This is a genomic window from Pseudomonas veronii (assembly GCF_001439695.1).
GTDB classification, from domain to species: domain Bacteria; phylum Pseudomonadota; class Gammaproteobacteria; order Pseudomonadales; family Pseudomonadaceae; genus Aquipseudomonas; species Aquipseudomonas veronii.
This window is the reverse complement of the sequence record NZ_JYLL01000009.1, coordinates 1-56,844: the sequence shown is the minus strand read 5'-3', so window position 1 is coordinate 56,844 and position 56,844 is coordinate 1. Positions and strand designations below refer to the sequence as shown.

The following is a 56,844-nucleotide window of genomic DNA, read 5'->3' as shown; positions in this document are numbered from 1 at the left end:
GATACCACCCAGGGAACGATCGAGCTTTTCCAGGTCGCGAGTACGCATCAGCGCCTCTTTCTTGGTCAGCTTGGCGAAAGTACCGTCTTCGGCTTGCACTTCAAGGTCACGCAGACGCTTGATGGAAGCACGGATGGTTTTGAAGTTGGTGAGCATGCCGCCCAACCAGCGGTGATCGACGTACGGCGAACCGCAACGTGCTGCTTCTTCAGCAACGATCTTGCCAGCGGAACGCTTGGTGCCGACGAACAGAATCTTGTTTTTGCCCTGGGCCAGACGCTCTACGAAAGTCAGAGCTTCGTTGAACATTGGCAGGGTTTTTTCAAGGTTGATGATGTGGATCTTGTTACGCGCGCCGAAAATGTATTTACCCATTTTCGGGTTCCAGTAACGGGTCTGGTGACCGAAGTGCACACCGGCCTTCAGCATATCGCGCATGTTGACTTGGGACATGATAGTTCCTTAATAAGTCGGGTTTGGCCTCCACGTATCCCAATGACCAACCAGCGGCATCAAGGCCTCCGGCACCCAGGTCATCGTGTCGACACGTGTGTGGATTTAAGCTTCGCGGGGTATCCCCGGAAAGCGGCGCATTTTATACCACACGAAGGGAAAAAACGAAACCCGCAATCACATTTGCCGCCAACGACTTTTGCGCAACCCTTTGAATCGCGCCACTATAGCCCCACCTTATAGAGATAACCGATGGCCAGACGCTCATGGTTTGCCGCCCGCGTCTGGTAGAATCGCGTTTTTCAGGGCTTGTGCGAATTCTGCAACCTTTTGTCGCACACCCGTAAACCGTATTGATTTCAGCGCCTCGCGCTAGAGAGAGAGCCTGTATGACCGTTACCTTGAAAACCGCCGAAGACATTGCCGGCATGCGCGTTGCCGGCAAACTGGCGGCCGACGTGCTGGAAATGATTGCCGAACACGTCAAGCCCGGCGTCACCACCGAAACGCTGGACCGCATTTGCCACGACTATATAGTCGACGTGCAAAAAGCTATCCCTGCCCCGCTGAACTACAAGGGCTTCCCCAAGTCGATCTGCACCTCGATCAACCACGTGGTCTGCCACGGGATTCCCGGCGACAAACCGCTGAAAGACGGCGACACCCTGAACATCGACGTCACCGTCATCAAAGACGGCTACCACGGCGATACCAGCCGCATGTTCCATGTCGGCACCGTGCCGGTCTGGGCCGAGCGCCTGTCCCAGGTGACCCAGGAATGCATGTACAAGGCCATTGAAATCGTCAAACCCGGCTGCCGCCTGGGCGATATCGGTGAAGTGATCCAGAAGCACGCTGAAAAGAACGGCTTCTCGGTGGTCCGTGAGTTCTGCGGCCACGGCATCGGCAAGGTGTTCCACGAAGAGCCGCAAATCCTGCACTACGGCCGCGCCGGCACCGGCATGGAACTCAAAGCCGGCATGACCTTTACCATCGAGCCAATGATCAACCAGGGCAAGGCCGACACCAAGGTGCTGGGCGACGGCTGGACCGCCATCACCAAGGACCGCAAGCTCTCCGCCCAGTGGGAACACACCCTGCTGGTCACCGACACCGGCTACGAGATCTTCACCCTGCGCGCGGACGACACCATCCCACGCATCTCGGCGTAACGGCTGCCCTGGTTTTCCCAGACTGTGTTGTGACTGACTGATAGATAGAAAGGAAAGCCGAACGATGCCCCAGGTGGATCCCGAACTCTTCGACCGTGGCCAGTTCCAGGCCGAACTGGCGCTGAAGGCCAGCCCTATCGCCGCCTTCAAGAAGGCTATCCGCCAGGCCCGCGAGGTGCTCGACGAGCGCTTTCGCAGCGGCCGGGACATCCGTCGGCTGATCGAGGACCGTGCCTGGTTCGTCGATAACATCCTGCAAAAGGCCTGGGAACAGTTCAGTTGGAGCGAAGACGCCGATATCGCCCTGGTGGCGGTCGGCGGCTACGGCCGCGGCGAGCTGCACCCCTACTCGGACATCGACCTGCTGATCCTGCTGGACAGCGCCGACCATGAGATCTTTCGCGATTCCATCGAGCGTTTTCTGACGCTGCTGTGGGACATCGGCCTGGAAGTCGGCCAGAGCGTGCGCTCGGTGGCCGAATGCGGCGAAGAAGCCCGCGCCGACCTCACCGTCATCACCAACCTGATGGAAAGCCGCGCCATCGCCGGTCCCGAGCGTCTGCGCCAACGCATGCTCGAAGTCACCAGCACCGCGCACATGTGGCCGAGCAAGGAGTTCTTCCTGGCCAAGCGCGCCGAGCAGAAAGCCCGGCACCACAAGTACAACGACACCGAATACAACCTGGAACCCAACGTCAAAGGCTCCCCCGGGGGCTTGCGCGATATCCAGACGATCTTGTGGGTCGCCCGTCGCCAGTACGGCACCCTGAACCTGCGCGCCCTGGCCGGTGAAGGCTTTCTGGTGGAAAGCGAAAACGCCCTGCTCGCCTCGTCCCAGGAATTCCTCTGGAAAGTGCGCTACGCCCTGCACATGCTCGCCGGGCGTGCCGAAGACCGCCTGCTGTTCGACCATCAGCGCTCCATCGCCACCCTGCTGGGTTTCGAGGGCGAAGATGCGAAGACCAGCATCGAAAGTTTCATGCAGCAGTACTACCGGGTGGTCATGAGCATCGCCCAGCTCAGCGACCTGATCATCCAGCACTTCGAAGAAGTGATCCTGGCCCCGGAAGACGAAGCGCCGCCGCAGCCGATCAACCCGCGTTTCCAGCTGCACGACGGCTATATCGAGGCGCGCAACGACAACGTGTTCCGCCGCACGCCGTTTGCCATGCTGGAAATTTTCGTACTGATGGCCCAGCAGCCGGAAATCAAAGGCGTGCGCGCCGACACGATTCGCCTGCTGCGAGAAAACCGTCACCTGATCGACGATGACTTTCGCAACGACATCCGCAACACCAGCCTGTTCATCGAGCTGTTCAAGTGCAAGATCGGCATCCACCGCAACCTGCGGCGGATGAACCGCTACGGCATCCTCGGGCGTTACCTGCCGGAGTTCGGCTTTATCGTCGGGCAGATGCAGCACGACCTGTTCCACATCTACACCGTCGACGCCCACACCCTGAACCTGATCAAGCACCTGCGTAAGCTGCAGTACACCCAGGTGTCAGAGAAATTCCCGCTGGCCAGTAAGCTGATGGCCAAGCTGCCCAAACCCGAACTGATCTACCTGGCCGGCCTGTACCACGACATCGGCAAAGGCCGCCACGGCGACCATTCGGAAGTCGGCGCGGTCGATGCCGAGGCGTTCTGCCAGCGTCACCAGTTGCCGTTGTGGGACAGCCGCCTGATTGTCTGGCTGGTGCAGAACCATCTGGTGATGTCGACGACCGCCCAGCGCAAGGACCTGTCCGACCCGCAGGTGATCCATGACTTCGCCGGGATCGTCGGCGATGAAACCCGTCTCGACTACCTGTATGTGCTGACGGTTTCCGATATCAATGCCACCAACCCGACCCTCTGGAACTCCTGGCGCGCGAGCCTGTTGCGCCAGCTGTACACCGAGACCAAGCGCGCCCTGCGCCGGGGCCTGGAAAACCCGGTGGACCGCGAAGAACAGATCCGCCGCACCCAAAGCGCGGCCCTGGATATCCTCGTGCGCGGCGGCAACGACCCGGACGACGTCGAACAATTGTGGTCGCAACTGGGCGACGATTACTTCCTGCGCCACACCGCCGGCGACGTGGCCTGGCACAGCGATGCAATCCTGCAGCAACCGGCCGATGGCGGCCCGCTGGTGCTGATCAAAGAAACGACCCAACGCGAGTTCGAAGGCGGCACGCAGATCTTCATCTACGCCCCCGACCAGCACGACTTCTTCGCCGTGACCGTAGCGGCCATGGACCAGCTCAACCTGAACATCCACGACGCCCGGGTCATCACCTCCAGCAGCCAGTTCACCCTCGACACCTACATCGTGCTCGACACCGAAGGCGAGTCCATCGGCGATAACCCGGCGCGGGTGAAAAAGATCCGCGAAGGCCTGACCGAAGCGTTGCGCAACCCGGACGACTACCCGACCATCATCCAGCGCCGCGTGCCACGCCAGCTCAAGCATTTTGCGTTTGCGCCCCAGGTGACCATTTCCAACGACGCCCAGCGCCCGGTGACGGTGCTGGAACTCAGCGCGCCGGATCGCCCGGGCCTGCTGGCGCGGATCGGCGGGATTTTCCTGGAGTTCGACCTGTCGTTGCAGAACGCCAAGATTGCGACCCTCGGCGAGCGCGTGGAAGACGTGTTCTTCATTACCGACGCCGACAACCAGCCGCTGTCCGACCCCGAACTGTGCCGCCGCCTGCAGGATGCAATCGTCCAGCAGTTGAGCGTTCACCAGGAGCCCGGGGTCGAGCTGACGCGCCTGACGATTTGATACCCGCCCAGTTTTTAACGCCTTGCACGAGATCCACCGATGAACAACGCCCTGAACCAGTTGCAGCCCTACCCGTTCGAAAAACTGCGCGCCCTGCTCGGCAGCGTCACGCCGAACCCGGACAAACGTCCGATCGCGCTGTCCATCGGCGAGCCCAAGCATAAATCGCCGACCTTCGTCGCCGAGGCGTTGAGCAATAACCTCGACCAGATGGCGGTGTACCCGACCACCCTGGGCATTGCGGCGCTGCGCGAAGCCATCGCGGCCTGGTGCGAACGCCGCTTCAATGTACCCAAGGGCTGGCTGGACCCGGCGCGTAACATCCTGCCGGTCAACGGCACCCGCGAGGCACTGTTCGCCTTCACCCAAGCCGTGGTCAATCGCAGTGACGACGCGCTGGTGGTAAGCCCGAACCCGTTCTACCAGATCTATGAAGGCGCGGCGTTCCTGGCCGGCGCCAAGCCGCACTACCTGCCGTGCCTGGACGCCAATGGCTTCAACCCGGATTTCGACGCCGTGTCGCCAGACGTCTGGAAGCGCTGCCAGATCCTGTTCCTGTGCTCCCCCGGCAACCCGACCGGCGCGCTGATCCCGGTCGACACCCTGAAAAAGCTCATCGCCCTGGCCGACGAATATGACTTCGTGATTGCCGCCGACGAGTGCTACAGCGAGCTGTACTTCGACGAACAAAGCCCGCCGCCGGGCCTGTTGAGCGCCTGCGTCGAACTCGGCCGCCAGGACTTCAAACGCTGCGTGGTGTTCCACAGCCTGTCCAAGCGCTCCAACCTGCCGGGCCTGCGCTCCGGCTTCGTGGCCGGCGACGCCGACATCCTCAAGGCCTTCCTGCTGTACCGCACCTACCACGGCTGCGCGATGCCCGTGCAAACCCAACTGGCAAGCATCGCCGCCTGGCAGGACGAAGCCCACGTCCAGGCCAACCGCGACCTGTATCGGGAAAAATTCGACGCTGTGCTGGCGATCCTCAAGCCGGTGCTGGACGTACAAGCCCCCGATGGTGGTTTCTACCTGTGGCCGAATGTAGAGGGTGACGACGCCGCCTTCTGTCGCGATCTGTTTGTGCAAGAACACGTGACCGTAGTACCCGGCTCGTACCTGTCGCGGGAGGTGGACGGCGTCAACCCAGGCGCCGGGCGCGTTCGCATGGCATTGGTTGCACCACTGGCGGAGTGCGTGGAAGCGGCTGAGCGCATTCGCGATTTCATTCAACGCAGGAAGTAACCTCGCCACATCCCGCACTGTGTCGCACAGTGCGGGAACCTTGTTCACTCGCTCACCACCAATAGGCGAACTTCCTACGAGTAATGCCTATGAGCCTAATCACCCCGCCGCTCGCCCCTCCCCCCGCTTATGAGCCGCTCCCGAATAACCACACCTCCCCTCCCGAATCCGCCGGGCGAACCAAAAGAGGCATCGCCGACAGCGACAAGCGCTGGCCGGCCGGCGTGGTCACCGTTGCGCTCGACCTGAGCAGCGAAAAAAGCAAAGCGCTGGTGGTGGACGCTATCCGCGAGTGGGCCCACCACACGCCGGCCCTGCGCTTCAATATCGTCGAAGGCAAGACGGGCGATATTCGTATTTCTGACGATGAAGGGCTCAAGGGCAATTGGTCCGCCATTGGCACAGAGGCCAAGCGCATCGATGAAGATCAACCCACGATGCACCTCAACCGGACCGACGACTCGAAGAAGTTGCGCAGTACGGCCCTGCACGAATTCGGCCACGCCCTCGGGTTATTGCACGAACACCAACACCCGCAGAACAGCCTGGATTGGGACAGCCCCCAAGTGTATGACTACTACACCAGCGACTCTTTCAACGAAGCCATGGTACGCGAGCATATCCTTGAGCCAGACAACCGGCCCGACCTGCAGATCACCCCATACGATCCACAGTCCGTGATGCATTATGAAATTCCGGCAGCATTGAGGCGCAACGGCCAGGCCATTCCTAAAAACACAACCCTTTCCGCGGGCGACAAGCAAACGATCAGAATGCTGTACCCCCCGGTCAACCCGACGTAGCGGGCCCAGGGGTAAACATAGGCTCACGTATTCACTCAACACCGCCGGGAACTTTCCTGCAATTGGCACGAATCAACCAGTGTCTCGTCTCGACCTGCCGCAGGAAACGCTCAATGATAAACCCCGCCCCCGAAGCCTCGTATCAGCCTGGCACGCACTGGTCGCCTGGCGAAAGCACCGATAGCGCTACGCCAACGCACAGTCTTTCGAGACGTCGACGCAATGTCGGCGAACCGGGCAAATACTGGCCCCAGAACACTACGCTCACGATCGCCATGTATGAGTATGGGGTGGACGACGAATACGTGCTGGCCGTGAAAAAAGCCGCCAGCCGTTGGCTGCCCCATATCAACCTGAAGTTTGATTTTGTCTCGGGGGCGAGAGGCGATATCCGTATTGCGCAGAATCCGCCGGGCGATAACGGCGGCGCTTCATCCATAGGCACCGATGCGCGCAACATTCCGTTCGGGCTGCCGACCATGAGCCTGCCCATGGATCACAACGCGCCCCGCTTCGAAGACACCGTCCTGCATGAATTCGGGCATATGCTCGGTGCCCATCACGCCCACCAGCACCCCGATGCCAACATTCCGTGGAACCGTGAAACCATCCACCAGACCTACCGCAACACCCCCAACCCGCAGGAGGTGGAGGACAACGTCCTGCCGCTGACTCGCAGCAGCGCTTATGACTTGCTGCCTTATGACCCTGACTCGGTCATGCACTACGCTGTCAGCCCGGACCAGACCAATGGAAAGCGGGCGCACAGCGAGAATAGGTCACTGAGTGACGGAGACATTGCCTGGGCCCAAAAAGCCTACCCTCAAGCGGCGCCCATACCCGCCGTGAGCCGTCATCCACGCTTTCGTGATGCCGACTCAGACTGCACCGTTTAAAACACTGCACACTCAGCGCCGGCGGCACCGCAGCCCCCAATTGCCTACTTCGGCGACCCCAGGTTCGCCTCACTCATGTCCAGGTCGTCCAACACCTCCCTCAACACGTCATCCCCGATCCGGTGATGACGGCTCAGGCTATACAACTCCAAGCGCTGCGCCCGCAACGCCTTGAGCCGTAGCTTTCGCTCCAGTTGGTCCATCTGCGACGCCAGTGCCTGGGCTTCGGCGGAGTCGTTGAAGACGTCCAGCTGATGCCGGTATTCCGACATCAGTCGCGCCTTCAGTTCGGTAGCCAATGCGGCCTGGGCGGCGTCCGCGGGAGCGCTCTCGGTGGGTTCTTCGACCTCAAGCGCATGGATCGCCGCCACGGCGGTCTTTTTCCACGCCTCGCGCACTTCATTGTGGTGTTTTTCATCGGGGCTTTTTTCAATGCCGCGCAGCAGCAGCGGCAACGCAATACAGGCAGCGATGAGCGACAACAGGATCACCCCGGCCGCGATAAAGATCAGCAGATCGCGTTCCGGGAACGCCTTGCCCGGCGCCAGCAGCAAGGGCACCGACATCACACCGGCCAACGTCACCGCCCCGCGCACACCGCCCACGGTCAACAGCCAGCAGGAACGTGCCGTCGGCACCAGGGTAAGCTCGCTTTTCCCACGCAGGCGCCGGAGCACGCCCGACAGACGCCAGATGCTTTGCACCCAGATGAAGCGTAATACCAACAACACCAGGAAGATCGCGACCACGTCCAGGCAGCGATACAGCAGGGTCGGCCACAGCGTGGTTTCATGACTCACCACCGCCTTGATGATGTCCGGCAGTTGCAACCCCAATAGCAGGAAGATCAAGCCATTGAAGGCAAACTCCAGCAGCGACCACACACTGCGATTGAGCAAGCGCGTGCTGGTCTGGCGAGGCAGCAGGTCCAGCCAGCTTTGCATCATGCCCGCCGCCACGGCCGAAAGAATCCCCGATGCGCCCAGGCGTTCGGCCAGAACATAGGCGGCGAACGGCAGCAGCAACATGAACACAACGTGGGTGGCCGGGTCGTCCCAGCCTCGCGCAATCATCCAGACACGCAAGCGCCCCACCAGCCAGCTCAACGCGATCCCGACCGCCAGACCGCCGATGGCCACCAGTACAAAGGTCAGGCTGGCATCCGCCAGGGAAAACACCCCGGTCAAGGCTGCCACCAGGGCGAACTTGAAGGTCACCAGGCCCGAGGCATCGTTCATCAAGGCTTCGCCCTGGAGCATATGCATCAACGGCGTGGGTAAACGGTTCTGGGAAATGGCCGACACCGCCACGGCGTCCGTCGGCGACAACACCGCCGCCAGGGCAAAGGCCACCGGCAATGGAATCGAAGGCAATAACCAATGAATGAAGTAGCCGGCGCCGACCACGGTGAACAGCACCAGCCCCACTGCCAACGTCAGAATCGGCCCGCGCAGGCGCCACAGTTCACGCTTGGGCATGCGCCAGCCATCGGAGAACAACAGCGGCGGCAGGAACAGAAACAGGAACAACTCCGGGTCCAGCGCGACATGCAGCCCCAGCGTGGGCCAGGCCAGCAAGGCCCCGGCGGCAATCTGCACCAGCGGTAACGGCAGTGGGATGACTCGCCAGACCAGCCGCGAAACGCTGACCAGCATCAGCAAGATAAGAACGGTGTAGGCGGTTTGCATAACGCGGTTTTCCCGGACAATCGACTTGCAACGACACACATCAGGCAACAACTCACCATTGAAGTGCCATATTAGCCGCCTATGCTGCGCGATGGCTTTCGCACAATAGTCGCACCGGGCAATCCACGCTAGAGACGAGCGGCACCCAAACCCGCTGGTCGTGGCATAATCCCAGACCTTTCATCTTCATTGGTCCAAAGGGGGGCAATTCCTTGACCGTATCAAGTAAAACCTTGCACCTTTTCGGCATCAAAGCCTGCGACACCATGAAAAAAGCCCGCACCTGGCTCGACGAGCACGGCGTGAGCTACGAGTTCCATGACTACAAAACCGTCGGTATCGACCGCGAACACTTGACCCAATGGTGCAACGAGCACGGTTGGCAGGTGGTTTTGAACCGTGCGGGCACCACCTTTCGCAAACTCGAAGACGAACGCAAAGCCGATCTCGATCAGTCGAAAGCCATTGAATTGATGCTCGCACAACCCTCGATGATCAAGCGCCCGGTGCTTGATCTCGGAGACAGAACCCTGATTGGCTTCAAGCCAGATACTTATTCGGCAGCCCTCAAGTAGGCCGGCCATCCCATTTTTGTAGAGGTAACAGCATGTCCAATTCCCTGTTCAGCCTGGGCTTCGGCGTCGGCACTCAGAACCGCCAAGGTGCTTGGCTGGAAGTGTTTTACGCACAACCCGTACTCAACCCGTCGGCAGAAGTCGTCGCCGCCATCGCGCCGATCCTCGGTTACAGCGAAGGCAACCAGGCGATCACCTTCACCGTCGCCCAAGCCCTGCAACTAGCTGACGCGCTCAAAGGCGTCGACGCGACCCAGGCAGCCCTGCTGACCCGCCTGGCTGAAAGCCATACCCCGCTGGTCGCCACCCTGCTGGCCGAAGACGCCGCACTGACTTCCACGCCTGAGGCCTACCTCAAGCTGCACCTGCTGTCCCACCGCCTGGTCAAGCCCCACGGCCTGAGCCTGGCCGGTGTATTCGCGCAACTGCCGAACGTGGCCTGGACCAGCCAGGGCGCGATCGACATCAATGAGCTGGCCGAACGCCAACTCGAAGCGCGCCTGCGTGGCGAGCTGCTGGAAGTGTTCTCGGTGGACAAGTTCCCGAAAATGACCGATTACGTCGTACCCAGCGGCGTGCGTATCGCTGACGCCGCGCGTATCCGCCTGGGCGCCTACGTGGGCGAAGGCACCACCGTGATGCACGAAGGTTTCGTCAACTTCAACGCTGGCACCGAAGGCCCGGGCATGATCGAAGGCCGTGTCTCGGCCGGCGTATTTGTCGGCAAGGGTTCGGACCTGGGCGGCGGTTGCTCCACCATGGGCACCCTGTCGGGTGGCGGCAACATCGTGATCAAGGTCGGCGAAGGCTGCCTGATCGGCGCCAACGCCGGTATCGGTATCCCGCTGGGCGACCGCAACACCGTGGAATCGGGCCTGTATGTCACCGCCGGGACCAAGGTTGCCCTGCTCGACGAGCGCAACCAGTTGGTTAAAGTGGTCAAGGCGCGCGAGCTGGCCGGCCAGCCAGACCTGCTGTTCCGCCGTAACTCCGAGACCGGTGCCGTGGAGTGCAAAACCCACAAGTCGGCCATCGAACTGAACGAAGCGCTGCACGCTCACAACTAAGCAGCGACTCGATGCCACTCGCGGGCCCCGATCCTGGGGCCCGTTTATACGAGTCTTGAACACCATGCTTGTGCCCTCTCCCTGGCGCGTCGACTTTCCGGCCATCGCCGCTCTGCAACGGCAAGACCAGACCTATCTGGACAGCGCCGCCACCGCGCAAAAACCTCAAGCCCTGTTGGACGCGATCAGCCATTACTACGCCAATGGCGCCGCTAACGTTCACCGTGCCCAGCATTTGCCGGGCGCCCACGCGACCCAGGCTTTCGAGGACAGTCGCAACAAGGTCGCGCAGTGGTTGAATGCAGGAGACAGCGGGCACATCGTCTTCACTCATGGCGCGACGTCGGCGCTGAACCTCTTGGCCTACGGCCTCGAGCACTTATTCAATGCGGGCGATGAACTAGTCATCAGCGCCCTGGAACACCACGCCAACCTGCTGCCCTGGCAGCAACTGGCCAAACGTCGCGCGCTGGAACTGGTGATCCTGCCGGTTGGCGACGACGGTATGATCGACCTTCAGGCCGCCGCCACGCTGATCGGCCCGCGCACGCGCCTGCTGGCGGTGAGCCAACTGTCCAACGTGCTGGGCACCTGGCAACCGCTGGAACCCTTGCTGGCCATGGCCAAGGCCGAGGGTGCGCTGACCGTGGTCGATGGCGCCCAGGGCATCGTCCATGGCCGCCACGACGTACAAGCCCTGGGCTGCGACTTCTACGTATTTTCCAGCCACAAACTCTACGGCCCGGACGGCGTCGGCGTGCTGTACGGCCGCACCCAAGCCCTGCAACAGCTGCGCCACTGGCAGTTCGGCGGCGAAATGGTGCAACAGGCCGATTACCACAGCGCCAGCTTCCGCCCCGCGCCGCTGGGGTTCGAGGCCGGCACCCCACCGATTGCCAGCGTGATCGGCCTGGGCGCCAGCCTGGATTACCTCAATTCACTGGATCAACCGGCGCTCATCGCCCACGAAGCCGCCCTGCACGAGTACCTGTTGCGCGGGCTGAAAGCGCGCAATGGCGTGCGCGTACTGGGCGCGCCGCAGGTGGCGTTGGTCAGTTTTGTGGTGGAAGGCGTGCATAACGCCGATCTTGCGCACTTGCTGACCGAACAGGGCATTGCCGTGCGCGCCGGCCATCATTGCGCAATGCCGCTGCTCAAGGCGATGCACTTGTCGGGAGCGATTCGCGTGTCCCTGGCGCTGTACAACAATTCCGATGATCTGGAGCGATTCTTCGAAGCGCTGGACCAGTCCCTGGATATGCTGCGATGAGCCTGCCGGCCGAGGCTGTCGGCGCGCTTGAGTCGTTTCAGGCAGTGGGCAGTTGGGAGCAACGCGCGCGCCTGCTGATGCAATGGGGCGAACGGCTGCCGCCGCTGGCGGACGAAGACAAGGTCGAGGCCAATCTGGTGCAGGGCTGCGAGAGCCTGGTATGGCTGGTCGGGCGTTTATCCGACGGCCACTGGCAGTTCGCCGCCAGCAGCGAAGCGCGCATGATCCGTGGGCTGGTGGCGTTGCTGCTGGCGCGGGTCAACGGGCTGTCGGCCGCCGAGTTGCAGGCGGTCGACTTGCCGGACTGGTTCAATCAACTGGGGCTGTCCCGCCAGTTGTCGCCGTCGCGCAGCAATGGCCTGAACGCCGTGCTGCAGCGCATGCGCGAACTAAGCCGTACATAAAACCCAATGTGGGAGGGGGCTTGCCCCCTCCCACATTTGAATGGTGCAAGGCCTTGAGATTCAAGAAGACTTGACCCGATCAGAAGGCCGGCGCACCCCGGCCACGATCTTGTCCACCGCCTTGGTCGCCGCCACCATGCCGAAGGTTGCAGTGACCATCATCACCGCGCCAAACCCGCCGGCACAGTCCAGCTTTACCCCGTCGCCAACAAAACTCTTCTGCAAGCAGATGCTGCCGTCCGGCTTCGGATAGCGCAGTTGCTCGGTGGAAAACACACACGGCACGCTGTAATGGCGGGTCACCGTGCGCGAGAAGCCATAGTCACGGCGCAGGGTGGAGCGCACTTTCGAGGCCAGCGGATCGTTGAAGGTGCGGTTCAGATCGCAGACCTGGATCAACGTCGGGTCGATCTGCCCGCCAGCGCCGCCAGTGGTGATGATCTGGATCTTGCGGCGCTTGCACCAGGCGATCAGTGCCGCCTTGGCGTTGACGGCGTCGATGCAGTCGATCACGCAGTCAATGTTGGGGGTGATGTACTCGGCCATGGTCTCGCGGGTCACGAAATCCGCCACGGCATGCACCGTGCAGTCCGGGTTGATACCGCGCAGGCGCTCAGCCATCACCTCGACCTTGGGTTTGCCCACGGTGCTGTCCAGGGCATGCAGCTGACGGTTGCTGTTGCTGACGCAGACATCATCCAAATCAAACAACGAGATCTCGCCCACCCCACAACGGGCGATGGCTTCCGCCGCCCATGAGCCTACGCCGCCGACGCCGACGATCGCCACATGGGCCGCTTTCAAGCGCTCCAGGCCTTCAATGCCATACAAACGGGCGACGCCTGCAAACCGCGGATCTTCTGTACTCATGACCATTACCCCAAAAACCGGCGCGCATTATAGGGCTTTGCCAGGACAAGTTCGAAACTTCGCGATACACGTAAAGAACTTAGCTGGAGATTCGCGGACTAACGTCCGGCTTTTCTCAGTCTGCTGTACGCTCAGGGAAGGGCCGGTGTAGGATGCGCGCCGTTCGGCGTAGGCCGACACCTCTTTTCGTTCCACACCTTTTGGAACCCGAAATAGCCATGTCATCGCGTAAATTTGGACTCAACCTGGTGGTGGTGCTGGCAATTGCCGCGCTGTTCACCGGCTTCTGGGCGCTGATCAACCGCCCGGTCACTGCCCCCAACTGGCCTGAACAGATCTCCGGTTTTTCCTACTCGCCGTTTCAACAAGGCCAGTACCCACAGAAAGACCAGTACCCGACCGACGACCAGATGCGTCGCGATCTGGAGATCATGAGCAAGTTGACGGACAACATCCGGACCTACTCGGTCGACGGCACTCTGGAAGACATCCCCAAGCTGGCGGAAGAGTTCGGCCTGCGCGTCACCCTGGGGATCTGGATCAGCCCGGACCTGGAACGCAACGAACGCGAGATCCAGCGCGCCATCGAGATCGCCAACAGCTCGCGCAGCGTCGTGCGCGTGGTGGTCGGCAACGAAGCGTTGTTCCGTAAAGAGATCACCCCCGAAGCACTGATCGTGTTGCTGGATCGCGTGCGCGCGGCCGTCAAGGTGCCGGTGACCACCTCCGAGCAATGGCATATCTGGGAGCACAACCCACAACTGGCCAAGCACGTCGACTTGATCGCCGCGCACATCCTGCCGTACTGGGAACATATTCCGGTGGACCAGGCGGGCCAATTCGTACTCGACCGCGCACGGGATCTGAAGAAGACCTTCCCGAAAAAGCCGCTGCTGCTGTCGGAAGTCGGCTGGCCGAGCAACGGCCGCATGCGTGGCGGTGCTGATGCGTCTCCCGCCGACCAGGCAATTTACCTGCGCACGCTGGTGAACAAGCTGAACCGCCAGGGCTTCAACTACTTCGTGATCGAGGCCTTCGACCAACCGTGGAAAGCCAGCGACGAAGGCTCGGTCGGCGCCTACTGGGGCGTGTACAACGCCGCGCGTCAGCAGAAATTCAACTTCGAAGGACCGGTGGTCGCGATCCCGCAATGGCGCGTGCTGGCCATCGGTTCGGTGGTGCTTGCACTGCTGTCATTGACCCTGCTGATGATCGACGGCTCGGCCCTGCGCCAACGCGGCCGGACCTTCCTGACCTTTATCGCGTTCCTGTGCGGTTCGGTGCTGGTGTGGATCGGCTACGACTACAGCCAGCAATACAGCACCTGGTTCAGCCTGACGGTCGGCTTCCTCCTGGCGCTCGGCGCCCTGGGCGTGTTTATCGTGCTGCTGGCCGAAGCCCATGAACTGGCGGAAGCGGTCTGGACCCACAAACGTCGGCGTGAATTCCTGCCGGTCGTGGGGGACTCGGACTACCGCCCGAAAGTGTCGATCCATGTGCCGTGCTACAACGAGCCGCCAGAGATGGTCAAACAGACCCTCGATGCCCTGGCCGCCCTCGACTACCCGGACTACGAAGTCCTGATCATCGACAACAACACCAAGGACCCGGCGGTGTGGGAACCGGTGCGCGACTACTGCGCAACCCTGGGCCCGCGCTTCAAGTTCTTCCACGTCGCGCCCCTGGCCGGTTTCAAGGGCGGCGCGTTGAACTACCTGATCCCGCACACCGCCAAGGATGCCGAAGTGATCGCGGTGATCGACTCGGACTACTGCGTGTCGCCGAACTGGCTCAAGCACATGGTGCCGCACTTCGCCGACCCGAAAATCGCCGTGGTGCAGTCGCCGCAGGATTATCGCGACCAGAACGAAAGCACCTTCAAGAAGCTCTGCTACGCCGAATACAAAGGCTTCTTCCATATCGGCATGGTCACCCGCAACGACCGCGACGCGATCATCCAGCACGGCACCATGACCATGACCCGTCGCTCGGTGCTCGAAGAGCTGGGCTGGGCCGACTGGTGCATCTGCGAAGACGCCGAACTCGGCCTGCGCGTGTTCGAGAAAGGCCTGTCGGCCGCGTATTACCACGAAAGCTACGGCAAGGGCCTGATGCCCGACACCTTCATCGACTTCAAGAAACAGCGTTTCCGCTGGGCCTATGGCGCGATCCAGATCATCAAGCGTCACACCGCCAGCCTGCTGCGCGGCAAGGACACCGAGCTGACCCGTGGCCAGCGCTACCACTTCCTCGCGGGCTGGTTGCCGTGGGTCGCGGATGGCATGAACATCTTCTTCACCGTCGGCGCGCTGTTGTGGTCGGCGGCGATGATCATCGTGCCGACCCGGGTCGACCCGCCGTTGCTGATTTTCGCGATCCCGCCTTTGGCGTTGTTCGTGTTCAAGGTGGGCAAGATCATCTTCCTGTACCGTCGTGCCGTGGGGGTTAACCTCAAGGATGCGTTCTGTGCGGCGCTGGCCGGCCTGGCGTTGTCCCACACCATCGCCAAAGCGGTGCTGTATGGCTTCTTCACCACCAGCATTCCGTTCTTTCGTACACCGAAAAACGCGGATAACCACGGCTTCTGGGTAGCGATTTCCGAAGCCCGCGAAGAGATGTTCATCATGCTGCTGTTGTGGGGCGCGGCGCTGGGGATCTACCTGGTGCAGGGCCTGCCGAGCGCCGACATGCGTTTCTGGGTGGTGATGCTGCTGGTGCAGTCGCTGCCGTATGTGGCGGCGTTGATCATGGCGTTCCTGTCGTCGCTGCCGAAACCGGCGCCGAAGGCAGAGCCGGCCACCGCGCTGTAAAAACGCGTGCAATGCACTAAACGGCGGCCTCTGGCCGCCGTTTTGCTATAAGATAACGGCCGTTTTGTAAGCCTTGCACATATCACTGTAGGAGCGAGCTTGCTCGCGAAAATCGTCAACGATCACGCGAACATCTTGAATGAACGCGGTGCTCTTGCGTTTTTCGCGAGCAAGCTCGCTCCTACAGTCAATTAGAACGTCGCCGCCTCGATTTCCGGAGTTTCCCATGACGGCCCATGCCGACCTTTCGCCGACCCTTCAACTTGCCATCGACCTGATCCGCCGTCCCTCGGTGACGCCGATCGACGCCGATTGCCAGAAGCTGATGATGCAGCGCCTGGGCGACGCCGGTTTCCAGCTTGAGCCGATGCGTATCGAAAACGTAGATAACTTCTGGGCCACCCACGGCAAGCACGACGGCCCAGTGCTGTGCTTTGCCGGCCACACCGACGTGGTCCCGACCGGCCCGGTGCAGGCCTGGCAGAACGATCCGTTCGACGCGCTGATCGACGACCACGGCATGCTCTGCGGCCGCGGCGCGGCGGACATGAAAGGCAGCCTGGCGGCGATGCTGGTGGCGTCGGAGCGCTTCGTGCAGGACTACCCGGACCACAAGGGCTCGGTGGCCTTTCTGATCACCAGCGATGAAGAAGGCCCGGCGCACCACGGCACCAAGGCCGTGATCGAACGCCTGGCCGCGCGCAAGGAGCGTCTGGACTGGTGCATCGTCGGCGAACCATCCAGCACCAGCCTGGTCGGCGATGTGGTCAAGAACGGCCGTCGCGGCTCCCTCGGCGCCACCCTGACCGTGCGCGGCGTGCAAGGTCACGTGGCCTACCCGCACCTGGCGAAGAACCCGATCCACCTGGCTGCCCCGGCACTGGCGGAACTGGCCGCCGAGCATTGGGACGACGGCAACACCTTCTTCCCGCCGACCAGCTTCCAGATCTCCAACCTCAACGCCGGCACCGGCGCGACCAACGTGATCCCCGGTGACCTGACAGCGGTGTTCAACTTCCGCTTCTCTACCGAATCCACCGTGGAAGGCCTGCAACAGCGCGTTGCCGCGATCCTCGACAAACACGCCCTGGACTGGCACGTAGACTGGGCGCTGTCCGGCCTGCCGTTCCTCACCGAACCGGGGGCCTTGCTCGATGCGGTGTCCGCCAGCATCAAGGCGGTCACCGGTCGTGAGACCCAGGCGTCCACCAGCGGCGGTACGTCCGACGGGCGCTTCATCGCGACCCTCGGCACCCAGGTGGTCGAGTTGGGCCCGGTCAACGCGACGATCCATCAGGTCAACGAGCGCATTCTGGCCAGCGACCTCGACGTGCTGACCGAGATCTACTACCAGACCCTGATCAAGTTGCTCGCCTGATGCTGGCCTGTCCCATTTGCAGCGCACCGCTCCACGCGGTGGACAATGGCGTGGCGTGCCCGGTCGGACACCGTTTCGACCGCGCGCGCCAGGGTTACCTGAACCTGTTGCCGGTGCAGCACAAAAACAGCCGCGACCCGGGCGACAACCTCGCCATGGTCGAGGCGCGCCGCGACTTCCTCAACGCCGGCCACTACGCCCCGGTGGCCAAGCGCCTGGCGCAACTGGCCGCGCAACAAGCACCGCAGCGCTGGGTGGACATCGGTTGTGGCGAGGGTTACTACACCGCACAAATCGCCGACGCCCTGCCCCACGCCGATGGCTATGCCCTGGATATCTCCAAGGAAGCGGTCAAGCGTGCGTGCAAGCGCAACCCGGCGCTGACCTGGTTGATCGCCAGCATGGCCCGCGTGCCGCTGGCCGATGCCAGCTGCCAGTTTCTCGCCAGCGTGTTCAGCCCGTTGGACTGGCAAGAGGCCAAACGCCTGCTCAGCCCCGGCGGCGGCTTGATGAAAGTCGGCCCGACCCGCGGTCACCTGATGGAGCTGCGCGAGCGCCTGTACGACGAAGTGCGCGAGTACACCGACGACAAACACCTGGCCCTGGTGCCGGACGGCATGAGCCTTGCGCACAGCGAAACCCTCGAGTTCACGCTGAGCCTGGCGGACCCGAAAGACCGTGCCAACCTGCTGGCCATGACCCCTCACGGCTGGCGCGCCAGCGCCGAGCGCCGCACCGAGGTAATCGAGCATGCCGAACCGCTGCGGGTCAGCGTATCGATGCGCTACGATTATTTCGTGCTTCAATAACCGACTTTTCGGGCACTCCGCCCACCCTGAATCCGCGAATGGATTTTCGAATCCCGCAACGAGGAACATCCATGCGCCAACCTGATATCGAGATTTACCTGAAGGACGCCGACGTCGACCACAAGGCCATCGCAGCCTGGCTGGGCGCCGCCCTTGGCCCTTGCACCGCCTGGGTCCAGCGCGGCCAGACCTACAAGTGCACGGCCGGCGACGTGCCTGTCACCTGGCTGCCCAAGGCGGTAGGCAAATGGAACAGCCTGTACCTGGAAAGCGATCAGACCCCGTGGGAAGACGACATCGCCTGCGCCCGCGCCGCCTTTGCCGCGCTGAACGTCGAAGTGCGTTGCGCACCCGGCAGCTGGGTTGAGGAAGAAGGCGAGGAAAGTGCCGACACCTGGATTCGCATCAGCGAAGACGGTGAAGAACAGATCACCTGGAAAACCACCTGATCCGCAATTGCGAACCCAATCAAATATGGGAGGGGGCTTGCCCCCGATCGCGTTGGATCAGTCACTAAATGTATTGACTGGCCCACCGCGATCGGGAGCAAGCCCGCTCCCACATGGGTTCTACGGTGTAACAAAAACCCGCATTACAAACCCACCACATCCTCAGCCTGCAAGCCCTTCTCGCCGCTCACCACGGCGTATTCCACCTGCTGGCCTTCGGCCAGGGAACGGTGCCCTTCACCGCGGATGGCGCGGTAGTGTACGAACACATCCTTGCCGTCTTCACGCTGAATAAAGCCATATCCCTTGGCATCGTTGAACCACTTCACATTACCGGTTTCGCGCGTTGTCATCTGTTCACTCCCACATGATTGTTATTGTCGAGTCGGTCGCGTTGAACTGCCGAGTATAAGACAGGCTCAAAAACGATCAACTCAACTTTACATCGCTGCTTTTTTGCCGATTTTCGGTGAATACGGCACACTACCCACCCGAGCACCTGCTCGGTTTTTTCCACTTGAAGCAGCTCGCCTATGACCCGCTCCCCGTTCCGCCGTCTGGTGTTTGGCACCTTGCGCCGACTGTTGTACCTCTGGGTTCGCTCAGAGACGATCAACCAGTCGTCCCTTACCCTTAACCTCGACCGCAGCCGGCCGGTGTTCTACGTCCTGCAATCACCCTCCCTCACCGAATTGGCCGTGGTCGATACCGAGTGCACCAAGGCCGGCCTGCCGCGCCCGGTGCTGCCGGTAGCGGTCGGGCCGTTGCTGGAACCCGCGGCGTTCTTCTACCTCACGCCAGAGCCGGACTGGCTCGGCCGGCAGGACAAACGCGGCGCGCCGCCGACCCTGACCCGCCTGGTCAATACCCTCAGCGCGCACGCACAAGAGAATGCACAAATCATTCCGGTCAGCGTGTTCTGGGGACAGTCGCCCGACAGCGAGTCCAGCCCATGGAAACTGCTGTTCGCCGACAGTTGGGCCGTCACCGGGCGCCTGCGCCGGCTGCTGAGCATCCTGATCCTGGGGCGCAAGACCCGCGTCCAATTCTCCGCGCCTATCAACCTGCGTGAATTGATCGAGCACAATAAAGGCCACGAACGCACCGTTCGCATGGCCCAACGCATCCTGCGCGTACACTTTCGCAACCTGAAAACCGCAGTGATCGGCCCCGACCTGTCCCACCGCCGCAACCTGGTGAAGGGCTTGGTGAATATGCCGCTGGTGCGCCAGGCCATCCTCGATGAAGCCGAACGCGAGAAGATCAGCCCGGAAAAAGCCAAGGCCCTGGCCCTGCGCTACGGCAACGAAATCGCCTCGGACTACACCTACACCGCGATCCGCTTCCTGGAAGTGGTGCTGAGCTGGTTCTGGAACAAGATCTACGACGGCATCAAGGTCAATAACATCGAGGGTGTGCAACAGGTTGCCCAGGGTTACGAGGTGATCTATGTACCCTGCCACCGCAGCCATATCGACTACCTGCTGCTGTCCTACCTGCTGTTCAAGAACGGCCTGACCCCGCCGCACATCGCCGCCGGCATCAACCTGAACATGCCGGTGATCGGCAGCCTGCTGCGCCGCGGCGGTGCGTTTTTCATGCGCCGCACCTTCAAGGGCAACCCGCTGTACACCTCGGTGTTCAACGAATACCTGCACACCCTGTTCACCAAGGGTTTCCCCGTGGAGTACTTCGTCGAAGGCGGACGCTCGCGCACCGGGCGCATGCTGCAACCGAAAACCGGCATGCTGGCGATCACGTTGCGCAGCTTCCTGCGCTCCTCGCGCATGCCGATCGTGTTCGTGCCGGTGTATATCGGTTACGAGCGTGTGCTCGAAGGCCGTACCTACCTCGGTGAGCTGCGCGGCGCGAGCAAGAAGAAAGAGTCGATCTTCGATATTTTCAAGGTGGTCGGTGCGCTCAAGCAGCGCTTTGGCCAGGTCGCGGTCAACTTCGGTGAACCGATCAAACTGGCGCAATTCCTCGACGCCGAACAACCGGGCTGGCGTGCCCAGGAACTGGGCCCGCACTACAAACCGGCGTGGCTCAACCAAACCACCAACCGCCTCGGCGAGCGGGTGGCGCGCCATTTGAACGAAGCGGCGGCGATCAACCCGGTGAACCTGGTGGCCCTGGCGCTGCTGTCGACCACGCGCCTGGCCCTGGACGAACAGGCCATGGCCCGCCAGTTGGACCTGTACCTGGCGCTGCTGCGCCGGGTGCCCTACTCACCGCATACCACCCTGCCCGAAGGGGATGGCATGGCGTTGATCAAGCACGTCAAGGACATGAACCTGCTGTCGGAACAGAGCGATGCCCTCGGCAAGATTCTGTACCTGGACGAGCAGAACGCCGTCCTGATGACCTACTACCGCAACAACGTGCTGCATATCTTTGCCTTGCCGGCGCTGCTGGCGAGCTTCTTCCAGAGCAGCTCGCGGATGAGCCGCGAGCAGATTCTGCGCTACACCCGTGCGCTGTACCCATACCTGCAGTCAGAGCTGTTTATCCGCTGGTCGCTGGAGGAACTGGACACGGTGATCGACCAGTGGCTGGAGGCGTTTGTCGAACAAGGCCTGCTGCGTTTCGAGAACAACGTGTACCTGCGCCCAGCGCCGAGTTCGCGGCACTTTGTGCTGCTGACACTGCTGTCCAAGAGCATCGCCCAGACCCTGCAACGCTTCTACATGGCGATTTCGCTGCTGCTCAACAGCGGCCGGAACAGCATCAGCGCCGAAGAGCTGGAAGACCTGTGTACGATCATGGCCCAGCGTCTATCGATCCTGCATGGCCTCAATGCCCCGGAGTTCTTCGACAAGAGCCTTTTCCGACATTTTATTCAGACGTTGCTGGAGCAAGATGTGCTGCGCCGCGACGAAGCCGGCAAGTTGAGCTATCACGACCTGCTCGGCGAACTGGCTGAAGGCGCGGCGAAACGGGTGCTGCCGGCTGAGATTCGCCTGTCGATCCGCCAGGTTGCCCTGCACCGCGTCGACGGCGCGGCCGAAGCGCCGGTCGAAGCCGAAGCCCGCAAACCGGAAGAAAGCCGCTAAATTGAATAAGGCGTCGCTGGGTTACGGCGCCGTTGAAAAGGAGCTGCACCATGAAAAAGATCATCCTCCTGGGCCTGACCGCCCTGCTCGGCGCCTGCCATTCCATGAATCCCGCGCCCAAGGCCAGCCTCGATGGCGAAGTGTTCTACCTGCAACGCATCGCGCTGCCGCCGACAGCCATCTTGAGCGTCAGCCTGCAGGACGTATCGCTGATGGACGCGCCGGCCGTGACCCTGGCCGAACAGAAAGGCCCGGTCAAAGGCCAGGTGCCATTGCCGTTCCACTTGAGCTATGACCCGGCCCAGGTCAAGCCGGGCCACAGTTACTCGGTCAGCGCTCGCATCGAAGTGGAGGGCAAGCTACTGTTCATCACCACCGAGCGGCACCCTGTGCAACTCAATGGCCAAGACGTTCAACCGCTGCGCCTGCGGGTTGACGCGGTCGCACACTGATTATTTCCAGATCATAAGGAAGCGCCCATGCTCCGTAATTCCCTTCGTCTCACCGCCCTGTGCGCCGGCCTGCTGCTCGGTGCCAACGCCATGGCCCTGGATCTTGGCAGCCTGTCCCAGGGCGACGCCGCCGGCGGCCTCAAGGATGCATTGACCCAAGGCGCACAGATCGCCGTGAAACAACTGGGTGTACCGGGTGGTTTCAGCAACAACCCCGACGTCAAGATCGGCCTGCCGGGAAAACTGGGCAAAGTCGCCGACAAGCTGAAGATGTTCGGCATGGGTGACCAGGTCGAGCAGTTGGAAACCAGCATGAACAAAGCCGCCGAAACCGCCGTGACCCAAGCCCAGCCAATCCTGGTCAACGCGGTGAAAAACATGAGCGTGAGCGATGCCAAGGGCATTCTCACCGGCGGCCAGGATTCGGCCACCCAGTACCTGAACAAAAGCAGCCGCGAAGCCATCCGCGCCAAGTTCCTGCCGATCGTCAAGGCCGCCACCGACAAGGTCGGCGTGGCGCAGCAGTACAACGCGCTGGCCGGCAAGGCCGCGGCGTTTGGCGCGGTCGATGCCAAAAGTGCCAACGTCGAAAACTATGTGACCGAACAAGCGCTGGATGGTTTGTTCAAGATGATTGCGCAGCAGGAAGAGACCATTCGCAAAAACCCGGCGGCAGCGGCGACCAGTCTGGCGAAGAAGGTGTTTGGCGCGCTGTAACGCCACGCGACCTGAGCTGAAAAAAAGGCCCTGACATCGTCAGGGCCTTGATTTTTCGCCGAACCGTCTATCAGGCCCCCGAACCAGGCGCCGCACGCTCACGCCCGGCAGCGTCGATGAGTAGGCTCAATAATGGATGTGCGACGCTCGTCGGGCACCACCGTGAGACATGTGTGAGTGATGAGAGCTGGACGACGACGCATTGAAGTTATGGCTATCGTTGTTGATATTAATATTGATATCGCGATTGGCGTTTGGCTGATTCTGTCCAAACATATTTCCCAGCCCAAGCATCGAGCCCGCGACTTGCATCGGTAACGCCAGCAAAGGTAGTAAAAGCATACACACTCCTTCCTATTCAGATTAGCGCCAACTCACTGCCCCGCATCTCATACGCGGGAACCGCTCGGTCGACTAATCCTATGTGGAAGCAAGGGCAAAAATGGTTCCGTCCTGCGTGTGAAATACTGCCTCGCGTCAGTTGAAAATAGAATCGGCCAGGCGCCCCAATAGAACCGTGGCAAAACACCCGATGACCATCGAGGTTGCCCGGTTGATTCTCAACGGCGTCAGCCACGCCTTTTGCCCCCCTTCGAACCGACTGCCCAGCAAGATCCAGGCAAACCCTACAGGTATCACCACCAACGCGAGCGTGGTCATGAACCGGGCGTACCCTTGCAACGTGGCAAATGCGCTGATCGGCGCAATAAACGAAACAATCAACAGGCCCTTGGGGTTCATCACCGTCAGCCAGAAGAAGTGCAGCCCAGAGAAACGGTCCGTACCTGGGTCGACGGCTGTGCTCTTGCGCTGCCACAACGTGAAGGACAGTTGGAGCAGATAGCAGATGGCAGCCGTCTGCGTCACTTTCACGACCCAGGGGGACCAGGCCGACACATAGAACAACACCGCCCCCCAAACAGAGACCTGAAGCAGGTACGCCAGGCATTCGATAAATGCCATGCGCCATGATGCTGCAAACCCAAACAGAACCCCTGCGCGCATTAACAGGGTATTGGTCGGTCCAGGCACGACCAGTAATAACACCAGAGCAGACACAGTCCCAAACATGAAAACTATCCTCGGGCGGAACTATTCAATGGTCTTCCCAGCGAAAGCGCTATTGCGTCAGCGTGATTGACCAGGCAACCGTCGCGACCATCAAAATCGCGAAGCTTACGTTAAGTCGTCGGCTCCAAGTGGGGTGGATGAATAACTTGCGCATTCGACTGCCGGCAAAGAGCCACAGAACGTCGAATACCACACACACCAGCAGACAGATCAAGGCTTTCGCACCTTGCTCCCAGGCAGGTGCGGCGCCCAGGGTGAAACTGCCCAGCAACGCGGCGAATGCGGCATAGGCCTTGATATTCGCCACACCCAGCACAAACCCGGCGCCCCAGCCCGGCGTGATCACGGACTGCTCATCCCTGATGGGCGGCGCGGTAGCAATCTGGTAGGCCAGCCACACAATATAAACAATGGAGATGACCGTCAGCGCCGTCGCCAGCATCGGAAAACTGTGCAGAACCACATAGAGGCCGGAAGCAACCAATGCCATCGCGATCACCAGGCCCAACGTGATCCCCACGAAAAACCGAGTTGAACGCCTCATGCCATAAGCAGCCCCACTCGCCGCCAGCGCCAGGGTCGCCGGGCCTGGACTGGCAAGCAGCGCGATGGCGGCGACGGCGAAGGTAAATATCGCCTGGTAAACGGACAGTGCAATGTCGGGCATACGCTTCCCCTTTGAAGAACATTCGTGACGGCTTAGCGAGGCAGCCCGTGTTCATGGCAGTAGTAGACGGCTCTGTGGTTTTTCATAAAGTCGATCACGCCATTGGATCCTCTTATGTCGGGCAAACTCATGACGCAGTAAAAATACTTTTTCGGCAGGAAAGTTATTACCGTAAAGTTATTGCAAGCGAGCTTGCATCAAGTATGTAGTTCATCTCGCGCCCTCGACAATATAGATAAAGTTGCAATAGAAACATCACAACACAGCGTTAAGTGAGCGGCGCAATATTGCAGGGCCCGCTGATCAAACAATAGGTGGGCACCTTGAAAAGGTCTATTCTTTTTTCATCCGTGTATGGTATGTAAGATTTTCACGCGATTTCATCAAAATTCGTAAGGTCCATCTAATGAAAAAGCTTACAAAGGGCGACCAGACACTTGACCCTATTGATCGCGCGCTGATTGTCGCCCTCCACCAGAACGCCCGCGCGTCTATTCGCGCCCTCGGCCGACAGGTGGGGTTATCGGCCCCCGGCTGCAGCGAACGCCTCAAGCGTCTGGAAGGGTCGGGGGTCATCAGCGGGTTCAGCGTGGAGTTGGACGCCCAGGCCCTGGGCTTTGCATTGCAAGCGCTGGTCAGGGTTAAACCCCTGACTGGAAAATTCCAACAGGTTGAACAGTTGCTCGCGCAAATGGCTGAATGTGTGGTGTGCTACAAAATCACCGGGGACGACAGTTTTGTCTGCCATCTTTATATCGACTCAGTTGCCCACCTGGACCTGACCCTTCAAAAGATCGCCCCCCTGGCCGACACTAATACATCGATTATAAAAACCGTCGAGAAGAAACTGCCGGCCCTCTGATTAGTCCTGCGAGAGATATTCAGGCACTATTAGCCGCTATCGGGCTTCAGGCATTCCCCACTCACCTTACACTTTCTTCAGCGTGCATCAGGCGTAGGCACTTAATATACATACGCCTGTTCTCCTTACTCTTGGTCACCCGTTTTCCTGACACGAAACCATGCAGCATAAAGCGCGGGCAGGAACAGCAACGTCAATGCCGTCGCCACAATCAACCCGCCCATGATCGCCACTGCCATCGGCCCGAAGAACACACTGCGTGACAGCGGGATCATCGCGAGTACCGCCGCGAGGGCTGTGAGAACAATCGGCCGGAAGCGTCGGACAGTGGCTTCGATAATCGCCTGCCACGGCGCCAGCCCTGCCTTGATGTCCTGTTCGATCTGGTCCACCAGAATCACCGAGTTGCGCATGATCATTCCTGACAGGGCGATGGTGCCGAGCATGGCCACGAAGCCGAAGGGTTGGCGGAACACCAGCAGGAACAGCGTGACCCCGATCAGCCCCAGAGGCGCCGTGAGAAATACCATTACCGTGCGTGAGAAGCTGCGCAGTTGCAGCATCAGCAGCGTCAGCACCACCACGATAAACAGCGGCACACCGGCCTTGACCGAATTCTGCCCGCGGGCCGAGTCCTCGACGGTACCGCCGACGTCCAGCAGGTAGCCGTCCGGCAGTTCGGCACGCACGCCTTCGAGGGTCGGCAGGATCTGCTGAACCAGGGTCGCCGGTTGTTCCTTGCCGTAGATGTCGGCGCGCACGGTCACGGTGGGCAGGCGGTTACGGTGCCAGATGATGCCTTCCTCGAAGCCGTATTCGAGGGTGGCGATCTGCGACAGCGCGACGCTTTTGCCGTTGTCGGTCGGCACGGCCAGGCTCGGCAGCAGCGACAGTTCAGTGCGCTCATGGACAGTGCCGCGCAGGAGAATTTCGATCAACTCGTTGTCTTCCCGGTACTGGCTGACGCTGGCACCGGTCAGAGAACTCTGCAGGAATTTCGACAGGTTGACGGTACTCACACCGAGGGCGCGCGCACGGTCCTGGTCGATATTGAGGTAGACGATCTTGCTCGGTTCCTCCCAGTCCAGATGCACGTTAGCCACGTGGGTATTTTCGCGCACCTTGGCTGCCACTTTGCGCGCCAGGGCACGGACTTCGTCGATATGCTCGCCGGTCACGCGAAACTGCACCGGGTAACCCACGGGCGGGCCGTTTTCCAGGCGTGTGACCCGTGAACGCAGGTCGGGGAACTGCTCGTTGAGGGTTTCGATCAACCAGATGCGCAGGCTTTCGCGCTCTTCGATGGACTTGGCCAACACCACGAACTGCGCAAAGCTGGCGGCCGGCAGTTGCTGGTCGAGGGGCAGATAGAAGCGCGGCGAACCGGTGCCGACATAGGCCACGTAGTTGTCGATGCCGGCGTGTTCCTTGAGCAGGGCTTCCAGGCGCTTGACCTGGCCAGCGGTGTTGCTCAGGGACGCGCCCTCGGCGAGTTTCAGGTCGACCATCAACTCCAGGCGGCCGGAAGCCGGGAAGAACTGTTGCGGCACAAAACGAAACAGTGCGACCGAGCCGACAAACAGCAGCAGCGTCAGCACGATCACGGTCTTGCGCCGACTGACACACCACTCCAGCAAACGTCTGACACGCTGGTAGAACGGTGTGCCGTAGGGATCGGGACCGTCAGCGCCGTGTTTAGCCGCATGAATTTTCGCCAAGTCCGGCAGGAGTTTTTCGCCCAGGTACGGCACGAACACCACGGCCGCAACCCACGAGGCGAGCAACGCGATGGTCACTACCTGGAAGATCGAACGGGTGTATTCACCGGTACTCGACTGCGCGGTGGCAATCGGCAGGAAGCCGGCCGCCGTGATCAGCGTACCGGTCAGCATCGGGAACGCGGTACTGGTCCAGGCAAAACTGGCCGCTTTAAGGCGGTCGTACCCCTGCTCCATTTTGATCGCCATCATTTCCACGGCGATGATCGCGTCATCCACCAGCAAGCCCAAGGCCAGCACCAGCGCGCCGAGGGAGATCTTATGCAAGCCGATGCCGAGGTAGTACATGCAGGCAAAGGTCATCGCCAGCACCAGCGGAATCGCCAGGGCCACGACCATGCCAGTGCGTATACCGAGGGAGAAAAAACTCACCAGCAAGACAATGCCCAGCGCCTCGGCCAGTACCCGGACGAACTCTCCGACACCGGTTTTCACCGCCGCCGGTTGGTCCGACACCTTGCGCAGTTGCATGCCCGCCGGAAGGTTCTTCTGCAGGCGTGCGAACTCGCCTTCGAGGGCTTTGCCCAACACCAGAATGTCGCCGCCCTCGTGCATGGCGACGGCCAGACCGATCGCGTCTTCGCCCATAAAGCGCATGCGCGGCGCCGGCGGATCATTGAAGCCACGGTGGATGTCGGCCACATCGCCAATACGGAAGGTTCGGTCGCCTACACGAATCGGGAAGCTGCGAATCTCTTCCACACTCTTGAAGTTACCCGACACCCGCAGTTGCACGCGCTCAGTCGGGGTTTCAAAGAAGCCGGCAGTGGAGACCGCGTTCTGCTCCTGCAGCGCTTGTTGAACAGCGGCCAGCGGTAAGCCGAGCGTGGCGAGTTTGAGGTTGGACAGCTCGATCCAGATCTTCTCATCCTGCAGGCCGAGCAGTTCGACCTTGCCCACATCCGGCACGCGCTGCAGTTGAATCTGGATGCGGTCGGCGTAGTCCTTGAGCACGGCATAGTCAAAGCCGTCGCCGGTCAGGGCGTAGATATTGCCGAAGGTGGTGCCGAATTCATCGTTGAAAAACGGTCCCTGGATATCCGGCGGCAAGGTCTGGCGAATATCGCTGATCTTCTTGCGCACCTGGTACCACAGCTCGGGAATCTGCGCCGAGCGCATGGCGTCGCGGGCGATGAAGGTGACCTGGGATTCGCCGGGGCGCGAGAAAGACACAATGCGCTCGTACTCACCGGTCTCCATGAGCTTTTTCTCGATGCGTTCGGTGACCTGGCGCGACACGTCCTGGGCCGTGGCACCGGGCCAATTGGTCTTGATCACCATGGCCTTGAAGGTGAACGGCGGGTCTTCGCTTTGCCCAAGCTTGGTGTAGGACAAAGTGCCGACCACCGCCAGCAGGAGCATCAGGAACAGTACGATCTGGCGATTACGCAACGCCCATTCGGAAAGATTGAAACCCATCGGGGACTACTCCTTGACCGCCAGATTCACCACCCGGTTGGAGCGATCCACCGGGCGCACTTGCTGCCCCTCATGGAGCACATGAACCCCGGCGGCAATCACCCAGTCGGTAGGGCTCAAGCCTTCGAGCACGGGTACGGTTTTTTCGCCAAAGGCGCCGATACGCACCGGGGTACGCACAAGGGTGTCATCCGGCTGCACGCGCCAGACGTAGGACACGCCGTTCTCCGCGCTCAAGGCTGACAGCGGCACCGACAGCGGAATAACACCGTCTGCCTGTATGAAAACGCGGGCGCTCTGGCCCAACTCGGCCGGAACCTTACCGCCGGTGAAGGCGATGCGCGCAGCGAAGGTGCGCGATTTCGGATCGGCTGCGGGCGACAGTTCGCGAATACGTCCGGCAAATCGCTGGTCCGGCTGGCTCCATAACTCGACCGACACCGGCTGGCCGATCTTGAACCGGCCGAAGCCTTGCTCGGGCAGGCTGATCAGCACTTCACGCTCGCCATCGGTGGCCAGGGTGAACACGGTCTGGCCGGCGGACACCACCTGGCCGACTTCCACCGCGCGCTTGGCAACCACGCCGTCCTGAGGAGCGCGGAGTACGGCATAACCGGCCTGGTTACTGGACACATCGAACTCGGCCTTGATCTGCTTGAGGCGCGCCTCACCTGATCGGTACAGATTTTCAGCATTGTCGTACTGGGAACGGCTGACCAACTGACGATCCATCAGGGTCTTGTAGCGGTCACGCTCGGCACGCACCAGCCGCAGGTTGGCCTCGGCGGCGGCCACCTGGGCGCGGGTGGCTTCCAGTTGCAGGCGCACATCCTGAGGGTCGAGTTCCGCCAGCGGTTGATTGGCCTTGACCCGCTCGCCCTCCTCCACCAGCCGTTTGCTGACCTTGCCGCCGATGCGAAAGGCCAGGTCCGGTTCGTACCGGGCACGCACCTCGCCTGGATAACTGTCCATCGTCTGCGCCGCAGGCTGTGGTTGCACCACCATGGCCGGGCGGAGGGTAGTCTGGGGCGATTCTTCATGGCCGCAGGCGGCGAGTAGAAAGACCAGGCTGGCAGGCAACGCAAGGGGCAGGAGAATGCTGCGCATGCTGAAGGACCTTTCGCAAATGGTGCTAGGAATAATTATACTGGGCAGTATGTTATTAATACCAAACTCACCAGTCCAGTATTAAAGGTGGAAATGTCCGACAATCTTGTCAATACCAGTAGCCCTGGGCGTCCCAAGGACATGGCAAAACGCCAGGCAATCCTCGAAGCAGCGAAAATCCTGTTTTTGAGCAACGGTTACGCAAATACCAGCATGGATGCCGTGGCCCTTGAGGCCGGCGTATCGAAACTGACCGTCTACAGCCACTTCACCGACAAAGAGACCTTGTTCACCGCCGCCGTGATGGCCAAGTGCGAAGAACAGTTGCCGGTGATGTACTTTGAGCTGCCCGAGGGTGTGCCTGTGGAGACGGTGCTGCTGAATATCGGGCGCCGCTTCCATCGCCTGGTCAACAGCAAGGAATCGGTGAACCTGCACCGCCTGATGATGACCACGGGCAATCAGGACGTGAAACTCTCGCAGATCTTCTTCGAAGCCGGGCCGATGCGGATGTTGCAAGGCATGGAGCGTCTGCTCGGGCACATCGACCAGAGCGGCGCGCTGAGCATCGACAAGCCTTTTACCGCAGCCGAACACTTCTTCTGCCTGCTCAAGGGCACGGCGAACTTCTGCTTGTTGTATGGCTGCGGCGGGCAATTGAGCGAGGAAGCGGCCGAAGCCCACGTGCAGGATGTGGTGGGATTGTTTATGCGGGCCTATCGCCGAGAACCCGCTGCAAGCGGCAACGGGTGACCGCTAGTAGCGCGAGGCTCAGGACTTGAGTGCCTTTTTCGGATAGATGTCGTAGCGGCTGGATTTACCATCCAGCGCATGGCTCGGCTTGGGCCCCTCGATGCACGGCGCCTTGCGTGGGCGCTTGACCACCACGCGGTGACTGGCCAGGGCCAGCGCCGCCGCCAGCAGGGCCGGTGCGTCTGGATCGTCACCCACCAAGGGGCGGAACAGGCGCATTTCCTTCTTCACCAGGGCGGTTTTCTCACGGTGCGGGAACATCGGATCGAGGTAGATCACCTGAGGCGGCTCGCCTTGCCAATTGAGCATCACCTCGATGGAGTTGCCCTTGAGCAGCGTCATCCGCGCCACGATCGGCGCCACCTCAAAATCCTCCGCCGCGCGTGCCAGGCCATCCTCGAGCAATGCGCCGATCAGCGGCTGACGTTCGATCAGGCTCATCTCGCAGCCCAGGCTGGCCAGCACGAATGCGTCCTTGCCCAGCCCGGCCGTGGCGTCCAGCACCCGTGGGCGCACGCCCTGGGCGATGCCCACGGCCTTGGCGATCATCTGCCCGCTGCCGCCGCCGTACAACCGCCGATGCGCCGCGCCGCCTTCGACGAAATCCACGCGCACCGGCCCTGGCGCGTCAGGCCCGAGCTGTTGCAACTGCAGGCCTTGCTCCCCGACTTGCAGGGAAAACTCCGCATCCGCCAGCTGTAGCGGCAAGCCCAGCAGCGCAGCCCACTGTTCGGCGCGGGCCTGGAAGCCGTCGGCCAAGGCCTCGACTTGAATGCGGCTGGCCGCTGGTTGTTCGCTCATGAATCGCTACGCTCAAAAATATTAAGGATCGGCCAACAACGGCCGATAGAAACAAGGATCAGGTATTTTGCCAGAGCTGAGCGTCGACCGAGAAAAATGTCAGACATTCTTCCGCTAACCATCGGTGTACTGCCGACCCACAACCACTACGGCCTGCGCAATACTCAAGCGCTGGCCGGCGTCAGTCATGTGTGGCAGGACTTCTTCGCCCGCGCGCTGGCCGAGCAGCTCGGCGAAACGCCGGACGCGCTCGCGGCCAAGGCGCCAGCGCCGCTGGACCCAGCGGTGGAACCCAGTGCTGGTGCTGACCTGCTGTCGCAGATCCTCACCCAGCGTGAGTGCGACGTGAAAGACACTGAGATCGCCCCGCCTGAACCGCTGTTCCTGCCGATTGCCGAATTCGAAACCGAGTTGTTGCCACCGGCCGCCACGCCATTCCCGCAAGAAGAGATCGTCGCCCAGCAGCGCCAGCAGAATTTCGAAAGCACTTGGGTGCGCCCGATCGTGCTGAGCGCCGGCCAACCGCTACCGGAACCCGGCGCTGCGCCGGAACCGCGCCCATTACATTTGCCGATCGCCGAGTTCGAACTGGACCTGCTGCCACCGGCCGCCACGCCGTTCCCACAAGAAGAGCTGGCCGCCCAACAAAAGGCCCTGGACTTCGACTACCACTGGGCGCGTCCGCTGATCGTCAACAACCTGCGCCTGGCAGCATAAGCCTCAACGCCGCGCCCCATGCCGTGCGAACACGCGCCGCTTAATCCTTGAAGAATTGGCTGGCCTGGCTGTAGGGCATCGAGCGCTCGGTGAAAGTAAACGTGCCGGACTGGTACACCTCCTGCGCCGCGCGGTAAAACTCGCCATACGCCGCCAGCGCCATGGCCGAGCCCACGCTGATGCGCTTGACGCCCATCGCGCTCAACTGCGCCACACTGAGTTTCAGGCCGCCGGACATCAACACATTCACCGGTTTTGGGGCCACGGCCTTGACCACCGCCAGCACCTCCTCGGCACTGCGCAGCCCCGGCGCATAGAGCACGTCCGCACCGGCTTCGGCGTAGGCCTGCAGGCGGCGAATAGTGTCAGGCAAATCCAGTCGACCATGCAGGAGGTTTTCTGCACGGGCCGTCAGCATGAACGGGAATGGCAGGCTGCGCGCAGCAACGACCGCAGCTTCCACACGCTCGACGGAAAGGTCAAAGGAATAGATCGGGTCGACGGCGATACCCGTGGCATCTTCGATGGAGCCACCGACGATACCGCTGGCCGCCGCGCGCAAAATGGTTCGGGCGCAACCGTCGGGGGTGTCGCTGAAGCCGTTTTCCAGGTCGGCGGCCACCGGCAACGCGGTGGCCTTGGCGATCATCGTGGCGTTGACCAGGGTGTCTTCCAGGGACAGCGCCCCTTCGGCATCCGGGCGCCCCAGGCTGAACGCGTAGCCCGCGCTGGTGGTGGCCAGGGCTTCGAAGCCGAGGCTGGCGAGCATGATCGCCGAGCCTGCGTCCCACGGGTTGGGCATCACAAACGCACGATCGCGTGCATGCAGGGCCTTGAAGGTTTCGGCGCGAAGGGTTTGGGCATCCATGACTGACTCCTGGCGGGAAAAGGAGCCTTAGAGTAACCCCAGTTGCTGCGCTGCGGGTTTGCGGTGCAAGGTCGGCAACGCGGGCAAGCCGGGCAAACGTGCCATCAGCTTGGCGTGAAAACGCAGCGCCAGTTGCGCGGCGAGGCGGTTATCCGAGGTGTGCAGGAACACGTAGGGGGTGCGTCCCTCTTCGATCCAACCGGCGATCTTTTCCACCCACGGGATCAGGAAGGGGTCGTTGGCTTCAAGCTCGGGGTGGCCGATGAAGCGCACCTGGGGAAACAGGGTCAACGCCGCCGGACGCGGCGGTACCTTGGGTTTTTTCGCCTGGGCATGCAGCACCGCGGCCGAGGTGGATGTGCAACTGAACAGGGCGCGAGGGTCGAGGCAGATCCGTTCGACGCCACGGTCGCGCAGCAGGCGGTTGAGCATGCGCTCGGCATCACCTTTGGCGAAGAATTGCGGGTGGCGCACTTCCACGGCCAGGGGGCGTTCCAGCCCGTCGATAAACCCGGCCAGTTCAGCGAGGCGCTGCGGCGAAAAGCTGGCCGACAATTGCAGCCACAGCGGCGAAACGCGCTCACCCAACGGGCTCATCAAGCCGACGAAACTGTGTGCCGCCGGCAGTTGCTCACGCAGGTCGCCACCGTGACTGATGTCACCGGGGAACTTGGCAGTGAAGCGAAAATCCGCGGGCATGATCTCGGCCCAGCGCTGCACGGTGGCGGTCGACGGGCGCGCATAAAACGTGGTGTTGCCTTCCACCGCGTTGAAGACTTGCGAGTAGAGGGCGAGGTAATCGCTGGAACGGGCATCGACAGGGTACAGGTACTCGCGCCAGGCGTTTTCACTCCAGGACGGGCAACCGATGAAATAAGGCAGGCGCATCAGATGTGGATGTCGAGACCCAGCACTTCCATATCCCATTCGACAAAGCCGGCGGTGGTCAGGTAGCTGGCCAGGGCGGTGGCAACGCTTTTGCTCATGGAGCGCGGGAAGACCATGTCTTGCTGGCGGGCAGGAAGACCACTGGTACGCGCATTTGCAGCGCCTTGGGGGCTGGACGCTTCGGACTGGACCTCGATGAAGTCCGGCGAATCCTCGACGGACTCGTCTACCGTGACGTTTGCCTTGCGCGGCTTACGCTTGAGGGGGTAGGACTGTGAGGAAAAGCCGTCTATACGCATCGATGCGAACTCGGTATCAGTAATGGCATTTTAGTGGCGCAATCCGTAGCGCGCAAATGCTCTGGTGATAACTAGAACACATAAATGGAAAAAGGTTTAAACGCCGGGGCAAATTCTGACGATTGGCGCGCTTTGGCCAAAAACACCCGTATTTTTGACGTCAAATTATCCCGCGTTCGGCCTTGGTCTGCGCCACTTTATCGCGCAGATACACCGGCGCCGCCTGGTCCGCAGCAATCGCTTCGCCGCGCTCGAACGCAAAGCGCGCCAGGGTCAGCAGGTCTTCGGCATGCGGCAACAGTGTGGCGTCCTGGCCAACCAGCGGCACACCGATGCGCTCACCATAACCCCAGCCCGTACCGGCACCGAACCAATCACCGCTGGCATCGCTCGGCAACTCCGCCGCTTCGGGGGGCAGCACGGCCTCAACGCCTGCCAGGCGCATCTCGCCGTCGGTTTCGCGGTAGCAGCCCCAATAGACTTCATCCATCCGCGCATCGATCGCCGCAGCCACTTGCCGTGCACCGTGTTCACGCAACGCACGCTGGGCCAGCACGGCGAGGTTGGACACCGGCAACACCGGGCGCTCCAACGCAAAGGCCAGGCCCTGGACCACGCCGATGGCGATACGCACGCCGGTAAAGGCGCCCGGGCCACGGCCGAAGGCGATGGCGTCCACGGCCGACAGGCTCGTGCCGGCGTCCTCCAGCAGTTGCTTGATCATCGGCAACAGCTTCTGCGCGTGCAGGCGCGGGATCACCTCGTAGTGGCTGGTGACCTTGCCATCGTGCAGCAAGGCAACCGAGCAAGCTTCAGTCGCAGTGTCCAGGGCCAGCAGGGTGCTCATCGGTGTCGGTGTCCAAGTCGAAAAAAAGTGCGCCAGTATAAACAACAACGGCCCGCAAGCGGGCCGTTGTGCGTAAAGCCGATCGTTCGATCAGCTCAGTGCTTGCAGCACCTTGCCGGTGATCGCTTCCACCGAGCCGACGCCAGGGATGTGGCTGTACTTCGGCTTGCCTTGGGCAGCCGACAGCTTCTGGTAGAAATCCACCAGCGGCTTGGTCTGGGAATGGTAGACCGACAGGCGATGACGCACGGTTTCTTCGGTGTCGTCTTTACGCTGCACCAGGTCTTCACCGGTGACATCGTCCTTGCCTTCGACTTTCGGCGGGTTGTAGATGGTGTGGTACACGCGACCCGAGGCCTCGTGAACGCGGCGACCGGCGATACGCTGCACGATCTCTTCGTCTTCAACCGCGATTTCGACCACGGCGTCCAACTCGACACCTGCCGTCACCAGGGCTTCTGCCTGGGGAATGGTGCGTGGGAAGCCGTCGAACAGGAAGCCATTGGCGCAATCGGGTTGCGCGATACGGTCCTTGACCAGCGCGATGATCAGGTCATCGGAAACCAGACCGCCAGCATCCATGATGCTTTTGGCTTTAATGCCCAGCTCGGTGCCTGCTTTTACCGCAGCGCGCAGCATGTCACCGGTGGAGATTTGTGGAATGCCAAATTTTTCAGTGATGAACTTTGCCTGAGTACCTTTACCGGCCCCGGGAGCTCCCAGCAGAATGACGCGCATCGATGTGCTCCTCAATTTTTTATAGAGATGACGCTCGGATTCGCCGCGTGGGGCCAATCTCGTAAAAATGTGGGTCCAGGCCGCCCAAACGGCCAAAGGCTGATCAAGATACACAGCAGGCCTTAACCACACAAGCCGCCAAAAGTAGGAAAAACCCGCACCACACATGCGTCATAGGAGAGGTGTGCCTGAGTGCAACCCGCCCCCCTAAACGCCGACCGCCCTGTTAAGGACGGCCGTCGTGGGTTATCTGCAAGCCGTTGAGCACACGCAAAAAACCTCAGCCTGTATTGCGCAAGCCGGCGGCGATACCGGCCACGGACACCAGCAACGCCTGTTCCAGAGGGCTGTCCTGTGCCGCTTCCTGGCGACGCGAGCGCGCCAGCAATTCGGCCTGCAACAGGTGCAAGGGGTCGAGGTAGGTGTTGCGCAGGCGGATGAACTCCAGGGTGTCCGGGCTATGGGCCAGCAGTTGCGACTGGCCAGTCAGGCCAAGCACCACCTGGCAGGCCTGCGACAATAGGTCGCGTAAATGCGCGCCCAACGGCAACAGCTCGGGCTGCACCAGGCGCTCGTCATAGAGCCGCGCGATATCGGCATCGGCCTTGGCCAGCACCATTTCCAGCATATCGATGCGGGTGCGGAAGAACGGCCATTGCTCGCGCATCTGCCCCAGCAACTCGCCTTCCCCGCGCTCCAGCGCCTTGCTCAACGCCGCTTCCCAGCCGAGCCAGGCGGGCAGCATCAGGCGGGTCTGGGTCCAGCCGAAGATCCACGGGATCGCCCGCAGGCTTTCAATACCACCGGCACGGCGTTTGGCCGGGCGACTGCCCAAGGGCAGGCGCCCCAGCTCCTGCTCCGGGGTGGACTGGCGGAAATACTCGACGAATTGCGGATTTTCCCGCACCACCGCGCGGTAGGCGCTGACGCCGTCCGCTGCCAATTCATCCATCAAATGGCGCCAGTCCGGCTGCGGTGGTGGCGGCGGCAACAACGTCGCTTCCAACACCGCCGCCAGGTACAGATTGAGGTTCTGCTCGGCGATGTCCGGCAGGCCGAATTTGAAGCGGATCATTTCGCCTTGTTCAGTGGTGCGGAACCGCCCCGCCACCGAGCCCGGCGGTTGCGACAGAATCGCCGCGTGGGCCGGGCCGCCGCCTCGTCCGACGGTGCCGCCGCGACCATGGAACAACAGCAGTTCCACCTGTTGCTCGCGACAGATATCCACCAGACGTTCCTGCGCCCGGTACTGCGCCCAGGCGGCGGCGGTGGTGCCGGCGTCCTTGGCCGAGTCCGAGTAGCCGATCATCACTTCCTGCGGGCCTTGCAGCCGCGCGCGGTAACCCGGCAGCAGCAACAGTTTTTCGATCACCGGGCCGGCGTTGTCCAGGTCGGCCAGGGTTTCGAACAGCGGCGCCACGCGCATCGGCCGTTGCACGCCCGACTCTTTGAGCAACAGTTGCACCGCCAGCACATCCGACGCGGCGCCGGCCATGGAAATGACATACGAGCCCAGGGACGCGGCCGGGGCGGCGGCGATTTCCCGGCAGGTGTTCAACACCTCGGCGGTATCCGCCGACGGCTTGAAATAGCCCGGCAGCAGCGGTCGACGATTGACCAGTTCCTTCATCAGGAAGCCGATACGCATCTCTTCGTTCCAGTCTTCGTAACGCCCCAGACCGAGGTAATCGGTGATTTCGGTCATCGCCGCGGTGTGGCGGCTGGCGTCCTGGCGCACATCCAGGCGCACCAGGAACAGGCCAAAGGTGACGGCGCGGCGCAGGCAATCGAGCAACGGACCATCGGCGATCACGCCCATGCCGCACTCATGCAGCGACTGGTAGCACAGCTCCAGCGGGTCCAGCAGGTCGCGGTTGTGTTGCAGCACATCCGCCGGTGCCGGGATGGTCGCGCTCAATGCGGCTTGGGCCCATTGGCGGGTCGCCCGCAGGCGATCACGCAGTTGCTTGAGCAGTACGCGATACGGCTCGACGCTGTCGCCGACCTTGGCCTGCAACGCCGGGCTGGCCTGCTGCATCGACAGCTCCGAGGCCAACTGATCGATATCGCGCAAGTACAGATCGGCCGCCATCCAGCGCGCCAGCAGCAAGACTTCGCGGGTGACCGGCGCGGTGACATTCGGGTTGCCGTCACGGTCGCCGCCCATCCACGAGGCGAAGCGAATCGGCGCCGCTTCCAAAGGCAGGCGCAGGCCGGTGGCGGCCTGCAACGCATGGTCGGCCTTGCGCAGGTAATTCGGGATCGCCTGCCATAACGAGTGCTCGATCACCGCGAAGCCCCATTTGGCTTCATCCACGGGCGTGGGCCGGGTACGGCGGATTTCCTCGGTGTGCCAGGCCTCGGCGATCAGCCGTTGCAGGCGCTCGCGGATCTGTTCGCGCTCGGCGGTGGTGAGGTCACGGTGATCCTTCAGCGCCAGTTGCGCGGCAATCGCGTCGTATTTCTGGATCAGGGTGCGACGGGCCACTTCGGTGGGGTGCGCGGTGAGGACCAGCTCGATCTCCAGGCGCCCCAACTGACGGGCCAGGGATTCATTGCTGTGGCCTTCGCGTTGCAGGCGCGCCAACAACTCCGGCAACACCCGCGATTCGAAAGGCGCCGGTTGCGACTCATCGCGCCGATGAATCAACTGATACTGCTCGGCGATGTTGGCCAGGTTGAGGAACTGGTTGAAGGCCCGGGCGACCGGCAACAGTTCGTTTTCCTGCAGTTGGTTCAGACTGGCGCTGAGTTCCTCGCCCGCCGCCTGATCGGCCACCGCGCCACGCCGGTCAGCCTTGGCGCCTTTGCGGATCTGCTCGATCTTGTCGAGAAAATCATCGCCGTACTGCTCTCGAATGGTGTTGCCCAACAGTTCACCCAGCAGGTGAACATCCTCACGCAAGCGTGCATCGATATCACTCATCAGCCAATCTCCAGCCAGAAATCCGGGACGCGCAGGCCTTCCAGAGTGCCGCCCGCGTCACTTTCTGACAAGGCCAAGCACAAACCACTTTAAACCTTGTGGCTTACAGCTAGTCTCATGAGTGAGTCGCCGCGTTTATCCACGCTGGCGGCTGGTCGCTCATCACCGCCCGTTACCCAGGGTTTTATTGAGGTTGCCATGAAAATTCGAGAACTGGCCCAGCATTGGGAAGAAAACGCCAAGGGTCGCCTGACCAAGACGGAGTACGCGATCCATCTGGACGTGGAATCCGCCGCCCGCCTGGCGGCCATTGCGGAGATGTACCCCAAGCGCCACCCCGAAGAATTGCTCGGCGAGCTGATCGGCGCCGCCCTCGAAGAGCTGGAAACCAGCTTTCCGTACATCAAGGGCCAGCATGTGATTGCCACCGACGAAGAGGGTGATCCGTTGTATGAAGACGTTGGCCCCACCCCGCGCTTCCTGACATTGTCGCGCCGCTATCTGCACGACATGTCGGCCGGCGCCGACGAACCGAAGCACTGATCAGCCGTTCTTAAACACCCTCCATCCCGCGTATTTCCGGGCCTCACAAGGGCCCGGCATACCTCTGCGCGCGGCAAAAGTTCAAGCCAAAAAGCACTGACCGATCAGTCAGGTATTTTTTCAGGCCAATAGCCATCTTCTCTGAACTTTTGAAAAAAGCCGCAGGTCACAACCAGTAAGCCATCACTTGGAACGGCCGTTTGAATAGGCGTTTCGTGCTTTACCGCCGGGCCCGCAGCCGCTGACCAGTGCGATGGATTTTGATGTTTTTGAGGCGTTATCCAATGGAGTTGAAGACGATGAAGACCAGCACTGCCAAATCCACGTTTAACCACCTGCGCGGGCTCAAACTGGCCGCGTTGGCCATCGGCACTAGCTTCGTCCTGGCGGGCTGCGCTGGCAACCCACCGACCGAGCAATACGCGGTGACTCAGTCTGCGGTCAACAGCGCAGTCAGCGCCGGCGGCACCGAGTTCGCCGCCGTGGAAATGAAGTCGGCCCAGGACAAGCTCAAGCAAGCCGAAATTGCCATGCACGACAAAAACTATGACGAAGCCCGTCGCCTGGCCGAGCAAGCCGAATGGGACGCCCGCGTCGCTGAGCGTAAAGCCCAGGCCGCCAAGGCCGAGCAGGCGGTGAAGGACTCGCAGAAAGCGGTTGATGAACTGCGCAAGGAAGGCATGCGCCCGGCTGCTATCCAACAGAAATAAGCCGCCGCCCCTTGGCTGCATCGCACCTGATATCGAATTGAAAGGACGACACGACTATGCGCAAACAATTGATGATCCCTGCCCTGCTGGCGATGAGCGTTGCTCTGGCAGCATGCTCCACTCCGCCGAACGCGAACCTGGAAAATGCACGGACCAACTTCTCGGCCCTGCAGTCCAACCCGCAAGCCACCAAAGTGGCGGCCCTGGAAACCAAGGACGCCAGCGAATGGCTGGACAAGGCTGACAAGGCTTACCGCGACAAGGAAGACCAGAAGAAAGTCGACCAATTGGCCTACCTGACCAACCAGCGCGTTGAAGTGGCCAAAGACACCATCGCGCTGCGCGAATCCGAAGCCAAACTGAAAAACGCCGGTGACGAGCGCGCCCGCGCCTTGCTCGATGCCCGCGATGCGCAGATCAAGCAACTGCAAGACAGCCTGAACGCCAAGCAGACCGAGCGTGGCACCCTGGTGACCTTTGGTGACGTGCTGTTTGCCACCAACAAGTCCGACCTGAAGTCCAACGGCCTGGTCAACATCACCAAACTGGCGCAGTTCCTGCGCGATAACCCGGACCGTAAAGTGATCGTCGAAGGCTACACCGACAGCACCGGTTCCGACTCGTACAACCAGAGCCTGTCCGAGCGCCGTGCGGCCTCCGTACAGCGCGCACTGGCCCAGCAAGGCGTGGACATTTCGCGCATCGTGACCCAGGGCTATGGCAAGGAATACCCGGTGGCCGATAACGGCAGCGTTTCCGGGCGCGCCATGAACCGCCGCGTTGAAGTGACCATCTCCAACGACAACCAGCCGGTCAAGCCACGTTCGTCCGTCGCTTACTGATCGATGCTGGAAAAAAACCCACCTGAACGGTGGGTTTTTTTTGCCTGTCAGGCGCCGATCTTACGACCGTTGTCGCTGTCCGGCATCATCGCTTCCATGCCTTGGCGCCCGGCCATCATCTTCTTCAGTTTCTCCATATCCAGTTGATCGCCGGAACCGCCAGAGCCCGAGGAATCGCCACCGCCCTGAGCACCGCCACTGCCCTGAGCACCGCCACCGCCTTGAGCACCGCCACCGCCCTGAGCACCGTTGCTGCCTTCCAGTTTCTCCAGAAGCTTCTTGATCAGCTCGGCCCCCATCTTACCCGGCTGCTGCCCAACCTCTTGCAAGCCCCCCTGATCAAGGCTGTTCTGCCCATTGACCATGCCCATTGCTCTATCGAGTGCACTGATAGCCATACCGCTCTCCCGGATTTTTTCGTAAGGATTGTTATCAGCAACGCTGACAAGCCAATCAGTGGCGTCTTACGCAAAACGGTTCCAGAAATTTCAGGCCGGGCGGTACTGCGCGCAACGGTTTATTGCTGCAACTGTGGGGTTTCCTGACCGACGCAACGCACGGCCTGCTTTTTGTTGTTCACCAGCACACCGCTGAGGCCTTTTTGCTCGGTATCGAACATCACCAGCACGCCATCGACGCATTGCGCCACTTGCGCCGCCGGGGTCAGGGAGATCTTGTAGTCCTCGCCGGGCACGGTCTTGAGCATGGTGAAGTCGCTGAGCAGCAACGCGTCTTCCGGTTTGGCGAAATGCAGGTAGCCATAAAACCACAGGCAGCCGACGGTGCCGATGATGGTGCCGATACCGGTGAGGATCAGCGGGATCATGTTGCGTTCTTCGCTCATTGCGGGCTCTCTGATGAGTCAACTTTAGGAATAGGGTAATTCGGAATCTCGCCCAGGCGACGCAGGCCGTTGAAGTGTTGCGGGTCGTCCAGATAACGCAGCATCACAGTTTGCCAGGTCTTGTCGGCAAAGGTCTGCACATGGCCGCCGCGGGTCAGTTGCAACACCCTGGGTGCAGGCGCGGCCTGATACAAGCGGATGCCATTGGACAGCGGCACGATCGGGTCATCGAGGCTGTGGAACAGCAGTTTCGGGACTCCGCTCAACTGGGGCATGCCATTGATCGCACTGTCGGCGTCGGGCACCAGCCAAGACAAGGGCACCTGAAACGGCCATGTTAACCAGGAGGTGCTCAGGGCGAATTGTCCTACATCACGATAACTGGCGGGCACGCCGTCCAGCACCAGGGCCTTGAGGTGGGCCTGCCGCTCGGGGTGGGCCGCCAGGTAATGCACGGCCAGCGCGCCGCCCAGGCTTTGGCCGAGGACGATCAACGGCTGGCCCTGGGTTTCGGGCGCCTTGTCGATCCAGCTGAAAGCCGCGTCGACGTCCTGATAGATCGCCGGCAGCGACGGCTTGCCTTGCGACAGCCCATAGCCGCGATAGTCCAGCAACAGCACTTGATAGCCCTGCTCCGGCAACCACCAACTGCCGCCCAGGTGCCAGGCCAGGTTGCCGCCGTTGCCGTGCAGGTGCAGCACCGTGCCCTTGAGCGGCACTCCCGGTTTGGCCGGCAGCCACCAGGCATGCAGCTTGACGCCATCGGCGGTGGTGAGCGTGACGTCGCGATACGCCAGGTGCGCCTTTTGCGGCGTGAACGGCAAGCCGGGCTCCGGGTAGAACAGCAGGGAGCTGCAGCCGTTCAGTGTGAGTAACAGGCAAAGAATGCCGAGGATTCTCATCCGTTGAAGCCTCGCTGATAGTCGAAATGTTCAGGCGTGTGCAGGTCCAACAAGGTGGGAGCACGCCCCCTCCCACCTTGTTGGACCGGTTGGGTCAGTTCAGCCTTTACAGGATGTTGGAGTAATCCGCCTCGATCCGATCCAGGCTCAAATGGTTGAGGAAGTTGGAGAAACACATCCACGCCGCCAGGGCGTTCATGTCGCGGAACTGCTCCGGCAGGTATTTGGGCGGCACCACCAGGCCTTCGTCGATCAGTTGGCGCAGGGTACGCATGTCTTCCAGGGTGGTCTTGCCGCAGAACAGCAACGGCACTTGTTCCAGCTTGCCTTTGCGCACGGCCAGCTGGATGTAGTTGTAGACCATGATAAAGCCCTTGAGGTAGGACAAATCCTTGGTAAACGGCAGACCGTTCGGCACCGAACCGCGAAACACCCGGCTGGCGTTGCCGTAGCTCTCGGCCATTTCAAAACCTTGCTCGCGGAAGAACTCGAACACCTGCAGGAAATCGGCGCCCTCTTCCACCATGTGGATGGCACGGGTGCGGTTGGTCAGCTTGCGCAAGCGACTCGGGTAGGAGGCGAAGGTGATGATTTCCATCAGGATCGCCAGGCCTTCCTGGGTCACGGTCGACGATGGCGGGCCCTTGGACAGGAAGGTGCAGATCGGCTGGTTCAGGCCGTTGAGGGTGGTGCCCACATGCACCAGGCCTTCATGCACTTCGAGGGCGCGCACGTCGCGCTCGTTGAACATCGCATCGGCGCGGATCTTGATGTAGTCGGCCCCCGCCGCTGCGTCGGCGACGATGCCGTCGGACTCGAACACGCGGATGGTTTCCTCGGCCTCGCCAAACACCTTGTTCAGACGGGTTTGCAGCAGGCTGACCGCGTCCTTGGCGGTGAGGGTCTTGGCCTCGTCCTTCAGGTCGCCACGCACGTCGATATTGTTCAGGTAGTCGGAGAGCATCAGGCCGAGGTCGGCCAGGGTCGGGTCGCCGGCATGGAAGGCATCGGAGGCGGCGCCGTAGAGTTCCTGGGAAATCAGGCCGAAATCCTCGGTGCCGCGCGCTTCGAGCATACGCACCACCATGCGGTACTCCCGGCACATGCGGCGCATGATCTGCCCTACGGGGCTGAACTGGCCGAGGCGGCGGGTGATGTCGCGCTCGATGTTCTGAAACTCCAGCTTCACCGCGCTCGAATCGAACGACAGCGGCCGGTTCAGGTAGTAATCGCGGTCTACCGCGGGCATTGCCTTGCCCTTGGCCTTGAGGAAGCCTTGGCGAATGTTGTCGTCCCATTTCACTGCGTCGAGGACGCGGATCGGTGTTTGCGCCAGCACAATGCGATCGGACAAACTGCGTATCGTCTGCTGGTAATCGTCCACCCGGTACTTCCTCTTTAAACGTTATTTATCCGCACGCCGGTAGCGCGCAGCTTCAACGAACACATCGGCATTGGCCGGGTCATCCAGGTAGGCAAACACCTGGTCCATCGGGCTGTCGACCAGTACGCCGGGGCCTTCCACGGTGTCCACGGTGCTGCCGTGCAACGACCGCTGCCCGATGGCCTGGTGAATTTGCTCGAGGTCGAGGTTATAGACCACCAATTCGTGCGTTTCGTCGAGTTCGAACCCCGCCAGGACGTAATGCCCACCGAGTTTGCCCGGCAACGGCGCCGACAGATACCAGCGATTGCCATGGCGCGAGACGCTGAACACGTACTCATCACGCTGGCCGGGCTTGGCCTGAGGGTAGCTCACGGCTTTGTAGCGGTGTTTGCCGGCGCGGCTGATCTGCAGGTTGAGCGGCTCGCCCCAGGCATTCTTGCTCGTCCATTGGCCCACCAGCGCAGCGGGCGCCGCCTCGCTGGCCGGCAGCGGTTCCTTGAAGGTCACCAGGCAACCGCTGAGGAAGAGGAACGACAAGGCGACGACCGCGACACGCCAGGCTTTCATTGGACACTCCCGGTGTCAGACCGAGGCCAACACCAAATGCATGTAACGCTTGAGGATCTCAAGCATGTCGTCAGCGCTCAGCGGTTCCGCGCCGTCCAGCAGGCCCTGATATTCCATCCGACCGATAATCGCCGTCAACACTTTGGCATCCTGTTGCGGCTCGCGCGAGCCCAATACCTGGAAAAACTGCCCGGTACCCTGCAACAGGATCTGCTGGTGAGAACGCACCAGCTCGGCCAGGCGCGGGTTGAGCAAGGCTTCCTGGCGAAAGGCCTGTTCGGCCATCAAGTACTCGCGACGATTGCTCAATTGGCGCTGCACGTAATCGGCGGTCAACCGCGCAATGTCATCGGCCAGTTGCGAACGCGACTCCGGGCTGCCATCGCCATACGCGACCATCTCGCGCAACAAGCCTTCGTTACGCACCCACAGCTTGCCCATGAATGCGGCGCTGCGCTCGACGTATTGGGCGAAGGTATCGGTGAGCAGGTCATCGATGTCCTTGAAGTAATAGGTGGTCGCCGACAGGGGCACCCCAGCTTCCGCCGCCACGGCACGGTGACGCACGGCTCGCACACCATCACGCACCACGATCCGCATGGCGGCATCGAGAATATCTTGCCTGCGTTGCTCGCTGCCCCGACGACTGGCCTTGCGGCCCTGGTACTGGACACTTTCAGCCACGGCAGCGGCAATGCCAGCGGCTCCTTCCTGAGCGATTACGCGGTTCACGACACACATCCTTGAAAAGATCAAAACCTGGCGCTGTTTGCTTGACGCTTATTTACGCCACATAAAAAAGCCGCCTTATAAAAGGCGGCTTCGGATTTCGCTACGGTTACGCTTGTGGCCGCATATGCGGGAACAAGATCACGTCGCGGATCGACGGCGAGTTGGTCAGCAACATCACCAGGCGGTCGATGCCGATGCCTTCGCCCGCGGTCGGCGGCATGCCGTACTCCAGGGCGCGCACAAAGTCGGCGTCGTAGTGCATGGCTTCGTCGTCGCCGGCGTCCTTGTCGGCCACCTGGGCCATGAAGCGCTCGGCCTGGTCTTCCGCGTCGTTGAGCTCGGAGTAGGCGTTGGCGATTTCGCGGCCGCCGATGAACAGTTCGAAACGGTCGGTGACGTTCGGGTTGTCATCGTTGCGACGGGCCAGCGGCGACACTTCGAACGGGTACTGGGTAATGAAGTGCGGCTGTTCCAGCTTGTGCTCCACCAGCTCTTCGAAAATCATCACCTGCAGCTTGCCCAGGCCTTCGAAGCCCAGCACCTTGGCGCCGGCTTTCTTGGCGATGGCGCGGGCCTTGTCGATGTCGGTCAGGTCGTCGGCAGTCAACTCGGGGTTGTACTTGAGGATCGAGTCGAACACCGACAGCCGCACGAACGGCTCGCCGAAGTGGAACACCTTGTCGCCATACGGCACGTCGGTGCTGCCCAGGACCAGCTGCGCCAGTTCGCGGAACAGTTCTTCGGTCAGGTCCATGTTGTCTTCGTAGTCGGCGTAGGCCTGGTAGAACTCCAACATGGTGAACTCAGGGTTGTGCCGGGTCGAGACGCCTTCGTTGCGGAAGTTGCGGTTGATCTCGAAGACTTTTTCGAAGCCGCCGACCACGAGGCGCTTGAGGTACAGCTCCGGCGCGATCCGCAGGAACATTTCCATGTCCAGCGCGTTGTGGTGGGTTTCGAACGGCTTGGCTGCGGCACCCCCGGGGATGGTCTGCAGCATCGGCGTTTCCACTTCCAGGAAGTCACGCTTCATCAGGAAGGCGCGGGTGTGGGCAATCACTTGCGAACGCACGCGGAAGGTGTGGCGCACGTCTTCGTTGACGATCAGGTCAACGTAGCGCTGGCGATAACGCTGCTCGGTGTCGGACAGGCCGTGGTGCTTGTCCGGCAGCGGGCGCAGGGATTTGGTCAGCAGGCGCACGCTGGTCATTTCAACGTACAGGTCGCCCTTGCCGGAACGGGCCAGGGTGCCTTCGGCGGCGATGATGTCGCCCAGGTCCCAGGTCTTCACGGCGGCCAGGGTTTCTTCCGGCAGGGTCTTGCGGTTGACGTAGACCTGGATGCGCCCGGACATGTCCTGGATCACCATGAACGAGCCACGGTTGAGCATGATGCGACCTGCCACCTTGACCGGGATCGCAGCCTCTGCCAGCTCTTCCTTGGTCTTGTCCGCGTACTGTTTCTGCAAGTCTTCGCAGTAGGCATCGCGGCGGAAGTCGTTGGGGAAGGCATTGCCCTTGGCGCGCTCGGCAGCAAGCTTTTCCTTGCGCAGGGCGATCAGGGAGTTTTCTTCCTGTTGCAGGGCTTGCGGGTCGAGTTGTTGGTCGCTCATGTCTTTAAATTTTCCATCACAGGTTCGTTGCCCCCGCCACTGACGGGGGACTTGAGGTCGGGCTGGCGGTTTACAGCCCCGATTTCAGGCTGGCTTCCAGGTATTCGTCGATGTCGCCGTCGAGCACCTTGTCGCAGTCGCTGCGTTCGATGTTAGTGCGCAGATCCTTGATCCGCGACGCGTCCAGAACATAGGAACGGATCTGGTGACCCCAGCCGATATCCGACTTGGTGTCTTCCAGCGCCTGGGAAGCGGCGTTGCGCTTCTGCATTTCCTGCTCGTACAACTTGGCCCGCAGCATTTTCATGGCGGTGTCCTTGTTCGCGTGCTGGGAACGTTCGTTCTGGCAACTGACCACGGTGTTGGTCGGCACGTGGGTGATACGTACCGCCGAGTCGGTGGTGTTTACGTGCTGGCCACCGGCACCGGAGGAGCGATAGGTGTCGATCCGCAGGTCGGCCGGGTTGATCTCGATTTCCACCTTGTCGTCGATCTCGGGCGAGACGAACACCGCGCAGAACGAGGTGTGGCGGCGATTGCCGGAGTCGAACGGGCTCTTGCGCACCAGGCGATGCACGCCGATCTCGGTACGCAGCCAGCCGAAGGCGTATTCACCCTTGATGTGAACGGTGGCGCCTTTGATGCCGGCGACTTCACCGGCCGACAGCTCCATGATGGTCGCGTCGAAACCGCGTTTGTCGGCCCAGCGCAGGTACATGCGCAGCAGGATGTTGGCCCAGTCCTGGGCTTCGGTGCCGCCGGAACCGGCCTGGATGTCCAGGTAGGCGTTGTTCGGGTCCATTTCGTGGCTGAACATGCGGCGGAATTCAAGCTTGGCGAGGTTTTCCTCGAGACGGGCCAGCTCGGCGACGACATCGCCTACCGCGCCTTCGTCGTTTTCTTCGACAGCCATGTCCAGCAGGTCGCGGCAATCGGCCAGACCGGTGTTCAGTTCGTCGAGAGTGTCGACGATCTGCGCCAGCGCTGCGCGCTCGCGGCCCAGTTCCTGGGCGTATTCGGGTTTGTTCCAGACACTCGGATCTTCAAGCTCGCGATTGACTTCGGTCAGACGCTCATGCTTTTGATCGTAGTCAAAGATACCCCCGAATAGTTTCGGAGCGCTCGGACAGGTCCTTGATGGTGTTAAGGATCGGGTTGATTTCCATGGCGGGCAGCACTCGTTGGCGAACTTTTGAAAGCCGACGAGTATAACGACAAACGTGCGCAAACGGCAGTCCGCTTGGCGAAAAGGCAGGTTCAAGAACAGTGAATATCCACTGTGAGAGGGGGCTTGCCCCCGATAGCGGTGTGTCAGCCCTACACCCGGTGACTGTCACACCGCCATCGGGGGGCAAGCCGAGTCGTCGCGCCGCCCCTCGCACATGTGGACCGGCACTGGCCTCGGATCACTCGATACCGACTTGATTGCGCCCGTTGTTCTTGGCCGTATACAGCCCCTTGTCCGCCGCCATGATCAACTGGCGGCAATCGGTGCCTTGCACCGGCGTCATGGTCGACAGGCCGATGCTGATGGTCAGGCTCGCGCCCTCGGCCGGAGCGATGTGCGGGATTTTCAGGGCGGCGACGGCCATGCGCAGTTTTTCGGCGACCAGCCGTGCGCCACCCGGCGAAGTGCTCGGCAGAACCAGGGCGAACTCTTCGCCGCCGTAGCGCGCCGGCAGGTCCGAAGGCCGGCTGCTGGCTTCACGGATGCTGGCGGCAACCTTGCGCAGGGCTTCGTCGCCTTCAACGTGGCCGAAGCTGTCGTTGTAGGTCTTGAAGAAGTCCACGTCGATCATCAGCAGCGACAATTGGGTCTGGTCCCGCATGGCGCGGCGCCATTCCAGTTCCAGGTATTCGTCGAAATGCCGGCGGTTGGACAGCCCGGTGAGGCCGTCGGAGTTCATCAGCCGTTGCAGTACCAGATTGGTGTCCAACAGTTGCTGCTGGCTGACGCGCAGCGCGCGATAGGCCGCATCACGCTGCAGCAGGGTCATATAGGAGCGCGAGTGATAGCGGATACGCGCCACCAGTTCGATGTTGTCCGGCAGCTTGACCAGATAATCATTGGCGCCGGCCGAAAACGCCGCGCTTTTGATCAGAGGGTCTTCCTTGGTGGAGAGCACGATGATCGGGATGTTCTGCGTGGCCGGGTGGTTGCGGTATTCGCGCACCAGCGTCAGGCCATCCAGGCCGGGCATCACCAGGTCCTGCAGAATCACCGTGGGTTTGATGCGGATCGCCTGGGCTATGGCCTGGTGCGGGTCGGCGCAAAAGTGGAAGTCGATGTTTTCTTCATGGGCCAGGCCACGCCGCACGGCTTCGCCGATCATGGCCTGGTCGTCGACCAGCAACACCATGGCGGCATTTTCGTCGGTCTTGATGCCGTCGATCTGTAAATCATTCATCTGCAATCACCTGAATTACTGCCCGCAAACCAGCACCACCGGGGATATTGATCATTTTGCAAATACCTCCAGCAGTCGGGGCGCAATTCTGTCCAGTGGGCGAATTTCAACAGCAGCGTCAATCGCCGCCGCCGCTTTGGGCATGCCATACACCGCCGAACTCTGCTGGTCCTGGGCGATGGTCAGATATCCTTGTTCCCGCATTAATTTGAGCCCCTGGGCTCCGTCGCGACCCATGCCGGTCAGCAGCACGCCGACGGCATCACCATTCCAGTGGCTGGCCACACTTTCGAAAAACACATCGATGGACGGCCGGTAAATCTCGTTCACCGGCTCGGCTGTATAGGCTAGCGTGCCATTTTTCAACAGACGAATGTGGTGATTGGTGCCAGCCAGCAGCACGACCCCGCTTTGTGGCGGCTCCCCTTCGCGGGCCAGGCGCACCGGCAGGCCGGAGGCGCTGCTCAGCCACTCGGCCATGCCGGCGGCGAACACTTGGTCCACATGCTGCACCAGCACGATGGCGGCGGGAAAGTCCCGGGGCAGGCCCTTGAGCAGGACTTCCAGGGCCGCCGGGCCGCCGGCCGAAGAACCGATCGCCACCAGGCTCTGGCGTTTGCCGGTGCTGCGCGGCGGCGCGGTTTCGGCGCGCACACGGCTGCCGCGCTGGCCGATCAGCCAGCCAATATTGAGGATCTTGCGCAACAACGGCGCGGCGGCGTCCTTGGGATTACCGACGCCCAGGGCCGGCGTATCCACCACATCCAGGGCGCCATGGCCCATGGCTTCGAACACCCGGCTGACATTGGCCTGGCGGTCGACGGTGACGATCACAATCGCGCACGGGCTCTCGGCCATGATCCGCCGGGTGGCTTCCACGCCGTCCATCACCGGCATAATCAGGTCCATCAGGATCAGGTCCGGGGTCAATTCGGCGCAACGCTGCACCGCTTCCAGGCCATTACTGGCTACCCACACCACCTGGTGCGCGGGCTCGAAGCTCACGGCGCGGCGTAACGCCTCCACGGCCATGGGCATGTCATTGACGATTGCAATCCTCATGCCCGCGCGCCTCCGATCAGTTCCACTACGGCATCAAGGAGGGCGTCATCGTGGAAACTGGCTTTGGCCAGATAGTAATCGGCGCCGGCGTCGAGTCCACGGCGTCGGTCTTCTTCGCGGTCCTTGTAAGACACCACCATCACCGGCAACGATTGCAGGCGAGCATCCCGGCGCAAGAGTGTGACCAATTCGATCCCGTCCATACGAGGCATATCAATGTCAGTGATGAGCAGGTCGAAGTCCTCGGAGCGCAAGGCGTTCCAGCCGTCCATGCCATCGACGGCGACGGCCACTTCATAACCGCGGTTAAGCAGCAATTTACGCTGCAATTCACGCACGGTGAGCGAATCGTCCACCACCAGCACGCGTTTGCGCGGGGCTTCGGCGGCCTGCTGGCTGCGCCGGGCGATACGCTCCAGGCGGCCGGTATTGAGCAGCTTGTCCACCGAGCGCAGCATATCTTCGACGTCGACGATCAACACCACCGAGCCATCGTCCAGCAACGCCCCGGCGGAAATATCCTGGACCTTGCCCAACCGATCATCCAGCGGCAGCACCACCAACGTGCGTTCGCCGATAAAACGCTCCACGGCAATGCCATACACCGCATCGCGCTCGCGGATCACCACCACCTTCAACGTCTCGTCATTACCTTGCCCCGGCGGGCGCTGCAACAGTTGGCTGGCGGCGACCAGGCCGACATGCCGGCCTTCGTGCCAGAAATGCTGGCGGCCTTCGAGCTGCACAATGTCGTCGGGCGCCAGGTCGCACATGCGCTCGATATGCGCCAGCGGGAAGGCATAGGCTTCTTCGCCGACTTCCACCACCAGGCTGCGCACCACCGACAGGGTCAACGGCACTTCCAGATGGAAACGGCTGCCCTGCCCCGCCGCTTGCTCCAGCACCACCGCGCCGCGCAGTTGGCGGACCATATGCTGCACCGCATCCAGGCCGACGCCGCGCCCGGAGACTTCGGTGACCTTGTCGCGCAGGCTGAAGCCCGGCAGGAACAGGAACGTCAGCAACTCCTCCTCGCTGAGGTTCAAGGCGGTTTCCACCGTCGACAGATGCCGATCAACGATCGTGCCACGCAGGCGTTCGAGGTCGACGCCATTTCCGTCGTCGCTCAGTTCCAGCACCAGCAAACCGGCCTGGTGGGAGGCCCGCAAGCGGATCAAGCCTTCGGCCGGCTTGCCCGCCAGCAGGCGTTGTTCCGGCGTTTCGATGCCGTGGTCGACGGCATTGCGCAATAAGTGGGTGAGCGGCGCTTCGAGCTTCTCCAGCACATCGCGGTCGACCTGGGTCTTTTCGCCCTCGATCTCCAGGCGCACCTGCTTGCCCAGGCTGCGGCCGAGGTCGCGCACCATGCGGACCTGGCCGGCGAGCACATCGGCAAACGGGCGCATGCGGCAGGCCAGCGCGGTGTCGTAAAGCACCTGGGCGCGTTGCCCGGCCTGCCAGCCGAACTCATCGAGCTCAGCGGTTTTTTCCGCCAGCAGGGCTTGGGCTTCGCTCAGCAAGCGGCGGGCATCGGCCAGGGACTCCTGGGCTTCCAGGCTCAAGTCGAGGGTCTTGAGGTGACCATCGAGGTGGTCCAGCGCACGCACACCGTTACCCTGCACACGCTTGAGGCGTTGCAGGCTGGCCAGGTATGGCTTGAGTCGCTGGGTTTCGACCAGGGATTTGCTCGACAGGTCCAGCAGGCTGTTCAAACGCTCGGCGGTCACACGCAGTACGCGCTCGCCGCCTTCGGTCATGCGCTTGTTCTGACGCAGCGGTTCGCTGCCGAGGGACGGCGCAGGCTCGGGTTCGGCGGGCAGTGCTTCAATCAGCGGAGTGGGCGCTGGAGCAGGCGCAGTTGGCGGCGGCGCCACTTTGGCGGTGGGCGGCGACGGGTCGAGCAGGCGCTCCATCAAGGCCACATACGCCTCGACATCCGCCGGCCCCACGGTGTTGCCCGGCGTGGCGATACGCATCAGCAGGTCGGTGCCTTGCAACAGCGCGTCGATGTGTTCCGGCTGCAGATACAGGCGACTTTCCTGGGCGCTGACCAGGCAATCCTCCATGACATGGGACACGCTGACCCCGGCGTCCACCCCGACAATCCGCGCCGCGCCTTTGAGCGAGTGCGCGGCGCGCATGCAGGCTTCGAGCTGGTCGGCCTGGGTCGGGTTGCGCTCCAGGGCCAGCAGGCCCGCGCTCAGTATCTGGGTCTGGGCATCGGCTTCCAGACTGAACAATTCCAGCAGCGAAGCATCGCGCATCTGGTCGGGGGTCATGTGAGGCTCCGGGTCACGGCAGACAGCAACTGAGCCTCGTCCAGCCAACGCAGGCTACGGCCCTTCCACTGCAACACGCCCTGAGTGAAGCGGCCGCTGGCCTGGGTGCCGGAGGCTGATGCCGCCGTCAAAGTACGCTCATCGATGGCATGGATACCGTCGACTTCATCCACCGGCACCACCACCGGGCCATCCTGCGCGGCGATGATCAACATGCGCGGCATGATGCGCCCGCCCGGCGTGCCGTGGTTGATGGCGTCCAGGCCCAACAGCTCGACCAGCGACAGGCACGCCACCAGCGCGCCGCGCACGTTCGCCACGCCAAGCAACGCGCGGGAACGTTGGTGCGGCAGGGAATGGATCGGGTGCAGGGTTGCCACTTCCACCAGGCATCGGGTGGCGATCCCCAGCCATTCTTCGCCGAGGCGGAATATCAGCAGGGAACGGGTGACGATGTCTTCGTTCGCCTGGGTATCGGCGACCGGACGATGATCGTCCTGCTGCAACGCATAGCGATCCAGCAAGCGGGTAGCGGCGGCGGAGTACACCGAGCAGTTGCGGCAGTGGATATGGTCCGCCAGCAACGGGCAGGACTTGTCGCCGTGAATGCCGATCCGGTTCCAGCAATCGTCGATGGCCTGGGTGTCGTCCATCGTCAGGGCCAGGCCCGCAGTGTCGAGCGCGTTGGGGCTACTCATGGTTTTTGCTCACTGTCAGCTCGCTACGCGCGGCCCGCGCCTGCAACCGACGCGCCGCCGCAATGTCGCCCTGGGCTTCGAGCAACGCGGCCAGCTGCATCAGGGCCTGCGGATGCTGCGGTTCCAGGTACAAGGCTTTTCGATAAAACCCCTGGGCGTCCAGGGCGTTGCCGGCCACATCGCTGAGCAGCCCCAACCAGTAAAACACCTGGGCGGCCGGCGGGTGTTGACTTAAATAACGCTCGCAGGCGGCACGGGCCTCGGCGCTTTTGCCTTCGTTGGCCAGGGTCGCGATCTGGCTGAGCAGGTCGCCGGCCTCCGACGCTGGCGCCTTGATCGGCACCACCTGGGCATTGAGCGTACTGAACGGTCGCGGCTTGGGCGGGACCGCTGCGATGCTGCGCCGAGGCGCGGGCGCGGGTATCGGCACGAATATCGGCTCAGGCTTGACTGGCTCGGTGTGCCGGCTGAATGCAAACGACTGCGGCACGCCGATCGAACGCATGCCATGACGCCCCAACAGGCTGCCTTCGGCCGGGCCGATAAACAGCACGCCGTCCACGTGGGTCAGGTTCTTGAGCACGTCGAACACTTGTTTTTGCGTGGGTTGGTCGAAATAGATCAGCAGGTTGCGGCAAAACACAAAGTCGTAGCTCGGCTCATTGGCGAGCAACCCCGGGTCGAGCAGGTTGCCGACTTGCAGGCGCACCTGTTCGCGCACGCGGTCGTCGATGCGATAACCATCGGCCTGCTCGGTGAAGTGGCGGTCGCGAAACTCAAGGTCGCCGCCGCGAAACGAGTTGCGGCCATACACGCCGCGCTGGGCACGCTCCACCGACAGCGGGCTGACGTCCATGCCCTGCACCTTGAACTGATGCGGCGCCAGGCCGGCATCGAGCAAGGCCATGGCGATCGAATAGGGTTCTTCGCCGGTGGAACAGGGCAGGCTGAGGATGCGCAGCGCGCGCAACTGGTTGATCTCGGCCAGGCGCGCCTTGGCCAGACGGGCCAGGGTCGCAAAGGATTCGGGGTAACGGAAAAACCAGGTCTCGGGCACGATCACCGCTTCGATCAGCGCTTGCTGTTCGTCGTGGGAGTGCTGCAGGTGCTGCCAGTACTCATCCGCCGTGTGGGCCGCGACGGCCTGGCTGCGCTGGCGCACGGCGCGTTCGATGATGGCTTCGCCCACCGAGGCCACGTCCAGGCCAATGCGTTCCTTCAAGAAGGCAAAGAAGCGCGGGTCGTTGCTCATAGGCTCGGCTCGGCAGAAAACAGCAAGGCGCGCACTTCATCGGTGAGCATATCCGCGACGCCGATCCATTGCATCAAGCCCAAGGCATCTTCGCGCACCGGCCCCAGGTAGGGCGCCAGGGGATTGTCCAGGCCGTAGGGTTTGAACTCCGCCGGGTCGCAACGCAGGGTCTCGGTGGCCTGCTCCAGAATCAGTCCCAGCCAACGCGCCTCGAGCCAGGGCTCAGGTTTATAGTTGACCAGCACCAGCCGCGTGCTGGTCCGCGCCTGGGCCGGCTCGCCGAAGGTCAAGGCACTGAGGTCGATGACCGGCACCATCGCGCCACGATGGGCAAAGATACCCGCCACCCACAGCGGTGCATGGGCGATGGGTTTGAGCGGCAGGCGCGGCAGCACTTCGGCCACTTCGGTGGCCTTGAGGGCATACCGTTCGTGGCCGATGTGGAACACCAGGAACAACGCCTTTTTCGCTGCCGGGACGACGCCGAGTTTAGCCGCGAGGTCGCTCATCAGACTTTGAAACGCGACACGCCGCTGCGCAGACCGACCGCAACCTGGCTCAGTTCATCAATGGCAAAGCTGGCCTGGCGCAAGGACTCCACCGTCTGGCTGCTGGCATCGCCCAATTGCACCAGCGCGTGGTTGATCTGCTCGGCCCCGGTGGCCTGGGCCTGCATGCCTTCGTTGACCATCAACACCCGCGGCGCCAGGGCCTGGACCTGGTGGATGATCTGCGACAGTTGCTCGCCCACTTGCTGCACCTCGAACATGCCCCGGCGCACTTCTTCGGAGAACTTGTCCATGCCCATCACCCCGGCGGACACCGCCGACTGGATCTCGCGCACCATCTGCTCGATGTCGTAGGTGGCCACGGCGGTCTGGTCGGCCAGGCGGCGCACTTCAGTGGCCACCACGGCAAAACCGCGGCCGTACTCACCGGCCTTCTCGGCCTCGATGGCGGCGTTGAGGGACAACAGGTTGGTCTGGTCGGCAACCTTGACGATGGTCACCACCACCTGGTTGATGTTGCCGGCCTTCTCGTTAAGGATCGCCAGCTTGGCGTTGACCAGCTCAGCCGCACCCATCACCGAGTGCATGGTTTCTTCCATGCGCGCCAGGCCTTGCTGGCCGGAACCGGCGGCGACCGAGGCCTGGTCGGCGGCGGTGGAGACTTCGGTCATGGTACGGACCAGGTCCTTGGAAGTGGCGGCGATCTCCCGCGAAGTAGCGCCGATCTCGGTGGTAGTTGCCGCGGTTTCCGTAGCCGTGGCCTGTTGTTGCTTGGAGGTGGCGGCAATCTCGGTGACCGAGGTAGTCACCTGCACCGACGAGCGCTGGGCCTGGGACACCAGGGCGGTCAGTTCGGTCATCATGTCGTTGAAGCCGGTTTCGACCGCGCCGAATTCGTCCTTGCGCTCCAGGTTCAAGCGCTTGCTCAGGTCACCGGTACGCATGACGTCGAGGATCTCGACGATACGCTGCATCGGCGCCATGATTGCGCGCATCAACAGCAGACCGCACAGGCCAGCGGCGAAGATGGCGATGATCAGCGAAACCGCCATGCTGAGCTTGGCCGACATCACCGACTCGTCGATGGCCGATGTGGCGCGGTCAGACACGCTCTTGTTTTCGGTGATGATGTCGTTGAGCTTCATGCGCCCTTCGGTCCAGATCGGCGTCAATTGCTCTTCGACCAGCACGCTCGCACCCGGCAAATCATTGGCTTCAATGCGCGCCAGCACCTCGGCGAGGGCCTTGTTGTAGTTGATATGCGCCGCCTTGAAGTTATCGAACTCCATGCGATCAGCCTGGCTGTTGACGGTTTTTTCGTAATTGGCCATCTGCTGTTCAATACGCGCTTCGAAAGACTTGAAGTCCGTCTTATCGGCACTGGTGAGGGTTTTATCTGCGCGCAGGCCGATGATATCGATGGTCAGCAGATAGCTGTCGACCCATGCGCTGCGGATCATCGAACTGAGGTAAACCCCCGGTACCGCATCGTCCCGGACCGATTCCTGGCTGGCTTCGATCTTCAGCAACCGCGAGTAGGACACCACAACCATCAGCAGCATGATCGCGACAATGACCGCAAAGCTCGCCAAAATCCGCTGGCGCAAGGTCCAATTCTTCACAGTGTTTCCTCGAAGAGCCATTCAAATGGGGGGGAGTATAGCTGAGCACAAGCCTTCATTTATCAATGGGTTTCGACGTGGTGCCCACAGAATGCAAAAACATCCCGAAGGGTAATTACAGAACCAACCTACAAAAACCCGCGAAGCGTCCGACTACCGGGCTTTTCTCGCCGAGCCTAGCGTGCTGGTCCCTGCGAACAAAAGGACATCGCTGGCATGCGCCGCTATTTCATTACCCGAGGAACCAAGACCACCGCTGGCGGGA

52 protein-coding genes (1 of these 52 only partly in view) are annotated in these 56,844 nt (G+C 61.7%); 22 read left to right on the top strand and 30 right to left on the bottom strand.

The window, feature by feature from the left end:
• Positions 1-453 carry the 5' portion of a 30S ribosomal protein S2 gene (gene rpsB / locus TU80_RS13975; RefSeq protein WP_017844740.1) on the bottom strand. The gene continues 285 nt to the left of window position 1, outside the view, so only the first 453 of its 738 coding nucleotides appear in the window; its start codon is at positions 451-453; the stop codon falls past the left edge of the window.
• Between the two features lie 389 nt (positions 454-842).
• Between rpsB and map the strand changes: the two genes are divergently transcribed.
• The 5 genes from map (at position 843) to TU80_RS13950 (ending at position 7,330) form a co-directional block, all read left to right on the top strand.
• A complete protein-coding gene (gene map, locus TU80_RS13970) occupies positions 843-1,625 on the top strand; it encodes a type I methionyl aminopeptidase (protein ID WP_017844739.1) in 783 nt (260 codons plus the stop codon).
• A gap of 64 nt (positions 1,626-1,689) precedes the next feature.
• Positions 1,690-4,392, top strand: a complete 2,703-nt coding sequence (locus TU80_RS13965) for a [protein-PII] uridylyltransferase (protein ID WP_057004716.1) — start codon at positions 1,690-1,692, stop codon at positions 4,390-4,392.
• A gap of 39 nt (positions 4,393-4,431) precedes the next feature.
• Positions 4,432-5,631 (top strand): succinyldiaminopimelate transaminase, encoded by a 1,200-nt coding sequence (dapC, locus tag TU80_RS13960; protein WP_046490180.1) that lies wholly within the window; start codon positions 4,432-4,434, stop codon positions 5,629-5,631.
• 89 nt (positions 5,632-5,720) lie between these two features.
• On the top strand, positions 5,721-6,434 hold the full coding sequence (locus TU80_RS13955; protein WP_057004715.1) for a M12 family metallopeptidase: 714 nt from the start codon (positions 5,721-5,723) through the stop codon (positions 6,432-6,434).
• Positions 6,435-6,547: 113 nt separating this feature from the next.
• Entirely contained in the window at positions 6,548-7,330 is a 783-nt protein-coding gene (locus TU80_RS13950; protein WP_082643843.1) for a M12 family metallopeptidase, read from the top strand.
• Between the two features lie 44 nt (positions 7,331-7,374).
• On the opposite strand, the gene TU80_RS13945 is transcribed toward TU80_RS13950, so the two are convergent.
• Complete coding sequence (locus TU80_RS13945; RefSeq protein WP_046384470.1) at positions 7,375-9,018, bottom strand: Na+/H+ antiporter; 1,644 nt, start codon at positions 9,016-9,018, stop codon at positions 7,375-7,377.
• 212 nt (positions 9,019-9,230) lie between these two features.
• Between TU80_RS13945 and TU80_RS13940 the strand changes: the two genes are divergently transcribed.
• From TU80_RS13940 to TU80_RS13925, 4 genes are all read left to right on the top strand, one after another.
• Positions 9,231-9,593 (top strand): ArsC family reductase, encoded by a 363-nt coding sequence (locus TU80_RS13940; RefSeq protein WP_026139766.1) that lies wholly within the window; start codon positions 9,231-9,233, stop codon positions 9,591-9,593.
• 32 nt (positions 9,594-9,625) lie between these two features.
• Entirely contained in the window at positions 9,626-10,660 is a 1,035-nt protein-coding gene (gene dapD, locus TU80_RS13935) for a 2,3,4,5-tetrahydropyridine-2,6-dicarboxylate N-succinyltransferase (protein ID WP_046490174.1), read from the top strand.
• A gap of 64 nt (positions 10,661-10,724) precedes the next feature.
• Complete coding sequence (locus TU80_RS13930; protein WP_057004713.1) at positions 10,725-11,930, top strand: aminotransferase class V-fold PLP-dependent enzyme; 1,206 nt, start codon at positions 10,725-10,727, stop codon at positions 11,928-11,930.
• Positions 11,927-12,334 (top strand): SufE family protein, encoded by a 408-nt coding sequence (locus tag TU80_RS13925; protein ID WP_017844731.1) that lies wholly within the window; start codon positions 11,927-11,929, stop codon positions 12,332-12,334. Before TU80_RS13930 ends, TU80_RS13925 begins: the two co-directional genes overlap by 4 nt.
• Before the next feature lie 60 nt (positions 12,335-12,394).
• Here the strand turns inward: TU80_RS13925 and tcdA are convergent, their stop codons facing one another.
• Positions 12,395-13,204: a tRNA cyclic N6-threonylcarbamoyladenosine(37) synthase TcdA gene (tcdA, locus tag TU80_RS13920; RefSeq protein WP_057004768.1), complete on the bottom strand. Its 810-nt coding sequence runs from the start codon at positions 13,202-13,204 to the stop codon at positions 12,395-12,397.
• Between the two features lie 218 nt (positions 13,205-13,422).
• On the opposite strand from tcdA, the gene TU80_RS13915 reads away from it, so the two are divergent.
• The 4 genes from TU80_RS13915 to TU80_RS13900 all read left to right on the top strand — a co-directional run bounded on the left by TU80_RS13915 (position 13,423) and on the right by TU80_RS13900 (position 18,650).
• Positions 13,423-16,014 (top strand): glycosyltransferase, encoded by a 2,592-nt coding sequence (locus tag TU80_RS13915; RefSeq protein ID WP_046384473.1) that lies wholly within the window; start codon positions 13,423-13,425, stop codon positions 16,012-16,014.
• Between the two features lie 226 nt (positions 16,015-16,240).
• On the top strand, positions 16,241-17,392 hold the full coding sequence (gene dapE / locus TU80_RS13910; protein ID WP_017844727.1) for a succinyl-diaminopimelate desuccinylase: 1,152 nt from the start codon (positions 16,241-16,243) through the stop codon (positions 17,390-17,392).
• Positions 17,392-18,201: a putative RNA methyltransferase gene (locus TU80_RS13905; protein ID WP_017844726.1), complete on the top strand. Its 810-nt coding sequence runs from the start codon at positions 17,392-17,394 to the stop codon at positions 18,199-18,201. The genes dapE and TU80_RS13905 overlap by 1 nt, the downstream gene beginning before the upstream one ends.
• Positions 18,202-18,272: 71 nt before the next feature.
• On the top strand, positions 18,273-18,650 hold the full coding sequence (locus TU80_RS13900) for a hypothetical protein (protein WP_046490163.1): 378 nt from the start codon (positions 18,273-18,275) through the stop codon (positions 18,648-18,650).
• Positions 18,651-18,793: 143 nt separating this feature from the next.
• Here TU80_RS13900 and TU80_RS13895 read toward each other — a convergent pair whose 3' ends face one another.
• Entirely contained in the window at positions 18,794-19,003 is a 210-nt protein-coding gene (locus TU80_RS13895; protein ID WP_017844724.1) for a cold-shock protein, read from the bottom strand.
• A 180-nt stretch (positions 19,004-19,183) separates the two neighbouring features.
• On the opposite strand from TU80_RS13895, the gene plsB reads away from it, so the two are divergent.
• From plsB to TU80_RS13880, 3 genes are read left to right on the top strand one after another with little or no spacing between them, the layout of a single operon-like run.
• Positions 19,184-21,703 (top strand): glycerol-3-phosphate 1-O-acyltransferase PlsB, encoded by a 2,520-nt coding sequence (gene plsB, locus TU80_RS13890; RefSeq protein ID WP_046384476.1) that lies wholly within the window; start codon positions 19,184-19,186, stop codon positions 21,701-21,703.
• A 50-nt stretch (positions 21,704-21,753) separates the two neighbouring features.
• Positions 21,754-22,155, top strand: coding sequence for a YbaY family lipoprotein (locus tag TU80_RS13885; RefSeq protein WP_046384477.1), 402 nt, complete (start codon positions 21,754-21,756; stop codon positions 22,153-22,155).
• Between the two features lie 27 nt (positions 22,156-22,182).
• Positions 22,183-22,872, top strand: coding sequence for a DUF4197 domain-containing protein (locus tag TU80_RS13880; RefSeq protein WP_017844721.1), 690 nt, complete (start codon positions 22,183-22,185; stop codon positions 22,870-22,872).
• A 477-nt stretch (positions 22,873-23,349) separates the two neighbouring features.
• Here the strand turns inward: TU80_RS13880 and TU80_RS13875 are convergent, their stop codons facing one another.
• Both TU80_RS13875 and TU80_RS13870 read right to left on the bottom strand, forming a co-directional pair.
• Positions 23,350-23,943, bottom strand: coding sequence for a LysE family translocator (locus tag TU80_RS13875; RefSeq protein WP_057004712.1), 594 nt, complete (start codon positions 23,941-23,943; stop codon positions 23,350-23,352).
• A 49-nt stretch (positions 23,944-23,992) separates the two neighbouring features.
• Entirely contained in the window at positions 23,993-24,610 is a 618-nt protein-coding gene (locus TU80_RS13870) for a LysE family translocator (RefSeq protein WP_079442981.1), read from the bottom strand.
• Between the two features lie 406 nt (positions 24,611-25,016).
• Between TU80_RS13870 and TU80_RS13865 the strand changes: the two genes are divergently transcribed.
• Positions 25,017-25,472, top strand: coding sequence for an Lrp/AsnC family transcriptional regulator (locus tag TU80_RS13865; protein WP_046490157.1), 456 nt, complete (start codon positions 25,017-25,019; stop codon positions 25,470-25,472).
• A 125-nt stretch (positions 25,473-25,597) separates the two neighbouring features.
• On the opposite strand, the gene TU80_RS13860 is transcribed toward TU80_RS13865, so the two are convergent.
• Entirely contained in the window at positions 25,598-28,669 is a 3,072-nt protein-coding gene (locus TU80_RS13860) for an efflux RND transporter permease subunit (protein WP_057004711.1), read from the bottom strand.
• Between the two features lie 6 nt (positions 28,670-28,675).
• Positions 28,676-29,776, bottom strand: coding sequence for an efflux RND transporter periplasmic adaptor subunit (locus TU80_RS13855; RefSeq protein WP_046384480.1), 1,101 nt, complete (start codon positions 29,774-29,776; stop codon positions 28,676-28,678).
• Between the two features lie 93 nt (positions 29,777-29,869).
• Between TU80_RS13855 and TU80_RS13850 the strand changes: the two genes are divergently transcribed.
• Positions 29,870-30,529, top strand: coding sequence for a TetR/AcrR family transcriptional regulator (locus TU80_RS13850; protein WP_026139764.1), 660 nt, complete (start codon positions 29,870-29,872; stop codon positions 30,527-30,529).
• Between the two features lie 18 nt (positions 30,530-30,547).
• On the opposite strand, the gene TU80_RS13845 is transcribed toward TU80_RS13850, so the two are convergent.
• Entirely contained in the window at positions 30,548-31,330 is a 783-nt protein-coding gene (locus TU80_RS13845) for a class I SAM-dependent methyltransferase (RefSeq protein WP_017844714.1), read from the bottom strand.
• A 96-nt stretch (positions 31,331-31,426) separates the two neighbouring features.
• On the opposite strand from TU80_RS13845, the gene TU80_RS13840 reads away from it, so the two are divergent.
• A complete protein-coding gene (locus TU80_RS13840) occupies positions 31,427-32,047 on the top strand; it encodes a hypothetical protein (protein WP_046490151.1) in 621 nt (206 codons plus the stop codon).
• Between the two features lie 40 nt (positions 32,048-32,087).
• On the opposite strand, the gene TU80_RS13835 is transcribed toward TU80_RS13840, so the two are convergent.
• The 6 genes from TU80_RS13835 to ppc all read right to left on the bottom strand — a co-directional run bounded on the left by TU80_RS13835 (position 32,088) and on the right by ppc (position 38,613).
• Positions 32,088-32,915, bottom strand: a complete 828-nt coding sequence (locus TU80_RS13835; protein ID WP_017844712.1) for an isocitrate lyase/PEP mutase family protein — start codon at positions 32,913-32,915, stop codon at positions 32,088-32,090.
• 27 nt (positions 32,916-32,942) lie between these two features.
• On the bottom strand, positions 32,943-33,803 hold the full coding sequence (locus TU80_RS13830) for a DUF72 domain-containing protein (RefSeq protein ID WP_057004710.1): 861 nt from the start codon (positions 33,801-33,803) through the stop codon (positions 32,943-32,945).
• A complete protein-coding gene (locus tag TU80_RS13825) occupies positions 33,803-34,102 on the bottom strand; it encodes a hypothetical protein (RefSeq protein ID WP_017844710.1) in 300 nt (99 codons plus the stop codon). Before TU80_RS13825 ends, TU80_RS13830 begins: the two co-directional genes overlap by 1 nt.
• A gap of 160 nt (positions 34,103-34,262) precedes the next feature.
• On the bottom strand, positions 34,263-34,949 hold the full coding sequence (gene tsaB / locus TU80_RS13820) for a tRNA (adenosine(37)-N6)-threonylcarbamoyltransferase complex dimerization subunit type 1 TsaB (RefSeq protein WP_046384483.1): 687 nt from the start codon (positions 34,947-34,949) through the stop codon (positions 34,263-34,265).
• A 90-nt stretch (positions 34,950-35,039) separates the two neighbouring features.
• Entirely contained in the window at positions 35,040-35,687 is a 648-nt protein-coding gene (gene adk / locus TU80_RS13815) for an adenylate kinase (RefSeq protein ID WP_046384484.1), read from the bottom strand.
• A gap of 280 nt (positions 35,688-35,967) precedes the next feature.
• Entirely contained in the window at positions 35,968-38,613 is a 2,646-nt protein-coding gene (gene ppc / locus TU80_RS13810; RefSeq protein ID WP_046384485.1) for a phosphoenolpyruvate carboxylase, read from the bottom strand.
• 198 nt (positions 38,614-38,811) lie between these two features.
• Here ppc and TU80_RS13805 point away from each other — a divergent pair, with 198 nt between their 5' ends.
• From TU80_RS13805 to lptF, 3 genes are all read left to right on the top strand, one after another.
• Positions 38,812-39,156 carry a hypothetical protein gene (locus tag TU80_RS13805; protein WP_017844706.1) on the top strand — a complete coding sequence of 115 codons (345 nt, stop codon included), beginning with the start codon at positions 38,812-38,814 and terminating at the stop codon, positions 39,154-39,156.
• Positions 39,157-39,440: 284 nt separating this feature from the next.
• Positions 39,441-39,866 (top strand): DUF4398 domain-containing protein, encoded by a 426-nt coding sequence (locus tag TU80_RS13800; RefSeq protein ID WP_026139763.1) that lies wholly within the window; start codon positions 39,441-39,443, stop codon positions 39,864-39,866.
• A 56-nt stretch (positions 39,867-39,922) separates the two neighbouring features.
• Positions 39,923-40,708 (top strand): lipotoxin F family OmpA-related lipoprotein LptF, encoded by a 786-nt coding sequence (gene lptF, locus TU80_RS13795; protein WP_017844704.1) that lies wholly within the window; start codon positions 39,923-39,925, stop codon positions 40,706-40,708.
• Between the two features lie 47 nt (positions 40,709-40,755).
• Here the strand turns inward: lptF and TU80_RS13790 are convergent, their stop codons facing one another.
• The 15 genes from TU80_RS13790 to TU80_RS13715 form a co-directional block, all read right to left on the bottom strand.
• Positions 40,756-41,106: a hypothetical protein gene (locus tag TU80_RS13790; RefSeq protein WP_046384486.1), complete on the bottom strand. Its 351-nt coding sequence runs from the start codon at positions 41,104-41,106 to the stop codon at positions 40,756-40,758.
• Between the two features lie 119 nt (positions 41,107-41,225).
• Positions 41,226-41,552, bottom strand: coding sequence for a PA3694 family proteiin (locus TU80_RS13785; protein WP_017844702.1), 327 nt, complete (start codon positions 41,550-41,552; stop codon positions 41,226-41,228).
• On the bottom strand, positions 41,549-42,454 hold the full coding sequence (locus TU80_RS13780; RefSeq protein ID WP_046490139.1) for an alpha/beta hydrolase: 906 nt from the start codon (positions 42,452-42,454) through the stop codon (positions 41,549-41,551). The genes TU80_RS13785 and TU80_RS13780 overlap by 4 nt, the downstream gene beginning before the upstream one ends.
• A 106-nt stretch (positions 42,455-42,560) precedes the next feature.
• On the bottom strand, positions 42,561-43,838 hold the full coding sequence (locus TU80_RS13775) for a flavohemoglobin expression-modulating QEGLA motif protein (protein WP_017844700.1): 1,278 nt from the start codon (positions 43,836-43,838) through the stop codon (positions 42,561-42,563).
• 21 nt (positions 43,839-43,859) lie between these two features.
• On the bottom strand, positions 43,860-44,408 hold the full coding sequence (locus TU80_RS13770) for a hypothetical protein (RefSeq protein ID WP_017844699.1): 549 nt from the start codon (positions 44,406-44,408) through the stop codon (positions 43,860-43,862).
• Positions 44,409-44,423: 15 nt separating this feature from the next.
• The gene (locus TU80_RS13765) at positions 44,424-45,140 is read right to left on the bottom strand and encodes a TetR/AcrR family transcriptional regulator (protein ID WP_017844698.1); all 717 of its coding nucleotides are present in this window, start codon (positions 45,138-45,140) and stop codon (positions 44,424-44,426) included.
• Between the two features lie 106 nt (positions 45,141-45,246).
• The gene (gene lysS, locus TU80_RS13760) at positions 45,247-46,749 is read right to left on the bottom strand and encodes a lysine--tRNA ligase (protein WP_024073787.1); all 1,503 of its coding nucleotides are present in this window, start codon (positions 46,747-46,749) and stop codon (positions 45,247-45,249) included.
• Positions 46,750-46,819: 70 nt separating this feature from the next.
• Positions 46,820-47,915 (bottom strand): peptide chain release factor 2 gene (gene prfB, locus TU80_RS13755; RefSeq protein ID WP_098100956.1). Its coding sequence is split into 2 segments (ribosomal slippage): positions 46,820-47,842 and positions 47,844-47,915, totalling 1,095 coding nucleotides; the frame shifts between segments, so codons are not numbered across the junction.
• A gap of 240 nt (positions 47,916-48,155) precedes the next feature.
• Positions 48,156-49,157, bottom strand: a complete 1,002-nt coding sequence (locus tag TU80_RS13745) for a response regulator (protein ID WP_046384488.1) — start codon at positions 49,155-49,157, stop codon at positions 48,156-48,158.
• Between the two features lie 51 nt (positions 49,158-49,208).
• On the bottom strand, positions 49,209-50,219 hold the full coding sequence (gene cheB, locus TU80_RS13740) for a chemotaxis response regulator protein-glutamate methylesterase (RefSeq protein ID WP_046384489.1): 1,011 nt from the start codon (positions 50,217-50,219) through the stop codon (positions 49,209-49,211).
• Complete coding sequence (locus TU80_RS13735; protein ID WP_057004709.1) at positions 50,216-52,498, bottom strand: hybrid sensor histidine kinase/response regulator; 2,283 nt, start codon at positions 52,496-52,498, stop codon at positions 50,216-50,218. Before TU80_RS13735 ends, cheB begins: the two co-directional genes overlap by 4 nt.
• Positions 52,495-53,196 carry a chemotaxis protein CheW gene (locus TU80_RS13730; protein ID WP_046384491.1) on the bottom strand — a complete coding sequence of 234 codons (702 nt, stop codon included), beginning with the start codon at positions 53,194-53,196 and terminating at the stop codon, positions 52,495-52,497. Before TU80_RS13730 ends, TU80_RS13735 begins: the two co-directional genes overlap by 4 nt.
• Positions 53,189-54,448, bottom strand: coding sequence for a CheR family methyltransferase (locus TU80_RS13725; protein ID WP_057004708.1), 1,260 nt, complete (start codon positions 54,446-54,448; stop codon positions 53,189-53,191). The genes TU80_RS13730 and TU80_RS13725 overlap by 8 nt, the downstream gene beginning before the upstream one ends.
• Positions 54,445-54,957 (bottom strand): chemotaxis protein CheW, encoded by a 513-nt coding sequence (locus TU80_RS13720; RefSeq protein ID WP_057004707.1) that lies wholly within the window; start codon positions 54,955-54,957, stop codon positions 54,445-54,447. The genes TU80_RS13725 and TU80_RS13720 overlap by 4 nt, the downstream gene beginning before the upstream one ends.
• A complete protein-coding gene (locus tag TU80_RS13715; RefSeq protein WP_046384494.1) occupies positions 54,957-56,579 on the bottom strand; it encodes a methyl-accepting chemotaxis protein in 1,623 nt (540 codons plus the stop codon). Before TU80_RS13715 ends, TU80_RS13720 begins: the two co-directional genes overlap by 1 nt.
• Positions 56,580-56,844 lie beyond the last annotated feature (265 nt).

What these genes read in the sequence shown, in the direction of transcription:
- lptF (WP_017844704.1), top strand. Translation starts at nt 39,923, where the DNA reads ATGCGCAAACAATTGATGATCCCTGCCCTGCTGGCGATGAGCGTTGCT.
- TU80_RS13770 (WP_017844699.1), bottom strand. Translation starts at nt 44,408, where the DNA reads ATGAAAGCCTGGCGTGTCGCGGTCGTCGCCTTGTCGTTCCTCTTCCTC.
- TU80_RS13895 (WP_017844724.1), bottom strand. Translation starts at nt 19,003, where the DNA reads ATGACAACGCGCGAAACCGGTAATGTGAAGTGGTTCAACGATGCCAAG.
- TU80_RS13915 (WP_046384473.1), top strand. Translation starts at nt 13,423, where the DNA reads ATGTCATCGCGTAAATTTGGACTCAACCTGGTGGTGGTGCTGGCAATT.
- TU80_RS13900 (WP_046490163.1), top strand. Translation starts at nt 18,273, where the DNA reads ATGCGCCAACCTGATATCGAGATTTACCTGAAGGACGCCGACGTCGAC.
- TU80_RS13790 (WP_046384486.1), bottom strand. Translation starts at nt 41,106, where the DNA reads ATGGCTATCAGTGCACTCGATAGAGCAATGGGCATGGTCAATGGGCAG.
- TU80_RS13930 (WP_057004713.1), top strand. Translation starts at nt 10,725, where the DNA reads ATGCTTGTGCCCTCTCCCTGGCGCGTCGACTTTCCGGCCATCGCCGCT.
- TU80_RS13720 (WP_057004707.1), bottom strand. Translation starts at nt 54,957, where the DNA reads ATGAGCGACCTCGCGGCTAAACTCGGCGTCGTCCCGGCAGCGAAAAAG.
- TU80_RS13950 (WP_082643843.1), top strand. Translation starts at nt 6,548, where the DNA reads ATGATAAACCCCGCCCCCGAAGCCTCGTATCAGCCTGGCACGCACTGG.
- TU80_RS13885 (WP_046384477.1), top strand. Translation starts at nt 21,754, where the DNA reads ATGAAAAAGATCATCCTCCTGGGCCTGACCGCCCTGCTCGGCGCCTGC.
- TU80_RS13865 (WP_046490157.1), top strand. Translation starts at nt 25,017, where the DNA reads ATGAAAAAGCTTACAAAGGGCGACCAGACACTTGACCCTATTGATCGC.
- tcdA (WP_057004768.1), bottom strand. Translation starts at nt 13,204, where the DNA reads ATGAGTACAGAAGATCCGCGGTTTGCAGGCGTCGCCCGTTTGTATGGC.
- TU80_RS13925 (WP_017844731.1), top strand. Translation starts at nt 11,927, where the DNA reads ATGAGCCTGCCGGCCGAGGCTGTCGGCGCGCTTGAGTCGTTTCAGGCA.
- ppc (WP_046384485.1), bottom strand. Translation starts at nt 38,613, where the DNA reads ATGAGTGATATCGATGCACGCTTGCGTGAGGATGTTCACCTGCTGGGT.
- TU80_RS13840 (WP_046490151.1), top strand. Translation starts at nt 31,427, where the DNA reads ATGTCAGACATTCTTCCGCTAACCATCGGTGTACTGCCGACCCACAAC.
- TU80_RS13805 (WP_017844706.1), top strand. Translation starts at nt 38,812, where the DNA reads ATGAAAATTCGAGAACTGGCCCAGCATTGGGAAGAAAACGCCAAGGGT.
- TU80_RS13800 (WP_026139763.1), top strand. Translation starts at nt 39,441, where the DNA reads ATGGAGTTGAAGACGATGAAGACCAGCACTGCCAAATCCACGTTTAAC.
- TU80_RS13875 (WP_057004712.1), bottom strand. Translation starts at nt 23,943, where the DNA reads ATGTTTGGGACTGTGTCTGCTCTGGTGTTATTACTGGTCGTGCCTGGA.
- TU80_RS13830 (WP_057004710.1), bottom strand. Translation starts at nt 33,803, where the DNA reads ATGCGCCTGCCTTATTTCATCGGTTGCCCGTCCTGGAGTGAAAACGCC.
- TU80_RS13955 (WP_057004715.1), top strand. Translation starts at nt 5,721, where the DNA reads ATGAGCCTAATCACCCCGCCGCTCGCCCCTCCCCCCGCTTATGAGCCG.
- dapE (WP_017844727.1), top strand. Translation starts at nt 16,241, where the DNA reads ATGACGGCCCATGCCGACCTTTCGCCGACCCTTCAACTTGCCATCGAC.
- TU80_RS13845 (WP_017844714.1), bottom strand. Translation starts at nt 31,330, where the DNA reads ATGAGCGAACAACCAGCGGCCAGCCGCATTCAAGTCGAGGCCTTGGCC.
- TU80_RS13825 (WP_017844710.1), bottom strand. Translation starts at nt 34,102, where the DNA reads ATGCGTATAGACGGCTTTTCCTCACAGTCCTACCCCCTCAAGCGTAAG.
- plsB (WP_046384476.1), top strand. Translation starts at nt 19,184, where the DNA reads ATGACCCGCTCCCCGTTCCGCCGTCTGGTGTTTGGCACCTTGCGCCGA.
- TU80_RS13780 (WP_046490139.1), bottom strand. Translation starts at nt 42,454, where the DNA reads ATGAGAATCCTCGGCATTCTTTGCCTGTTACTCACACTGAACGGCTGC.
- TU80_RS13870 (WP_079442981.1), bottom strand. Translation starts at nt 24,610, where the DNA reads ATGCCCGACATTGCACTGTCCGTTTACCAGGCGATATTTACCTTCGCC.
- cheB (WP_046384489.1), bottom strand. Translation starts at nt 50,219, where the DNA reads ATGAGGATTGCAATCGTCAATGACATGCCCATGGCCGTGGAGGCGTTA.
- TU80_RS13725 (WP_057004708.1), bottom strand. Translation starts at nt 54,448, where the DNA reads ATGAGCAACGACCCGCGCTTCTTTGCCTTCTTGAAGGAACGCATTGGC.
- TU80_RS13905 (WP_017844726.1), top strand. Translation starts at nt 17,392, where the DNA reads ATGCTGGCCTGTCCCATTTGCAGCGCACCGCTCCACGCGGTGGACAAT.
- TU80_RS13730 (WP_046384491.1), bottom strand. Translation starts at nt 53,196, where the DNA reads ATGAGTAGCCCCAACGCGCTCGACACTGCGGGCCTGGCCCTGACGATG.
- TU80_RS13855 (WP_046384480.1), bottom strand. Translation starts at nt 29,776, where the DNA reads ATGCGCAGCATTCTCCTGCCCCTTGCGTTGCCTGCCAGCCTGGTCTTT.
- TU80_RS13735 (WP_057004709.1), bottom strand. Translation starts at nt 52,498, where the DNA reads ATGACCCCCGACCAGATGCGCGATGCTTCGCTGCTGGAATTGTTCAGT.
- map (WP_017844739.1), top strand. Translation starts at nt 843, where the DNA reads ATGACCGTTACCTTGAAAACCGCCGAAGACATTGCCGGCATGCGCGTT.
- TU80_RS13965 (WP_057004716.1), top strand. Translation starts at nt 1,690, where the DNA reads ATGCCCCAGGTGGATCCCGAACTCTTCGACCGTGGCCAGTTCCAGGCC.
- dapC (WP_046490180.1), top strand. Translation starts at nt 4,432, where the DNA reads ATGAACAACGCCCTGAACCAGTTGCAGCCCTACCCGTTCGAAAAACTG.
- TU80_RS13835 (WP_017844712.1), bottom strand. Translation starts at nt 32,915, where the DNA reads ATGGATGCCCAAACCCTTCGCGCCGAAACCTTCAAGGCCCTGCATGCA.
- TU80_RS13945 (WP_046384470.1), bottom strand. Translation starts at nt 9,018, where the DNA reads ATGCAAACCGCCTACACCGTTCTTATCTTGCTGATGCTGGTCAGCGTT.
- TU80_RS13745 (WP_046384488.1), bottom strand. Translation starts at nt 49,157, where the DNA reads ATGAATGATTTACAGATCGACGGCATCAAGACCGACGAAAATGCCGCC.
- tsaB (WP_046384483.1), bottom strand. Translation starts at nt 34,949, where the DNA reads ATGAGCACCCTGCTGGCCCTGGACACTGCGACTGAAGCTTGCTCGGTT.
- TU80_RS13880 (WP_017844721.1), top strand. Translation starts at nt 22,183, where the DNA reads ATGCTCCGTAATTCCCTTCGTCTCACCGCCCTGTGCGCCGGCCTGCTG.
- TU80_RS13860 (WP_057004711.1), bottom strand. Translation starts at nt 28,669, where the DNA reads ATGGGTTTCAATCTTTCCGAATGGGCGTTGCGTAATCGCCAGATCGTA.
- adk (WP_046384484.1), bottom strand. Translation starts at nt 35,687, where the DNA reads ATGCGCGTCATTCTGCTGGGAGCTCCCGGGGCCGGTAAAGGTACTCAG.
- TU80_RS13850 (WP_026139764.1), top strand. Translation starts at nt 29,870, where the DNA reads ATGTCCGACAATCTTGTCAATACCAGTAGCCCTGGGCGTCCCAAGGAC.
- TU80_RS13785 (WP_017844702.1), bottom strand. Translation starts at nt 41,552, where the DNA reads ATGAGCGAAGAACGCAACATGATCCCGCTGATCCTCACCGGTATCGGC.
- lysS (WP_024073787.1), bottom strand. Translation starts at nt 46,749, where the DNA reads ATGAGCGACCAACAACTCGACCCGCAAGCCCTGCAACAGGAAGAAAAC.
- dapD (WP_046490174.1), top strand. Translation starts at nt 9,626, where the DNA reads ATGTCCAATTCCCTGTTCAGCCTGGGCTTCGGCGTCGGCACTCAGAAC.